This is a genomic window from Flavobacterium cheongpyeongense (assembly GCF_003202435.1).
In the GTDB taxonomy this organism is placed as follows: Bacteria; Bacteroidota; Bacteroidia; order Flavobacteriales; family Flavobacteriaceae; genus Flavobacterium; species Flavobacterium cheongpyeongense.
In genome coordinates this window covers 1-57,671 of record NZ_QJHK01000012.1, presented here as the reverse complement: position 1 = coordinate 57,671, position 57,671 = coordinate 1, and the positions used below count along the sequence as shown (strand labels likewise).

52 protein-coding genes (1 of these 52 running past the window's edge) are annotated in these 57,671 nt (G+C 34.0%); 39 read left to right on the top strand and 13 right to left on the bottom strand.

Annotated features, from left to right (window positions below):
* Positions 1 to 389 carry the 5' portion of a GNAT family N-acetyltransferase gene (locus DMB65_RS13870; protein ID WP_110307241.1) on the bottom strand. Its footprint begins 88 nt before the window's first position, so only the first 389 of its 477 coding nucleotides appear in the window; the start codon lies at positions 387 to 389; the stop codon falls past the left edge of the window.
* A gap of 171 nt (positions 390 to 560) precedes the next feature.
* Here DMB65_RS13870 and fbp point away from each other — a divergent pair, with 171 nt between their 5' ends.
* Positions 561 to 1,568 (top strand): class 1 fructose-bisphosphatase, encoded by a 1,008-nt coding sequence (gene fbp / locus DMB65_RS13865; protein ID WP_110307240.1) that lies wholly within the window; start codon positions 561 to 563, stop codon positions 1,566 to 1,568.
* 136 nt (positions 1,569 to 1,704) lie between these two features.
* Here the strand turns inward: fbp and DMB65_RS13860 are convergent, their stop codons facing one another.
* Positions 1,705 to 2,136 carry a tellurite resistance TerB family protein gene (locus tag DMB65_RS13860; RefSeq protein WP_110307239.1) on the bottom strand — a complete coding sequence of 144 codons (432 nt, stop codon included), beginning with the start codon at positions 2,134 to 2,136 and terminating at the stop codon, positions 1,705 to 1,707.
* Positions 2,137 to 2,306: 170 nt separating this feature from the next.
* Between DMB65_RS13860 and DMB65_RS13855 the strand changes: the two genes are divergently transcribed.
* From DMB65_RS13855 to DMB65_RS13835, 5 genes are all read left to right on the top strand, one after another.
* Positions 2,307 to 2,900, top strand: a complete 594-nt coding sequence (locus tag DMB65_RS13855; protein WP_110307238.1) for a HupE/UreJ family protein — start codon at positions 2,307 to 2,309, stop codon at positions 2,898 to 2,900.
* Between the two features lie 4 nt (positions 2,901 to 2,904).
* The gene (locus DMB65_RS13850; protein ID WP_110307237.1) at positions 2,905 to 3,336 is read left to right on the top strand and encodes a deoxycytidylate deaminase; all 432 of its coding nucleotides are present in this window, start codon (positions 2,905 to 2,907) and stop codon (positions 3,334 to 3,336) included.
* Positions 3,336 to 4,913, top strand: coding sequence for a S41 family peptidase (locus DMB65_RS13845; RefSeq protein ID WP_110307236.1), 1,578 nt, complete (start codon positions 3,336 to 3,338; stop codon positions 4,911 to 4,913). Before DMB65_RS13850 ends, DMB65_RS13845 begins: the two co-directional genes overlap by 1 nt.
* Positions 4,914 to 4,930: 17 nt before the next feature.
* On the top strand, positions 4,931 to 5,296 hold the full coding sequence (locus tag DMB65_RS13840; protein ID WP_110307235.1) for a nuclear transport factor 2 family protein: 366 nt from the start codon (positions 4,931 to 4,933) through the stop codon (positions 5,294 to 5,296).
* Positions 5,297 to 5,377: 81 nt separating this feature from the next.
* A complete protein-coding gene (locus DMB65_RS13835) occupies positions 5,378 to 5,689 on the top strand; it encodes a hypothetical protein (protein ID WP_110307234.1) in 312 nt (103 codons plus the stop codon).
* A 122-nt stretch (positions 5,690 to 5,811) separates the two neighbouring features.
* Here the strand turns inward: DMB65_RS13835 and DMB65_RS13830 are convergent, their stop codons facing one another.
* From DMB65_RS13830 to DMB65_RS13820, 3 genes are all read right to left on the bottom strand, one after another.
* Entirely contained in the window at positions 5,812 to 6,417 is a 606-nt protein-coding gene (locus DMB65_RS13830; protein WP_110307233.1) for an FAD-dependent oxidoreductase, read from the bottom strand.
* A 1-nt stretch (position 6,418) separates the two neighbouring features.
* Positions 6,419 to 6,619, bottom strand: a complete 201-nt coding sequence (locus DMB65_RS13825; protein ID WP_110307232.1) for a hypothetical protein — start codon at positions 6,617 to 6,619, stop codon at positions 6,419 to 6,421.
* An 86-nt stretch (positions 6,620 to 6,705) separates the two neighbouring features.
* A complete protein-coding gene (locus DMB65_RS13820) occupies positions 6,706 to 7,284 on the bottom strand; it encodes a MarC family protein (RefSeq protein WP_110307231.1) in 579 nt (192 codons plus the stop codon).
* Positions 7,285 to 7,589: 305 nt separating this feature from the next.
* Between DMB65_RS13820 and DMB65_RS13815 the strand changes: the two genes are divergently transcribed.
* From DMB65_RS13815 to DMB65_RS13805, 3 genes are all read left to right on the top strand, one after another.
* On the top strand, positions 7,590 to 8,159 hold the full coding sequence (locus tag DMB65_RS13815; protein ID WP_110307230.1) for a DUF3109 family protein: 570 nt from the start codon (positions 7,590 to 7,592) through the stop codon (positions 8,157 to 8,159).
* Between the two features lie 345 nt (positions 8,160 to 8,504).
* Entirely contained in the window at positions 8,505 to 9,482 is a 978-nt protein-coding gene (locus DMB65_RS13810; RefSeq protein WP_110307229.1) for a ribonucleotide-diphosphate reductase subunit beta, read from the top strand.
* A gap of 288 nt (positions 9,483 to 9,770) precedes the next feature.
* A complete protein-coding gene (locus DMB65_RS13805; protein ID WP_110307228.1) occupies positions 9,771 to 12,161 on the top strand; it encodes a ribonucleoside-diphosphate reductase subunit alpha in 2,391 nt (796 codons plus the stop codon).
* A gap of 298 nt (positions 12,162 to 12,459) precedes the next feature.
* On the opposite strand, the gene DMB65_RS13800 is transcribed toward DMB65_RS13805, so the two are convergent.
* Positions 12,460 to 12,774 carry a GIY-YIG nuclease family protein gene (locus tag DMB65_RS13800; protein WP_110307227.1) on the bottom strand — a complete coding sequence of 105 codons (315 nt, stop codon included), beginning with the start codon at positions 12,772 to 12,774 and terminating at the stop codon, positions 12,460 to 12,462.
* A gap of 248 nt (positions 12,775 to 13,022) precedes the next feature.
* On the opposite strand from DMB65_RS13800, the gene DMB65_RS13795 reads away from it, so the two are divergent.
* The 18 genes from DMB65_RS13795 to DMB65_RS13710 all read left to right on the top strand — a co-directional run bounded on the left by DMB65_RS13795 (position 13,023) and on the right by DMB65_RS13710 (position 36,970).
* Positions 13,023 to 14,420 (top strand): DUF1800 domain-containing protein, encoded by a 1,398-nt coding sequence (locus tag DMB65_RS13795; protein ID WP_110307226.1) that lies wholly within the window; start codon positions 13,023 to 13,025, stop codon positions 14,418 to 14,420.
* A 12-nt stretch (positions 14,421 to 14,432) separates the two neighbouring features.
* A complete protein-coding gene (locus tag DMB65_RS13790; protein WP_110307225.1) occupies positions 14,433 to 15,596 on the top strand; it encodes a DUF1501 domain-containing protein in 1,164 nt (387 codons plus the stop codon).
* Positions 15,597 to 15,744: 148 nt separating this feature from the next.
* Positions 15,745 to 15,951, top strand: a complete 207-nt coding sequence (locus tag DMB65_RS13785) for an addiction module protein (RefSeq protein ID WP_110307224.1) — start codon at positions 15,745 to 15,747, stop codon at positions 15,949 to 15,951.
* A 474-nt stretch (positions 15,952 to 16,425) separates the two neighbouring features.
* On the top strand, positions 16,426 to 17,265 hold the full coding sequence (locus DMB65_RS13780) for a prephenate dehydratase (RefSeq protein WP_110307223.1): 840 nt from the start codon (positions 16,426 to 16,428) through the stop codon (positions 17,263 to 17,265).
* A 90-nt stretch (positions 17,266 to 17,355) separates the two neighbouring features.
* Positions 17,356 to 18,501 carry a pyridoxal phosphate-dependent aminotransferase gene (locus DMB65_RS13775; protein WP_110307222.1) on the top strand — a complete coding sequence of 382 codons (1,146 nt, stop codon included), beginning with the start codon at positions 17,356 to 17,358 and terminating at the stop codon, positions 18,499 to 18,501.
* Positions 18,502 to 18,719: 218 nt separating this feature from the next.
* The gene (locus DMB65_RS13770) at positions 18,720 to 19,577 is read left to right on the top strand and encodes a prephenate dehydrogenase (RefSeq protein ID WP_110307221.1); all 858 of its coding nucleotides are present in this window, start codon (positions 18,720 to 18,722) and stop codon (positions 19,575 to 19,577) included.
* Between the two features lie 11 nt (positions 19,578 to 19,588).
* The gene (locus DMB65_RS13765; protein WP_110307220.1) at positions 19,589 to 20,671 is read left to right on the top strand and encodes a bifunctional 3-deoxy-7-phosphoheptulonate synthase/chorismate mutase type II; all 1,083 of its coding nucleotides are present in this window, start codon (positions 19,589 to 19,591) and stop codon (positions 20,669 to 20,671) included.
* Positions 20,672 to 20,891: 220 nt separating this feature from the next.
* Positions 20,892 to 24,230: a VIT domain-containing protein gene (locus tag DMB65_RS13760; protein WP_110307219.1), complete on the top strand. Its 3,339-nt coding sequence runs from the start codon at positions 20,892 to 20,894 to the stop codon at positions 24,228 to 24,230.
* A 98-nt stretch (positions 24,231 to 24,328) separates the two neighbouring features.
* Complete coding sequence (rsgA, locus tag DMB65_RS13755; RefSeq protein WP_110307218.1) at positions 24,329 to 25,312, top strand: ribosome small subunit-dependent GTPase A; 984 nt, start codon at positions 24,329 to 24,331, stop codon at positions 25,310 to 25,312.
* Between the two features lie 87 nt (positions 25,313 to 25,399).
* Positions 25,400 to 25,852, top strand: a complete 453-nt coding sequence (gene dtd / locus DMB65_RS13750) for a D-aminoacyl-tRNA deacylase (protein ID WP_110307217.1) — start codon at positions 25,400 to 25,402, stop codon at positions 25,850 to 25,852.
* Between the two features lie 63 nt (positions 25,853 to 25,915).
* On the top strand, positions 25,916 to 27,823 hold the full coding sequence (locus tag DMB65_RS13745) for a DUF3857 domain-containing protein (RefSeq protein ID WP_110307216.1): 1,908 nt from the start codon (positions 25,916 to 25,918) through the stop codon (positions 27,821 to 27,823).
* A gap of 24 nt (positions 27,824 to 27,847) precedes the next feature.
* Positions 27,848 to 29,878, top strand: coding sequence for a DUF3857 domain-containing protein (locus DMB65_RS13740; protein WP_110307215.1), 2,031 nt, complete (start codon positions 27,848 to 27,850; stop codon positions 29,876 to 29,878).
* Positions 29,879 to 29,880: 2 nt separating this feature from the next.
* On the top strand, positions 29,881 to 31,872 hold the full coding sequence (locus DMB65_RS13735; protein ID WP_110307214.1) for a DUF3857 domain-containing protein: 1,992 nt from the start codon (positions 29,881 to 29,883) through the stop codon (positions 31,870 to 31,872).
* A 2-nt stretch (positions 31,873 to 31,874) separates the two neighbouring features.
* On the top strand, positions 31,875 to 32,201 hold the full coding sequence (locus DMB65_RS13730) for a nucleotide pyrophosphohydrolase (protein ID WP_012022600.1): 327 nt from the start codon (positions 31,875 to 31,877) through the stop codon (positions 32,199 to 32,201).
* Positions 32,202 to 32,335: 134 nt separating this feature from the next.
* Positions 32,336 to 33,559, top strand: a complete 1,224-nt coding sequence (aroA, locus tag DMB65_RS13725) for a 3-phosphoshikimate 1-carboxyvinyltransferase (RefSeq protein ID WP_110307213.1) — start codon at positions 32,336 to 32,338, stop codon at positions 33,557 to 33,559.
* A 355-nt stretch (positions 33,560 to 33,914) separates the two neighbouring features.
* The gene (gene queA / locus DMB65_RS13720; RefSeq protein WP_110307212.1) at positions 33,915 to 34,964 is read left to right on the top strand and encodes a tRNA preQ1(34) S-adenosylmethionine ribosyltransferase-isomerase QueA; all 1,050 of its coding nucleotides are present in this window, start codon (positions 33,915 to 33,917) and stop codon (positions 34,962 to 34,964) included.
* A gap of 180 nt (positions 34,965 to 35,144) precedes the next feature.
* Positions 35,145 to 36,419, top strand: a complete 1,275-nt coding sequence (kynU, locus tag DMB65_RS13715) for a kynureninase (RefSeq protein ID WP_110307211.1) — start codon at positions 35,145 to 35,147, stop codon at positions 36,417 to 36,419.
* A gap of 116 nt (positions 36,420 to 36,535) precedes the next feature.
* Positions 36,536 to 36,970: a YMGG-like glycine zipper-containing protein gene (locus tag DMB65_RS13710; RefSeq protein ID WP_110307210.1), complete on the top strand. Its 435-nt coding sequence runs from the start codon at positions 36,536 to 36,538 to the stop codon at positions 36,968 to 36,970.
* A gap of 68 nt (positions 36,971 to 37,038) precedes the next feature.
* On the opposite strand, the gene DMB65_RS13705 is transcribed toward DMB65_RS13710, so the two are convergent.
* Positions 37,039 to 38,832 (bottom strand): hypothetical protein, encoded by a 1,794-nt coding sequence (locus DMB65_RS13705; RefSeq protein WP_110307209.1) that lies wholly within the window; start codon positions 38,830 to 38,832, stop codon positions 37,039 to 37,041.
* Positions 38,833 to 38,911: 79 nt separating this feature from the next.
* Positions 38,912 to 40,468, bottom strand: a complete 1,557-nt coding sequence (locus DMB65_RS13700) for a hypothetical protein (RefSeq protein ID WP_110307208.1) — start codon at positions 40,466 to 40,468, stop codon at positions 38,912 to 38,914.
* Positions 40,469 to 40,583: 115 nt separating this feature from the next.
* Between DMB65_RS13700 and DMB65_RS13695 the strand changes: the two genes are divergently transcribed.
* Positions 40,584 to 42,974: a penicillin acylase family protein gene (locus tag DMB65_RS13695; RefSeq protein ID WP_110307207.1), complete on the top strand. Its 2,391-nt coding sequence runs from the start codon at positions 40,584 to 40,586 to the stop codon at positions 42,972 to 42,974.
* A gap of 53 nt (positions 42,975 to 43,027) precedes the next feature.
* On the opposite strand, the gene DMB65_RS13690 is transcribed toward DMB65_RS13695, so the two are convergent.
* Together DMB65_RS13690 and DMB65_RS22160 are read right to left on the bottom strand one after the other, a co-directional pair.
* On the bottom strand, positions 43,028 to 43,435 hold the full coding sequence (locus DMB65_RS13690; protein ID WP_230470682.1) for a hypothetical protein: 408 nt from the start codon (positions 43,433 to 43,435) through the stop codon (positions 43,028 to 43,030).
* 184 nt (positions 43,436 to 43,619) lie between these two features.
* Complete coding sequence (locus DMB65_RS22160; protein ID WP_165834939.1) at positions 43,620 to 43,781, bottom strand: hypothetical protein; 162 nt, start codon at positions 43,779 to 43,781, stop codon at positions 43,620 to 43,622.
* A gap of 278 nt (positions 43,782 to 44,059) precedes the next feature.
* On the opposite strand from DMB65_RS22160, the gene DMB65_RS13685 reads away from it, so the two are divergent.
* The gene (locus DMB65_RS13685) at positions 44,060 to 45,400 is read left to right on the top strand and encodes an FAD-dependent oxidoreductase (protein ID WP_110307205.1); all 1,341 of its coding nucleotides are present in this window, start codon (positions 44,060 to 44,062) and stop codon (positions 45,398 to 45,400) included.
* 59 nt (positions 45,401 to 45,459) lie between these two features.
* On the opposite strand, the gene DMB65_RS13680 is transcribed toward DMB65_RS13685, so the two are convergent.
* Positions 45,460 to 46,977 (bottom strand): helicase HerA-like domain-containing protein, encoded by a 1,518-nt coding sequence (locus tag DMB65_RS13680; RefSeq protein WP_110307204.1) that lies wholly within the window; start codon positions 46,975 to 46,977, stop codon positions 45,460 to 45,462.
* Positions 46,978 to 47,356: 379 nt separating this feature from the next.
* Between DMB65_RS13680 and DMB65_RS13675 the strand changes: the two genes are divergently transcribed.
* From DMB65_RS13675 to DMB65_RS13640, 8 genes are all read left to right on the top strand, one after another.
* Positions 47,357 to 48,181: a MotA/TolQ/ExbB proton channel family protein gene (locus DMB65_RS13675; protein WP_110307203.1), complete on the top strand. Its 825-nt coding sequence runs from the start codon at positions 47,357 to 47,359 to the stop codon at positions 48,179 to 48,181.
* 54 nt (positions 48,182 to 48,235) lie between these two features.
* Positions 48,236 to 48,865 (top strand): ExbD/TolR family protein, encoded by a 630-nt coding sequence (locus tag DMB65_RS13670; protein WP_110307202.1) that lies wholly within the window; start codon positions 48,236 to 48,238, stop codon positions 48,863 to 48,865.
* Positions 48,866 to 48,884: 19 nt separating this feature from the next.
* The gene (locus DMB65_RS13665) at positions 48,885 to 49,463 is read left to right on the top strand and encodes an ExbD/TolR family protein (protein WP_110307201.1); all 579 of its coding nucleotides are present in this window, start codon (positions 48,885 to 48,887) and stop codon (positions 49,461 to 49,463) included.
* 31 nt (positions 49,464 to 49,494) lie between these two features.
* Entirely contained in the window at positions 49,495 to 50,298 is an 804-nt protein-coding gene (locus DMB65_RS13660; RefSeq protein WP_110307200.1) for an energy transducer TonB, read from the top strand.
* Positions 50,298 to 50,528: a hypothetical protein gene (locus DMB65_RS22445; RefSeq protein WP_110307199.1), complete on the top strand. Its 231-nt coding sequence runs from the start codon at positions 50,298 to 50,300 to the stop codon at positions 50,526 to 50,528. The genes DMB65_RS13660 and DMB65_RS22445 overlap by 1 nt, the downstream gene beginning before the upstream one ends.
* A gap of 4 nt (positions 50,529 to 50,532) precedes the next feature.
* Positions 50,533 to 51,456, top strand: a complete 924-nt coding sequence (locus DMB65_RS13650; RefSeq protein ID WP_110307198.1) for a PstS family phosphate ABC transporter substrate-binding protein — start codon at positions 50,533 to 50,535, stop codon at positions 51,454 to 51,456.
* A gap of 15 nt (positions 51,457 to 51,471) precedes the next feature.
* Positions 51,472 to 53,139 carry a tetratricopeptide repeat protein gene (locus DMB65_RS13645; protein ID WP_110307197.1) on the top strand — a complete coding sequence of 556 codons (1,668 nt, stop codon included), beginning with the start codon at positions 51,472 to 51,474 and terminating at the stop codon, positions 53,137 to 53,139.
* 103 nt (positions 53,140 to 53,242) lie between these two features.
* Complete coding sequence (locus DMB65_RS13640) at positions 53,243 to 53,875, top strand: 7-carboxy-7-deazaguanine synthase QueE (protein ID WP_110307196.1); 633 nt, start codon at positions 53,243 to 53,245, stop codon at positions 53,873 to 53,875.
* 28 nt (positions 53,876 to 53,903) lie between these two features.
* Here DMB65_RS13640 and DMB65_RS13635 read toward each other — a convergent pair whose 3' ends face one another.
* Together DMB65_RS13635 and DMB65_RS13630 are read right to left on the bottom strand one after the other, a co-directional pair.
* Complete coding sequence (locus DMB65_RS13635; RefSeq protein ID WP_110307195.1) at positions 53,904 to 54,449, bottom strand: YfiT family bacillithiol transferase; 546 nt, start codon at positions 54,447 to 54,449, stop codon at positions 53,904 to 53,906.
* Between the two features lie 16 nt (positions 54,450 to 54,465).
* On the bottom strand, positions 54,466 to 55,173 hold the full coding sequence (locus DMB65_RS13630; RefSeq protein WP_110307194.1) for a class I SAM-dependent methyltransferase: 708 nt from the start codon (positions 55,171 to 55,173) through the stop codon (positions 54,466 to 54,468).
* Between the two features lie 73 nt (positions 55,174 to 55,246).
* Here DMB65_RS13630 and DMB65_RS13625 point away from each other — a divergent pair, with 73 nt between their 5' ends.
* Together DMB65_RS13625 and DMB65_RS13620 are read left to right on the top strand one after the other, a co-directional pair.
* Entirely contained in the window at positions 55,247 to 55,741 is a 495-nt protein-coding gene (locus DMB65_RS13625) for a YkgJ family cysteine cluster protein (RefSeq protein ID WP_110307193.1), read from the top strand.
* 109 nt (positions 55,742 to 55,850) lie between these two features.
* Positions 55,851 to 57,086 (top strand): ABC transporter permease, encoded by a 1,236-nt coding sequence (locus tag DMB65_RS13620; protein ID WP_110307192.1) that lies wholly within the window; start codon positions 55,851 to 55,853, stop codon positions 57,084 to 57,086.
* Positions 57,087 to 57,671 lie beyond the last annotated feature (585 nt).

Sequence of the window (57,671 nt, the reverse complement as noted above, 5' to 3'; positions counted from 1 at the left end):
TCGTAGAAATTTACGGCAGGAGTATTCCAGTTGAGAACATTCCATTCGATTCTTCGAACATTATCTTTTTTTCCCTGTTTCATTATTTCAGAATAAAGTGCAGATCCTAAACCGCTGCCCCTCATTTTTTCTTTTACAATTAAATCCTCCAGATGAATTGTTTTTCCTTTCCAGGTAGAATATCGGTAATAATACAAAGCTATGCCAACAATCTCTTTTTCAACCTCTGCAACAAAAACATGAAACAGTGGTTGTTCGCCAAAACCATCACGTATTAAATCTTTTTCGGTTATTAAAACGGCATCCGGCTCTTTTTCGAATATCGCAAGCTCCTGAATCAGTGCTAAAACTGATTTCATGTCTTCAGGTTTTCCTTTTCTAATATCCATAATTCATATTTTTAACCTGCTATTATCTAATTAAGTATTTTTTTAAATGAAACTTTTTGCCTTTCATTAGCAAATATACAATAGTAGCAAACTAACGAAATAATTTTTGAATCATTCTCACAAAAAAAGCGATATTTGTGACTTATAATTAAAAACTACAACGATATAGCAATGGAAGAACGCAATAAAACACTGGGAGAGTTTATTATTGAGAACCAAAAAGCATTTCAGTATTCATCCGGAGAACTGTCCCGGATCATTAACTCTATACGTTTGGCGGCCAAGGTCGTAAACTATAAAGTAAACAAAGCTGGATTAGTGGATATAATTGGCGCAGTAGGCGAGCAAAATATCCAGGGAGAAGAACAGCAAAAATTAGATGTCTATGCCAACGAAGTATTTATCCAGACGTTAATAAACCGTGAGATTGTCTGTGGAATAGCTTCTGAAGAAAACGACGAATATATTACTGTCAAGGGGAGCGACAACAGTAATAATAATAAGTACGTGATCTTAATGGATCCTCTTGACGGATCCTCCAATATTGAAGTGAATGTTTCTTTGGGGACTATTTTTTCTGTTTTCAGAAGAATAACACCAATCGGAACTCCGGTAACAAGCGAGGATTTTTTACAGCCCGGAGTTAATCAGGTAGCTGCTGGTTATGTAATTTACGGCACTTCAACCATGTTAGTTTATACAACGGGTCATGGCGTAAACGGATTTACTTTGAATCCGGCTATTGGTACCTTTTACTTATCGCATCCAAACATGCAATTTCCGAAAGACGGGAACATTTATTCGGTAAACGAAGGGAATTATGTACATTTTCCGCAAGGGGTCAAAAATTACATCAAATATTGTCAGCGCGAAGAAGAAGACAGGCCTTATACTTCAAGATATATTGGAAGTTTAGTTTCTGATTTTCATCGAAATATGATTAAAGGAGGTATTTATCTCTATCCAACAAGCTCAAAAGCACCAAAAGGAAAATTGCGTTTGATGTATGAATGCAATCCAATGGCATTTATTGCAGAACAGGCGGGCGGAAAAGCATCAGACGGTTTTCGAAGAATCATGGAAATCCAGCCGACAGAACTGCATCAGCGGGTTCCTTTTTTCTGCGGAAGTGTTAATATGGTTGAAAAAGCCGAAGAGTTTATGGCTGAAGCGAAGTAGTCGCAGTCGCAGTTTTTTGGTCTCAGTTTGAACTTTAAAAAGCAAACCCGACAGTTTTTTAAACTTGTCGGGTTTATATTTGGTAATCGTTACAATTTTAAAAAGTAAACTGCGACTGTAAACTGAATACTGATTACTATTTATGCATATGCTGCATTTCGTAAACAAAAGTATCAGCATCTACCTTTTTGTCTACTAAAGATAATGCTTTTGCAATGATATAATTTACGTTACTAGGCGTAAATCCAAGCGCGATCCCTAATTTTCTTAACATAACCTCCTGTTTGTCTTCAAGGTGATGATCAACATGTACCATTCTGGTCAAATCGTATAAGCGCTCTAAACGCTGAACATGTAAGTAAGGTGGATTAATAGGGTATTTTAATGGATCGCTCAGAATTTCTTCGTACTCGGTTTCTGAAATCTCTAATTGTGCAGCAAGTTTGTCTAAGAAACTTTTTTCTTCAGGATGAAGTGTCCCGTCTGCCAATGCTACACGAACAATAGCTGAAAAGTGACCTTTATTTCTTTGTTTGAATTCGCTATCAAATAAATCTGAAAATGACATAATTATAGGGTTTTTATAGGGCAAAGATATATTTTATTTTAAATTATTAATTTTAAAGTTCTCATAAAATTTAACTTATTTTTATCCGTTCTTTTAATAATGGGCTGTATTTAATTTTTCAAAATAAATCGTAAGTTTACAGACCCAAATCAATTAATATAAGTAGCCTCATGTCAGAATTTTGGATTTATTTTCAGATAGGCCTAAAGCATGTTTTAGATATTCATGCTTATGATCATGTATTGTTTTTAATCGCTTTAACAATTCCATATACTTTTAAGGACTGGAAACGGATTTTGTTGTTAGTAACTATGTTTACAGTTGGTCATACATTAGCTTTGCTGCTTTCTGTTTTTGGCATTATAGCTGTAAAAGCAAATATTGTAGAATTCTTAATTCCGATTACCATTTTGATAACTGCAGTTTTTCATCTTTTTACAGCCGGAAAATCCGCTAAAAATGAAAGTGTGAATCTGATTTTTTTTGTGACCTTGTTTTTTGGAATTATCCACGGACTTGGGTTCTCAAATTATTTTAAAACGATTTTAGGAGGGACAGCCTCTTCAAAATTAGTACCTTTATTAGAATTTGCTCTTGGAATCGAAGCGGCGCAGATAATAGTAGTTTTTGTGGTTTTAGTAATATCATATATCGTGCAGACTGTATTTCGTTTTTCAAAACGGGACTGGGCACTTGTAATGTCGGCTTTTATTATCGGGGTTGTAATTCCGATGATTGTAGAGAGCCCAATTTGGAACAGATAAATTAATGGATATAAAAAAATTAAATAAGTACGACAGGGCCTATTTGCGAATTGCCAAAGAATGGGGTTCATTGTCGTATTGCAAACGTAAGCAGGTAGGCGCTATAATTGTAAAAGACCGTATGATTATTTCTGATGGTTACAACGGTACACCATCCGGATTTGAAAATTGTTGCGAAGATGAACACGGATTAACCCGTTGGGATGTTTTGCATGCAGAAGCAAATGCGATTTTAAAAGTAGCCAGATCTACACAATCCTGTGAAGGTGCAACTTTGTATATTACACTTTCGCCATGTAAAGAATGTAGTAAACTCATACATCAGTCAGGAATAAAAAGAGTAGTATACCAAAATGGGTATCGCGATGACTCCGGAATCCAGTTTTTATTGAAAGCAGGTGTAGAGGTAGAACATATTCCTGTTTTAGAAGAATAATGAAATTCAATTCAAAATATCTGCCAATCGTTATCGGAGCAACCTTTGCTCTTGGAACTGTTCTCGGGAGCCATATGAATGCCCCTGTAGAAGATAGCCTTTTGGCTAAAAATTACTCTAAAACCAAGCTCAATAAACTGATTGATTTTATCAATAATGAGTATGTAGATAGTGTTAATACCGATTCGATTGTAAACCTGACAGTAGATAATATTTTATCAAAACTGGATCCGCATTCTATTTATATTCCGCCAAGTGAACAAGCAGAAGTTGCCGAAAGTATGAAAGGTGATTTTGTAGGTGTGGGAATTAATTTCTACATGTATAAAGATTCTGTCGCCATTATAAAACCTGTTGAAAACGGCCCTTCGGCGAAAGCCGGAATAAAATCAGGCGATCGGATATTATATGCCGGAAAAACCAAATTATACGGAAGAAAATTGACTTCTGATAGTCTCTTTTCTAAATTAAAAGGAACAAAAGGTTCTGAAATAGAATTGACCGTTTTTAGAAAATCGGAACAAAAGAAATTGAAGTTTAAAATCAAAAGGGATATTATTCCGCTAAAAAGTGTTGATGCATCTTTGTTGCTTGATAATAAAACCGGTTATATCAAAATAAACCGTTTTGCCGAAACGACCTATGATGAGTTTAAGTCCGGCCTGACAAGATTAAAACAAAAAGGAATCCAGGCTCTGGTAATAGATCTTCGTGATAATGGTGGTGGTTATATGGAAGAAGCTGTGGCTATTGCCGATGAGTTTTTGAAAGACAAACAGCTGATTGTTTTTACCAAAAATAAAAACGGTACTACAGAAAAAACATACGCAACAAAAAGCGGAAGTTTTGAAACCGGAAAAGTAACGGTTTTGATTAATGAAAATAGTGCTTCGGCAAGTGAGATTCTGGCCGGAGCTATTCAGGATAATGACCGCGGAACTATTGTAGGACGTCGTTCTTTTGGCAAAGGTTTGGTGCAACGTGAAATGGATTTTAACGACGGATCAGCTGTTCGATTGACAGTCGCGAGATATTATACGCCAACCGGAAGATCAATTCAAAAACCGTATACCAAAGGAAACGAAGAATATTATAAAGAATCCGAAGACAGAATAAAATCAGGAGAATTATACGCAAAAGACAGTATAAAAGTCGCTGATTCTTTAAAATTTAAAACTCCAAAAGGTAAAATAGTGTATGGTGGTGGCGGAATCGTTCCTGATGTTTTTGTGCCAATCGAAGCAGAACACGGAAACGAAAATGTAGCTTACTTGTTACAAACAGGAATTGTAGGTCATTTTGTTTTTGAAGAGTTGGATAAAAATCGAAATGCCTTTGCCGGACTTCATTTTAATGCCTTTTTGTATAAGATGAAAAAATCGGATACTTATTTTAAAAAATTTAAAGACTATATTTTTATGACAGGTCTGGATCTGAAATTAGATAAAACCAAAACTTTAGTCAATCGTTATATTACTGCCGAATTTGCCCGACAATTATACGGAGAACTGTATTATTATGATGTAATTCTGAAAGAAGATGCAATGATCAAAACGGTCTTGAATCCAAAGAAATAATTGTTTATTTTTTTTTAATGAAAACAGAAACAGTTGTAAACGCCGAAATAGAACTTTTGTCTGCTATTAAAAATGCTGATGTTACTGCCTTAGAAAAGCTGCTGCACGATGATTTGCTCTTCAATTTACCGGATGGTAATACCATTACAAAAGAATTCGATTTAAACTCATATCGTTCAGGTAAAATGAAAATCGATTCGCTTGAAGCTTCAGATCAAATTATAAATATAATGGGGCATGTAGCTGTGGTTGCAGTAACCGTTTTTTTAAAAGGAGCATTTGATAATAATCCTATAAATGGTGCTTTTCGTTATATCAGAGTTTGGAAACAATCTGACGACAGTTTAAAAGTAATAGCAGGCAGTTGTTTGGCATTGCATTAAATGATTTAATACTTCCTTAAAAATAGTATACAATAAAAGATTCCTTAATCTTTAAGAACTTTTTGAGAAAAAAAACATAAAATGAAAAATCTAATAAAAACAAGCTTTCTGTTCATTGTAATGACTTTTGCAATTTCATGCGCCTGTATGAAAGATAACAATACAGTTTCTGGAAAAGTTGAATCTATTGAGAATGGTAAGGACGGTTATACGGCTAAAATCAATACCGCTAAAAATGAACTTTATTTTGCAACAATCAGTATTGTTAATGTAGGCGGGCCGGAAAACTTCAAAAGATTTAAAGAAGGAGATGAGGTTTCGGTAAAAGGAGAAATCTGGAAATCAGAAAATGAAAACCATATTAAGGTAGCCAGGATTATTTCGGTTAAATAAATTTTAGAAACCTGAACAAAAAAATAAAACTATTAACAAATTAAGTTTATTAAGCATTTTTGCTAAATTCTCTTAATTTGTTAATGGTTTGTAATTTTATAAAGAAACTTATTTTTGAAATTTTATCGAATACTATCATGTGCATGGGTCTGCACGCCATTATTCCATAAAGTAAGTATATCTGTGGCGACAGCAGCTCCGCTTCCGGCAGCAATAGCCAACTGACTTCTCCAGCCTGCCAAAGTTCCAATTACATAAATTCCATCAGTTACTTTATGATCGTCGTTTTTAAGCTGGATACGCTGTTTTTCCGGTAAAGCTTTTTTGTGCGGTTCAATATATTGCATCAGGCCTTCGATGGCAAAAGTATTGGCAGAACCAATTCCGATAACGATATTTTTTGTCTGGTAAGAGTTTTTGTTAGTAATTACCCTAAATTCAGGATAAGTACCTTCAATTTTAATTACCTTTTCATTTGGGATTTGAGCAATGTGCGGATAGGTTTGAGCTAAATCCTGAGTACTTTCGGGTAATAAAGCTGAACCCAATTTGCCTGGTGTTATGCCGTAAGCATTGTAAAAAATGGCTTCCTGTAGAGAAGAACTTTTCTGGTGTGTAAAAATCCCGATTTTTTTATCGGTCACAAAAGCTTTGTTTTTAGCAGATCCTAAAACCAGTGCACATGATATACCTGAAACGCCTCCGCCAACAATTAAAACGTCAAACATATTATCTGCCGTTTGTTTTTTCTTCTATCTTTTTTGAAATCCTAAAAATCAACAGAATTAAAACGGCACAAGACGAAGCTGCTATTCCGATAAGAGCAACACCACTGTCTCCCTGAAAAGGATTTTTGAAGTCAAGCTGAGTGATATTAAAAACAATTAAAGCTAATGCCAAAAGCACTAAGATCGAAGTAAAGATTTTCATAAGGCTGTTTGTTTGTCTAAAATAATAAAGAATAGCTTTTGAGCTGTATTTTAGAATTTTATAGAACAAATTTATGAAAATATCCTTTAGACGAACAAACCTTTAACATTAGCTGCAAATAATTTAACAGCTATTGCCAGTAAAATTACCCCAAATGTCTTCCGCACTACACCCAGGCCATTTTCTCCTAATAAGTTTTCAATCTTTCGGGATGATTTTAAAACAATGTATACCAATATAATATTCAGTAAAATGGCAATGATAATATTAATGGTATGAAACTGTGATCGTAACGAAAGCAAGGTAGTCATTGTCCCTGCCCCGGCGATTAACGGAAACGCCAACGGAACGATAGATGCTGAACCGGGTTCTTCGTCACGATAAATGCGAATACCTAAAATCATTTCCAAAGCCAGAAAAAACAGTACAAAAGATCCTGCAACCGCAAATGAGTGAACATCAATACCTATAAGGTTCAGTAGGCCTTCTCCAACAAAAAGAAAAACGATCATAATTGCACCGGCAACAATCGAAGCTTTCTCAGATTCGATGTGTCCGACTTTTGCTCTCAGATTGACAATAATTGGAATTGATCCAACAATATCAATTACAGCAAAAAGTACCATACTAACGGTGACAATTTCTTTAAAGTCAATTTCTAACATATCATGTTGATTTTAAGTGCTTAAAAACTGGTGCAAAAGTAGATAATAAAGTTAGGTGTTTTTTCAATACGATGTATTTTTGTTATAAAAACACGTTTTTTGGTTTAAAAAAGAAATATTTATAACAAATAATGGTTTAGTCGCAAGGATTCGCAATGATTTATGCAAAGTTTGCAAGAGAGAAAACTCATAAAGTTTTGCGATTTTTGTGTAAACCTCTGGGTGGTTTGCGGTTAAATATTAGAGTGGTTTATCTACTTTCTTTAACTATCTTTGCACTTTATAAATTTCAGTATTTCATTATCATGTTTCAGTTAGGGAAAACCATTATTTCAGAAGATATTCTTGAAAAAGAATTTGTGTGCAACTTGTCAGCTTGTAAAGGGGCTTGCTGTGTAGACGGAGATGCCGGTGCACCTTTAAGCGAAGCAGAGACCAAAATAATGGAAGAGATTTATCCGAAAGTGAAACCTTTTTTGCGTAAAGAAGGAATTGCGGCAATTGAAGCACAGGGAACCTGGGTAAAAGGAACCGATGGAGATCTCGAAACACCGTTAATCGACAATAAAGATTGTGCATACGTTATTTTTGATGGTAAAACCGCTCTTTGCGGAATCGAACAAGCCTATAACCAGGGAATTGTGGACTGGAAAAAACCTGTTTCCTGTCATTTGTACCCAATCCGTGTAAAAGATTTTACAGAGTTTGCAGCTGTGAATTACGATAAATGGGATATTTGTGATGATGCCTGTTCTTTGGGTAAAGAATTAGAGGTTCCTGTGTATAAATTTGTCAAAGAAGCGCTTATTCGTCGCTTTGGTGAAGACTGGTATATGGAACTCGAAAAAGTCGCTGAAGAGCTAAAAAATAGTTGATAAAAGATATAAAAAAGACTTGATAATAACGTGTATTTTTTACACCTGTTTTAACTCAAAAAATAAAATTTTTAACTCAAAAAAAACTTTTTAAAACAATCTTAAATTCCTTGTTTCTTATTTTAAAAAGTCTATATTTTACGGGGCTTTAGGCGTAAACTTGTTTTTTAAATAACTGTTTTTCAGCTATTTATATATTGTCTGAAAAAGGTTTCAATTTTTATCTTTGTTAAAAACTACGCTCGATTGTGAATAAGTTTGGCTTTTATTTTTGGGTATAAATGACAACCTTTGTGATCGTTCTGAATAAGGGGAAATTCATTATAAAAATTAAACAAAAATACAATGTCACAAGTTGAACCAATTTTACAAGAAAACAAGAATCGTTTTGTTATTTTTCCAATTAAACATCATGATATTTGGGAATGGTATAAGAAAATGGAAGCTAGTTTCTGGACTGCCGAAGAAATCGATTTACACCAGGATTTGACAGATTGGAACAACAAATTAAGTGATGACGAAAGGTATTTTATCAAACACATTTTAGCATTCTTTGCTGCTTCTGACGGAATCGTAAATGAAAACCTTGCCGAGAATTTTGTAAATGAAGTTCAATATGCGGAAGCTAAATTTTTCTATGGCTTCCAGATTATGATGGAAAATATTCACAGTGAAACCTATTCTCTTTTAATTGATACCTACGTAAAAGATGAAGCAGAAAAAGCAGAATTATTTAATGCTTTGGAAGTTTTTCCTGCCATTGCCAAAAAAGGGGAATGGGCTTTAAAATGGATTGAGTCTGATTCGTTTGCTGAAAGACTGATTGCTTTTGCAGCAGTTGAAGGCATTTTCTTCTCAGGAGCTTTCTGTTCTATTTACTGGTTGAAAAAACGTGGTTTAATGCCAGGTTTGACTTTTTCTAATGAGTTGATTTCTCGCGATGAAGGTGTACATTGTGATTTTGCGGTGCACTTGCATAATCATCATTTAATAAACAAAGTCCCAAAAGAAAGAATCAAAGAAATCATTGTTGATGCTTTAAATATCGAAAGAGAATTTGTAACAGAATCTCTTCCGGTAAGTTTGATTGGAATGAATGCAACTTTGATGACGCAATATTTAGAGTTTGTTGCAGACAGATTATTAGTAGAATTAGGCTGCGAGCGTGTATATGGATCAGCAAATCCGTTTGATTTCATGGACATGATCTCTCTTCAGGGGAAAACCAATTTCTTTGAAAAACGTGTTGCCGAATATCAAAAATCAGGTGTAATGAATACAGACAGTGATGCGCAGAAGATTTCGTTTGATGCAGATTTTTAGAGCAAACTGTATTTTAGTGGTTACCACGAACACTAACAGACAATAAAATTAAGAAACAAAAGTTTCTATTAATATAGAATTTTTTAAGATTGGATCTCATTCCCAAATCGAAGATCCAGTTTCATTTTTACGTTTTTTTCATCTGTATTTTAGATTGAAGAACAGACAACCATGGGGATTTTACAATTCTCAGAAAAAATAAATAATTTAAAACACACAATGTTTAAGTCCCGGAATTTGTTTTCCGGTGTCTTTCATTTTTTCAATAACTATTAAAAAAGTAAGCTTATGTATGTAGTAAAAAGAGATGGCCACAAAGAGCCTGTAATGTTTGATAAGATTACAGAAAGAATCAAAAAATTGTGTTACGGGCTTAATGAACTTGTTGATCCTGTTAAGGTAGCTATGCGCGTTATTGAAGGATTGTATGACGGAGTTTCTACATCTGAATTAGATAATCTTGCAGCAGAAACAGCAGCTTCTATGACTATTGCACATCCTGATTATGCACAATTAGCAGCTCGTGTGGCAATTTCAAACCTGCATTCAAATACTAAAAAATCGTTCTCAGAAACGATGAAAGATATGTATCACTACGTAAATCCAAGAAATGGTCAGGATGCACCATTAATTTCGGATGAAGTATATAAAGTAATTCAGGAAAACGCGGCTTTCTTAGATTCTCATATCATTTACACAAGAGATTTTAATTACGATTACTTCGGTTTCAAAACTTTAGAGCGTTCTTATCTTCTTAAAATAAACGGAAAAATTGTTGAGCGCCCACAACACATGTTAATGCGTGTTTCTGTTGGAATCCATTTAGACGATTTAAAATCGGTTATTGAAACGTACGATTTAATGTCTAAAAAGTATTTCACGCATGCGACACCAACATTGTTCAATGCCGGAACCCCGAAACCACAAATGTCTTCCTGCTTCCTTTTGGCTATGCAGGATGATAGTATAGATGGTATTTACGATACATTAAAACAAACAGCAAAAATTTCCCAGTCAGCCGGAGGAATTGGTCTTTCTATTCATAACGTTCGTGCTACAGGATCGTACATTCGTGGTACAAACGGAACTTCAAACGGAATCGTACCAATGTTAAGAGTATTCAACGATACGGCTCGTTACGTAGATCAGGGTGGTGGAAAACGTAAAGGTAGTTTTGCGATTTACATCGAAACCTGGCATGCTGACATTTTCGATTTCTTAGATTTAAAGAAAAATACAGGAAAAGAAGAAATGCGTGCAAGAGATTTATTCTTCGCCATGTGGACATCCGATTTGTTTATGAAACGTGTTCAGGAAGATGGGGCGTGGACCTTAATGTGTCCAAATGAATGCCCGGGACTTTATGATGTTTACGGTGAAGAATTCGAAGCATTGTATACGGACTATGAATTCCAGGGAAAAGGAAGAAAAACAATCCGTGCCCGCGAATTATGGGAGAAAATTCTCGAATCTCAAATCGAGACCGGAACACCATATATGTTATACAAAGATGCAGCAAACCGTAAATCGAACCACAAAAATTTAGGAACCATCCGTTCTTCAAACTTGTGTACGGAGATTATGGAGTTTACCTCTAAAGATGAAATCGCAGTTTGTAACTTAGCTTCTATTTCGTTGCCAATGTTTATTGAAAACGGGAAATTCGATCACGAAGCCCTTTACAATGTTACCAAACGTGTAACCCGTAACCTGAATAAAGTAATTGATAGAAACTACTATCCGGTAAAAGAAGCAGAGAACTCTAACTTCCGTCATCGTCCGGTAGGATTAGGAGTGCAAGGTCTGGCTGATGCTTTTATCCTGTTGCGTATGCCATTTACAAGCGATGAAGCTAAAAAACTGAATCAGGAAATTTTCGAAACCTTATACTTTGCAGCCGTAACCGCTTCTATGGAAATGGCAAAAGAAGAAGGGCCATATTCTACATTTGAAGGTTCTCCAATGTCAAAAGGGGAATTCCAATACAATATGTGGGGAATGAAAGATGAAGAATTATCAGGCCGTTGGGACTGGGCATCTTTAAGAAAAGAAGTGGTAGAACATGGAGTTCGTAACTCATTGTTAGTAGCGCCAATGCCAACAGCTTCAACTTCTCAAATTCTTGGAAACAACGAAGCTTTCGAGCCTTATACTTCAAACATTTATACGCGTCGTGTATTGTCCGGAGAATTTATCGTAGTAAACAAACATTTATTGCATGATTTGGTAGAAAGAGGTTTGTGGAACGAAACATTGAAACAAGAAATCATGCGCCATAACGGATCGGTTCAAAATATTGATGTGATTCCGCAAGACTTAAAAGAATTGTACAAAACCGTTTGGGAAATGTCGATGAAAGACATAATCGATATGTCTCGCCAAAGAGGTTATTTTATTGACCAATCGCAATCATTGAACTTGTTCATGCAGGATGCCAACTATTCTAAACTAACGTCAATGCACTTTTACGCATGGCAGTCAGGTTTAAAAACCGGAATGTATTACCTAAGAACAAAATCTGCGGTTGATGCGATTAAGTTTACCTTAAACAACGACAAAAAACAAGAATCTCCAACTCTGGTTGCAGAAACCGAAGAAATCTCAGTTGAGGATTATAAAGCAATGCTTTTAAAAGCACAAGCCGCTGGTCCTGAAGATTGTGAGATGTGTGGGTCTTAATTTTTTAGAATAAAGAAGATAGAATAAAGAGAAAAGATTTATTCTGAGTAATAGAAAGCAGTTATTGTAATGATAGCTGCTTTTTTTTATTTCAATTTTTTATCCATAATCTTTGTCATTCCGAGGAACGAGGAATCTTCGCAAGAAACTCGACAAAGATTGATGATTTGTATTGCAGAGTTTCTTGTGAAGATGCTTCCTCCGTCAGGATGACAAAACGGTGAGAAAAATCATTAAGGATTAATAACTGCAAGTTCCACAAGTATTTTATGATTGATAAACTTTGAAAATAGTAATTTCAATCAAACAAATTGTTCAAAAAATCCAAATCTGGATTAAGAGTTTTAATTAACTCAATTTTTTTATTTCTACTCCAGCCTTTTATTTCTTTTTCACGACTAATAGCTTCTTGAATCCAAGTAAATTTTTCATAATACAATAAAAACTCAACTTTATATTTTGAAGCAAAACTTTTATTTCCATCAGTAATATTTTCTTTATGCTGAATTAAACGAATTTTTAAATTGTTGGTTACTCCAGTATAGAAAACAGTTTTTGATTTGTTTGTTATAATGTAGATGTAATAAGTATGGTAGCCTTCGTATATTAGCATGGCAAATTTTTTTAAATCACAAATAAAGAAAGATTTTTCTTGTTTTAAATGCGTTTTACTAAAAAATATGTGAACCTATTGGTGCGGAGTTTCTTGCGAAGATTCCTCGTTTCTCGGAATGACAAGTTTCATGAGAAAATTTTTGTTTTACAATAGTTAACAGCTTTTAAATCTTGATAATGGTTTAGGTTATTTGAATTAAACCTTTTCAAAAATCAAAAGTCTTACTTTAAACAAATCTCTTTGTTATGAAAAAAAGCAATCTTTGGTCGTTACGATTGGGCTTCTCCGGAAAGCAAGCCACTAAAATTGAAAAAATAGGATTAGAAAAGTTTCTAAAGCGATCTTATGATATAAAGTTCGATACTCAACTTCCTGCTTTTTTAAAAGAAGACCCCAGGACAATTGCTGAATACAAAGAATCACGTCAACTGATTAAGAATCTCGATCCTGAAGAAAAAAAGAAAATCCAGAAAAGAGAAAACCAAACTACTACTGAATTTAAAAAATGGTGGATTGCCAAAATGCAAACCGATGAATTTCCGCTACGCGAAAAAATGGTTTGTTTCTGGCACAATCATTTTGTAGCAACTTCTCAAAAAGTAAAAATCAATTACTGGATTTACCAGCACAACATGATTTTACGGGAGAATGCTTTTGGAAATTTCAAGGAAATGACCAAAAAGATCGTAAAATCGAACGCCATGATTAAATACCTGGATAATGTCGATAATAAAAAAGGCAAAATCAATGAAAATTTAAGTCGGGAATTACTAGAACTATTCACGATCGGAATCGGGAATTATACCGAAGAGGATATTAAAAACGGTGCAAGAGCCTTGGCAGGATTAAATTATGGTGATGAAGAAGCTGTTTACAGAAAAAATTTAGAAGATAACAGCAATAAAACTTATTTCGGAAGAACGGGAAACTGGAAAGCCGATGATTTAGTTGATATTATTTTCGAACAAAAAAACATTCCGTATCTCATTACTCGAAAAATCCTGAAGTGGTTTCTTTACGATAATCCATCAGAAGAATCTGTTAAATATTATGGCGATTATTTTCGAAAAGTAAATTTTGAAATCGAACCGTTGCTTACTAAAATTTTTACCGAAGAATACGTCAAAGATACTTCCGGAAAAAAAATCAAAGATCCACTGGTTTATATTTCACAGCTTATTGACGAACTCAAATTAAAAGATTATGATGAGACCATGATTATCGCCTTTTTAAAGCAACAAAGAATGGATTTGTACAACCAGATCAATGTGAAAGGCTGGGATGGAGGGAATTCATGGCTTACCTCGCAAGTCTATCTGCAGCGAAACAATACTTCGGATTTGCTTTGCAGCGGAAGGAAACTTTCAAAAAAAGTACTCAATTCGATGAATAATGAAAACCCGAAACCTAAATTAGAATTGGAGAAAAGAGAGGTAAAAGTTGAATTTGACGCAAACGGAAATAATAAAACCATCATAGCCGAATTGTCAAACAGATTGTTGTTTAATGTAAACGAATCCATGCAAAAAGACATGGAAAATTTACTGAAATATGATTTTGATCCTAAAAATCCTAATGCCAATTATGCAGTTGTTCGTTTGTTTAATTATATCACCAAGTTACCGGAATATCAGTTGATTTAAAAAGCTATTATTATGAACAGAAGAAATTTTTTAACGTTAACAGGGACGTTTACCGGAGGAATGCTGGTGCTTCCAAGTTTTTTACATGCTTTTGGTGCTCAGGATAATTTGATTATAGGCGAACAATGTCTGGTTTTTGTTCAACTTAACGGAGGAAACGACGGACTGAATACTTTTATTCCTTATGAAGATCCTTTGTATTATGATTTCAGAACTAAAATTGCTCTAAATAAAGATATCGTTGTAGGTAAAAATAAAGGGATGGCTTTTCATCCTGCCTTAAAAGATTTTGCACAAATGCAGCAAAACGGAGATTTAACGGTAATCCAGAATGTGGGTTATCCGGAACCGGTTCGTTCGCATTTTCGCAGTCAGGAAATTTGGCAAACGGCTGCAGATTCCAATAAATATATTAATGAAGGCTGGTTAGGACGTTATTTGGATTTGCAATGTCACGATCATCAGCCAACAGCCGGAATCAATCTGGATTCGATAGATAATCTGGCATTAAAAGGAATGGAGCCGAATACAATTACGGTAAAAGACCCGGATCGTTTTAAGGTGAAATCAAATAAGGAAAATGAAAAACTATCCGATAATCCGCAATTGGATTTCGTTCGAAAAATTGCCAATTCGGTTGTGGAAGGTTCGGATGATATTCAGAATGCCCTGAAACAATCGAAAACCGAAATTAGTTATCCAAAAACAGGGTTATCTAAAAATCTGGAATGGATTGCCCGATTGTTAAAAGGAAATCTGAATTCGAAAGTGTATTACACATCGCTTAACGGATTTGATACGCACGACAATCAGCTTTCTATTCATGAGCGAAGATTAACAGAATTAAATGATGCGTTATTTAGTTTTTATAACGATCTGAAACAGGCACAATTGCTTCAAAACGTTACAATCGTGGTGTTTTCTGAATTTGGAAGACGTGTAAAAGACAACGGAAGCGGAACCGATCACGGAACTGCAGCTCCAATGTTTGTGATTGGAGGAAGTAATAAAGGAACAATTCTGGGCAATAACCCAAATTTAGCCGATTTGGATAACGGCGATTTAAAACACCAAATTGATTTTAGGTCGGTATACGCTTCTTTGTTACAGCAAAAAATGAGTTTTGATTATTCTAAAATCGGAATTAAAAATAATCCGGTTTCAGGATTGTTTTAATTTTTTCAGGAGCTATTCCCGCTGTACGTTTCAATCTTTTGTGCCGAACCCCGGCACAAAAGGATTTTCACTTCCATCGGGGCTAAAAAGATTCTCGTTTCAAAATAAAATTTGTCTAAATTTGTAATATCAATTAAATAAAAAGGATATGGAAATTAAAAATTTATCTAAATATAGTGATGCCGAGAAAATTGTTTTGGCAGAACAATTGTGGGATAGTGTTTCCAAAAAAGATTTAGAAATCTCTGATGATGTGAAAAATGAATTGGATATTCGAATCAAAAACTTAGAAGAAGGAAAAACAGAGTTATACTATTGGGATGAGGTTAAAAGCCATTTGAGCCTTTCTAAATAATTTCTTTTGATTTTTTTGTCATTTCGACGGAGGAGAAATCACACAAGTAGCTCCGTCCATAAAGTTGCCAACCTTTGTCGAATTGCATATGTGATTTCTCCTCCGTCGAAATGACAATATTGAGGAATAAATACAAATGGTTCGCATAATCTCTTTCAAAACCAATTGTAAAAATCTCATTTCAAGTCTGATTTATTAAAATATAATACAAAACAGCTTTAATTTGTTAAGAAATCCTTTTTTGTTTCATAAAATGCAATATTTTTTTTGGTGCATTTAAAATAATTTATACATTCGCACAGAATTTGAAAAATAACACAAACAAAATGGCAACTAACCGTTTTTATTTTAGCAACAACTTTTATTTCTTCTTTAGTAGAAGTTAGGATTGTGCTATGGTTATTTGAAATAAAATTTAAGACAAATAAAACTAATATACAATCCTGATGAAAATCAGGATTTTTTTTTGACTATATGACAACTAAAATTGCAATACAGGGCATCAAAGGTTCTTTTCACCATCAGGTAGTGAAAGAATATTTTTCTGAAAACGTGGATATTGATGAATGTCTGTCTTTTGAAGAATTAGTAGACAGCCTTATTGCCGGAAAATCAGATCAGGCAGTTATGGCAATCGAAAATTCGATTGCAGGACCAATTATTCCGAATTATGCTTTGATTGACAAGAATAATTTGCACATTATTGGAGAACATTATTTAAGCATTCACCAAAATCTAATGGCTTTAAAAGGTCAGAAGATTGAAGATATAAAAGAAGTTCATTCGCACCCGATGGCGTTATTACAATGTATGGATTTCCTGAAAACGTATCCAAACATCAAATTGGTTGAAGATAAAGATACAGCAGAAACGGCCAGAAGAATTCAGGAAAAACAATTAACCGGAATTGCAGCGATTGGGAGTAAAGTAGCTTCAGAAATGTATGATCTGGATATTATTGCTCCGGAGATTCAGACGATCAAAAACAATATGACCCGTTTTGTAATTATTAAAAAACAAAATTCATTTTTACCGGAAAGCGAAATCAACAGGGCTTCCATCAAATTTGAACTCGATCATAAAAGAGGAAGTCTGGCGGCCGTTTTAAATGTAATGAGCGACTGCAAACTGAATTTGACCAAAATCCAGTCACTTCCGAAAATTGAAACGCCCTGGAAATATTCATTTTTCGTAGATGTGACTTTTGAAAGATATGAAGATTACGCAAAAGCAAAAGCATTATTAAATATCATGGCGGAGTATTTTAAAGTACTGGGAGAATATAGAAATACAAAGCCTTTAAGTCAGTCTTAAAGTTGGAAAGTCGAAAGTCATAAAGTCAAAAATAAAAAGAGCCTAAAGCTTACGGCCTAAAGCCTAAAGCATTTTTAATAAAAAATAGAAATGATTACAACAGCAAAAAGATTAGATACAGTTGAAGAGTACTACTTCTCCTCAAAATTGAGAGAAGTGCGCCAACTGATGTCTGAAGGAAAATCGATCATCAATATGGGAATCGGAAGTCCTGATTTGAGTCCGTCGAAAGCGGTAATTGAAGCGGTTGCCTCCGCCATTCAGGACGAGAATGGGCATGGTTATCAGAGTTATCAGGGATTACCGGAAATGAGGCAGGCGATGGCAGATTTTTATAAGGATCAGTTTGGTGTTGTTTTGAATCCGAATAATGAGATTTTGCCTTTGATGGGTTCAAAAGAAGGAATTATGCATATCTCGCTGGCGTTTTTAAATGAAGGCGATCACGTTTTGATTCCGAATCCGGGTTATCCAACTTATACTTCGGTAACCAATCTGGTAGGAGCAGTTCCGGTTTATTATGATTTGAAAGAAGAAAATGCCTGGGAACCTGATTTTGAAGCATTGGAAAAATTAGAGCTGAAGAAAGTAAAAATTATGTGGCTGGGTTATCCGCACATGCCAACAGGAGCCAGAGGAAGTTTAGCGTTATTTGAAAAACTGGTTGCTTTTGCAAAAAAACACAACATATTATTGGTCAATGATAATCCGTACAGTTTTGTTCTGAATGACAATCCGATGAGTTTATTGCAGGTGGATGGAGCAAAAGAAGTGGCTTTAGAATTAAATTCATTAAGCAAAACGTTCAACATGGCAGGCTGGAGAGTCGGCATGGTTTTAGGAAATCCTGAAATTATCGATGCAGTTCTAAAAGTAAAAAGCAACATGGACAGCGGGATGTTCTACGGGATTCAGAAAGGTGCCATCGCCGCTTTAAAATGTGATAAATCCTGGTTTGAAGACAATAATAAAATTTACAGACGCCGCAGGGAATTAACTGAAAAGCTGGCAGAAAAATTAGGCTGTAAAGTGTATAAAGAAGGAGTCGGGCTTTTTGTCTGGGCAAAACTTCCTGAAGGGATAGAATCAGCAGAAAAGTTCATTGACGAAATATTATATGAGAAGCATATTTTCATAACGCCGGGAACTATTTTCGGAAGCAATGGAGAAGGATATATCAGGTTTTCGTTGTGTGTAAAAGAGGAAAAAGTACAAGAAGCAATAGATAGGTTTTAAGGCTAAGACTTCCTGCAAGGTTTTCAAAACCTTGTAGGTATGAGTTTGAAGGTCTAAAATTGGAAACCTACAAGGTTTTGAAAACCTTGCAGGAGATCTAAAGGTCTTAAAAAACAAGAAGCCCTAGCCCTGATAGAAGTGGAAATCCTTTTTTGCCGGGGTTCGGCGGAAAAGATTGAAGCGAATAGCAGGAAATAGCTACTAATTAATAATAAATTATGAAAGTATACGTAATAGGAATAGGATTAATAGGCGGTTCGATGGTGTTAGACATCAAAGGGCGTTATCCTGAGGCGATTATTTTCGGGATTGACAATAACGACAAACACGTGCAGGAAGCTATTGATTTGGGTGTTGTCGATCAGGAAGGGAAAATGGAGGATCTGGCAAAAGCTGATTTTGTAATCGTTTCGGTTCCGGTAGATGTGGCAATGATCGTTTTACCAAAAGTACTGGATTTGGTTGGAGAGAAAACAATTGTTTTTGAAGTGGGATCGACCAAAAAGCCAATTTGTGAAGCAGTTGCCAATCATCCGAAAAGGAGAAACTTTATTGCGACACATCCGATTGCCGGAACAGAGTTTTCGGGGCCATCGGCAGCAATAAGAGGATTGTTTCAGGGGAAAACGAATATTATCTGTGAAGTGGAAAAGACCGCTTTTAAATTGCAGGAAAAGGCATTGAATCTTTTCAGTTCAATCGGGATGAGGATTCGTTATATGGATCCGGTTTCGCACGACAAACACATTGCTTACGTTTCGCATTTGTCGCACATTAGCTCGTTTATGCTTGGAAAAACGGTTATGAACAAAGAGAAAGACGAACAGGATATTTTTGATATGGCGGGAAGTGGATTTGAAAGTACGGTTCGTCTGGCAAAAAGTTCGCCGGCAATGTGGACACCTATTTTTAAACAGAATAAAGAACACGTTCTGGAAACCTTAGAAGAATATATTGCAAATCTGAGCCGGTTTAGGGATTTGTTGAAAGAAGAAGATTATAACGCCATTTTTGAAGAAATGGAAAGCACAAATAAAATAAAAGAGATATTAAACGGATTAACAATTAAAAAGTAAATTAGAATAAGATGGAAAATAAGAAAGAAATGAGAAAGTGGTTAGAAGATTTCAATTTAGATCACCCACTTGTGATAGCTGGACCTTGTAGTGCAGAAACGGAAGATCAGGTTTTGAAAATTGCTCACGAATTGAAAGATTCAAAAGTTAGCGTATTCAGAGCCGGAATCTGGAAACCAAGAACACGTCCGGGAGGATTTGAAGGTGTTGGTGAAATCGGATTGAAATGGTTACAAAAAGCAAAAGCTGAAACGGGTTTATTAATGGGAACAGAAGTTGCAACTGCAGCGCACTGTAAACTTGCTTTAGAACATGATATCGATGTATTATGGGTTGGAGCTCGTACAACGGCAAACCCTTTTGCGGTTCAGGAAATTGCTGATACTTTAAAAGGAACTGATAAAATCGTTTTGGTAAAAAATCCTGTAAACCCTGATTTGGCTTTATGGCTTGGTGGTGTTGAGCGCTTACACATGGCCGGAATCGAGAAATTAGGAGTTATTCACAGAGGTTTTTCTACATACGAGAAAACAAAATACAGAAACATTCCGGAATGGCAGATTGCTATCGAATTGCAAAATAAATTCCCTGATTTACCATTAATCATCGATCCATCTCACATTACCGGAGATCGTAAAATGATTTTTGAAGTAACGCAAGAGGCTTTAGATTTAAACTACGATGGTATGATTATCGAAACGCACTTCGACCCGGACAACGCCTGGTCTGATGCTGCGCAGCAAGTGACACCAGACGCTTTGAAACAAATCATTAAAGATTTGACTATCAGAAAAACGGATGATACTACAGATGAGTACAGTTCAAAAATGACTAAATTAAGAGCTAATATCGATGTTCTTGATGCTAACTTATTAGAGCTTTTAGGAAAACGTATGAAAGTAGCTGACGAAATTGGTCAGGTGAAAAAAGATGCCAACGTAGCGATTCTTCAAAACAATCGTTGGAATGAAATCTTAGGGAAAATGATTTTGGAAGGTGAGAAAAAAGGTCTTACTGAAGAGTTTGTTTTGAAAATGTTCAAAGCAATTCACCAGGAAAGTATTGGTCACCAGGAAAAAATATTGAATGCATAAATTGTATTAAACCATATAAGTGGTATAAGTTAATTTAAGTTTTTGTAAAGCTTGTTGTTGATTTTTATTATATCACAGGTGTGATTTAGATAATTAAAATAGAATCTCCATCCCTTTGACAAAAGGGTTGGGGATTTTTTTATGAAATTAATTTACACTCCTTCCAACCTTTTTGATTTTTTTGTCCTCTATATCACTATACAACCTTAACTTTCGTATCATGAAATCAAAAATGTGTTTATTTAAGTCAGAAATTTTTCAGGGAAGCCTGAAATTGCTATTTTACTTTTTGCTTTTTTTAGGAGTAAAAACTTTTGCACAAAGTCCCGAACTGACAGTAAAAGGAGAGGACGCTGAAAAAGTCAGAATGAGTCAGTTGCTTGTTAATGTTAAGGTAGTTGGAAATATAGCCTACACTACTGCCGAAATGCATTTTTTTAATTCGGGCAGTCGCCAGATGGAAGCGGAACTTATTTTTCCGTTACCCGAAAATGTTTCGGTTTCGAGATACGCTATTGATATTAATGGCAAAATGCGGGAAGCGGTTCCGGTAAATAAAAATAAAGGGAAACAGGTTTTTGAAGCTATCGAACATCGTCGTGTTGATCCGGGGTTGTTGGAAAAAGTAGATGGGAATAATTTCAGAACCCGAATTTATCCGTTAATGCCAAATGGTGAACGAATTGTTATTATTAGTTATGAAGAAGAGCTTTCTGCTTTCGATAAAAATAATCTGGCATATCAGTTGGTGAGCCGTTATCCTAAAGAGCTGGATAAATTTGAAATCAATGTTTCGGTTTTGGGAGCTTCGGCTTCACCAACTATAGCCGAAAATTCGGGAGAAGCCATTGCTTTTTCAAAATGGAACCAATCTTTTCAGACTTCACTAAAAAAGGAAAATTACCAGCCTTCCGAAAAACTAATTTTTAAGATTCCGATTCAGCAAAATATTCCAGGCGTCGTGATGCAGAATGTAGGAGGTCAGCATTATTTTTATGGAAATACTTTTATTGAAGGAAATAAAGTAGCTAAAAAAACACCCGCTTCAATTGGCTTGATTTGGGATAATTCGCTAAGCTGTCAGACAAGAGATTTGAAAAAAGAACTGGATTTACTGAATGCTTATTTTCAAAAAATCAAGAATACGAAAGTGACTTTATACTTTTTAAATTACACTTTTGAAAAACAAAAAGAATATGTGATTTCGGATGGAAACTGGTCAGAATTAAAATCGGTTTTACAAAATGTAAAGCATGATGGAGGAACCCGTTTTTCTCAAATAAATTGTATCGGGCATGATGAATATTTGTTTTTCTCAGATGGATTATCTTCCTTGAGTCAGAATATGTTGTCAAAAACTAAAAATCCGGTTTATACGATTGCTTCTTCGGCGTCTGCGGATTTTGCTTTTTTGAATTTTTCATCCATGCAAACCGGAGGAAATTTCATCAATCTGAATCAATTGAATGTAGAAAATGCTCTGGATAAATTGGTAAACAATAATTTGAAGTTTTTAGGAATAAAAGAAAATTTTACGGTAACGGATTTATTTCCGTTGGAAGGAACTTCGGTTTCGGGAAGTTTTAGTTTTTCAGGGATTTCTCTGAATCCGAAAAACGAAATTACACTTTTGTTTGGTTATGATAATGAAGCTATTTTGGAAAGAAAAATAACTTTAGATGCTTCGGTTCAAAGCACGACTGATGTTAATATTGAGAAACTTTGGGCACAGAAAAAAATTGCCAGCCTTGATTTGCAATATGCTAAAAATGCAGAAGAAATTGAACTATTAGGGAAGAAATATGGCATTATAACCAAAAACACTTCGCTGATTGTCTTGGAAGATATTCGGGATTATATTTTGTATGATATTATTCCGCCAGCAGAATTGCGTGCAGAATTTGACAGAATCAAAAAGCAGGAGCATGATACCAATCTCGCTAAACAAAAAAACAACTGGGAAAATATAGACAGCTATTTTGAAGGATTAAATTCTTGGTGGGAAAAAGATATAAAATATGTGGTTCCAAAAGTTTTGCCAAAGTCTAAGAAAAAGAAAGGGGTGGTTTATGAAACGATTAAGAGTGATCCGGATGCTGTTTTGACTGTTGATGAACCAGTTGGATCGGGACCTGTTTCTGAGATTGTCCAAGATAATTCAGTTGCTTCGCCTCCTCCTGCTCCAAAAGTTGATCAGGTTTTATTTGTAGCACCTACGGTTGTGAAATCTGAAGAGGTTTACAGAGACGGTGATAAACAAACGAATGTATTAAAAGAAGTAGTTGTGACGGGTTATGCCTCAATGAAAAAATCAGACCTTACAGGTTCAGTACAATCAGTTTCTTATGTTCCGGAAAGAACTATAGCACCAGGACTTTCAAATAATGTAATACAAACACTTGCGGGTAAAGTTGCCGGAGTGGAAGTAGAAGAGGCATCAAATAATAGTATAAGAATAAGAGGGAATTCCACAGTTGCAAATCAGCCTTTAATAATTGTAAATGGAGAAGTTTATCAAGGTAAAATAGAAGATCTAAATAAAGATGATATTGCTTCAATTAATGTTTTAAAAGATGCTTCTACAACTGCTATTTATGGGAGCAGGGCGTCAAATGGAGTGATAATGGTTACTACTAAAAATGGTAATACAATTCAAAACGAAACCAAAACATGGAACCCGGACAGATTATATTTAAAAGCTTTGTCATCGGCACCAAAAGAAAAACAATATGATTTGTATTTCGAATTGAGAAAATCTCAGGAGAGAAACCCGAGTTTTTATTTTGACGTGGCGCACTTTTTCTATAATCAGGGAGATGTAAAAAAAGCACTGCAGGTAATCAGTAATATTGCAGATCTAGGATTAGAAAATCATCAGCTTTATAAAACATTGACCTATACTTTGCGCCAATGGAAGGATTTTGAAGATGCGTCATTTACAGCGAAACAAGTTGCTAAATGGAGAGCTCATGAACCTCAAAGTTTAAGGGATTATGCACTGGCTTTGGAAGATGCAGGTAACTATCAGGAAGCTTTTGATCAATTGGTAAAAGCTTTGGAAGTGAATTATTATGGAGAAATGAGCGGACAATATCAAGGGGTTGAAGATATTATTCTGATGGATATTAATCGTTTGATGACAGAGCATACAGGTTTGGATTCCGGTAAATTAGATAAAAAGTATCTTCAGAAAATGCCGGTAGATATCAGGGTAATAATGAACTGGAATCTGATGGACGTCGATTTAGATTTGCATATTATTGAACCAACTGGAGAAGAATGTTACTACAGTCATACAGCAACTGAAGCCGGAGCAAGATTTTCAAAAGATTTTACGCAAGGGTATGGACCAGAACAATATTTAATTCGAAATGCCGTGAAAGGGAAATACCAAATCAAGACGAATTATTATGGAGAAAGAGAATTAACAGAAAGTGGTCCAGCAACAGTTATGGTTGAAATTTATACCACTAAAGCAGGGAAAACCACTAAAGTTTTAAAAACAATTCAGTTAGGAAAAATTAAGGAGAATGAAGTTTTAGCTGAAATTGTTTGGTAAGGTTGTGCTGATTCAGACTAAGTTTTTAATTTTAAAAGGCGAAGTTGCGTTGTTCAATTCTAAAAACGTAATTTTGCCTTTTAAAATCTTAAATTTGAATGACAGGACTCGTTTATAAATCTACAGGAAGCTGGTACACCGTAAAATCTGAACAAGGGGATTTTATAGAATGCCGTATGAAAGGGAAGTTCAGGATGAAAGGCATTAAAAGTACCAATCCTATAGCTGTAGGCGATGTAGTCGATTATGAACTCGAAGAAACCTCTGATGCTTTGACGGGGACGATTCATACGATTCACGAAAGAAAGAATTATATCGTCCGTAAATCGGTTAATCTTTCTAAACAAATTCATATTATTGCCTCGAATATTGATCAGGTTTTTTTACTGGTTACGATTGATAATCCGCCAACAACGACAAGTTTTATTGACCGGTTTTTGGTTACTGCAGAGGCATACGGGATAGAGGCCATTCTTGTTTTTAATAAAATCGATACTTTAACAGAACAAACTTTAGACGATCAACTTTATTTGCAGCATATTTATTCTGAAATTGGGTATAAATGCCTCAGAATTTCATCTACAGAAAATAAAGGTGTCGATAAGCTGAAAGAAATGATGACGGGTAAAGTAAGTATGTTCTCCGGACATTCGGGAGTTGGGAAATCAACTCTGGTTAATGCGATGGAACCAAGTCTTCACTTAAAAACTACTGTTATCTCAGAACAAAGCAAACAAGGTCAGCATACCACCACTTTTGCAGAAATGTATGATTTGTCTTTTGATGCCCGGATTATTGACACGCCTGGAATCAAAGGATTCGGAATCGTTGACATGGAAAAAGAAGAAATCAGCGGATACTTTCCGGAATTCTTCAAGCTAAAAGATCAATGCAAATTTAACAATTGCCTGCATAAAGAAGAACCTCATTGTGCCATAAAAGCAGCATTGGAAAAAGATGAAATTGCCTGGTCACGTTATAACAGTTACCTTAAAATTCTTGAAGGTGATGATGAGCATTATCGTACCGATACCTATGGAGAAGACAGAGCTGCAAGTGATGAAACCAGGAACCAGAAATAAAAAATAGTCTAAAGTCAAATGTCTTAAAGTCCTAAAGTGAGATTTTAGACTTTTCAACTTTATGACTTTCAAACTTATGACTAAAATATGAAAGTTGTTCTTCAAAGAGTTTCTCAGGCATCTGTAACGGTTGATTCTAAAATTGTTGCTGATATTAAAAAAGGATTGTTGGTTTTAGTCGGAATTGAAGATGCGGATACTCAGGAAGATATTGACTGGCTAGTTGGGAAAATTATTAAAATGAGAATCTTTGGCGATGAAAATGATGTTATGAACTGCTCAGTTCAGGATATTAAGGGAGACATTATTGTGGTAAGTCAGTTCACACTGCACGCTTCTACTAAGAAAGGAAACCGTCCTTCGTACATAAAAGCTTCAAAACCAGAATTTGCCATTCCGATGTATGAGAGTTTTGTAAAAACTTTAGAAAAAGAATTCAATAAAAAAATACAAACCGGAATTTTTGGTGCCGATATGAAAGTCAGTCTGTTAAATGACGGTCCTGTAACAATTTTAATAGACAGTAAAAACAGGGAATAAAAACTATTAAACATTTGTTAAGAATTCTGGAAAATACTATATATTTGGCGAAAATACTTACTAATGAAAAATCTTAGTTACGCTTTACTATTCTTTTTATTTACTTTAATTTCCTCAGCTCAAAAAAGTACTTATTTAATCTCAACAATTAAGGACAGTCTCAAAGAAAATGCTAATGCAGTTGTACGTTTGGATCAAATGGATATTGTCATTGTTTCCCAAAGAAGCATGAATATCAAAACACAAAGAGTAGTATCGGTTTTTAATGAAAAAGGATTGAGGGAAATTGATGCCTACCAGCACTATGATAAAACGACCTCAATAAAAACTATTGAAGCCATTGTTTATGATGCATTTGGTAACGAAATCAAAAAGATTAAGCGAAAAGACTTTAGAGACGAAAGCGCTGTAAGTGGCAGTACATTATTTTCGGATAACCGTGTAGTTTATTTAGATTATACTCCTGTTTCATATCCTTTTACAGTTCTTTATAACAGTGAAACCGAAACGTCAAATACTGCTTTTATACCTCAATGGTATTTTTTGGGAGGGTATTACATCAGTGTTGAAAAATGTGTGCTAAATGTCAATTTTCCTGCGGATCTTGGATTCAAAAAGAAAGAGTTTCAGTTTTCAGGATTTAATATTAAAAAAACAGTTGACACTGATACCAAGTTAAGTTATGAAGCAGCTGATATTTTAGCTCAAAAATCAGAAGATCTTAGTCCGTCATCCCGTGATCTTTTTCCACGACTTATGATGGGATTAGAAAAATTTCACTTAGAAGGAGTTGATGGAACAGCTGCAACCTGGGAGGCATTTGGTAAATGGTACGGAGATAAAATACTAACAGGAACAACAGAGTTGCCTGAAGAAACTAAAACTAAAATAAGGGCACTTGTTGGTGATGAAAAAGACCCTGTAAAAAAAGCAAAAGTTATATACGATTATGTTCAGAAAAAATCAAGATATGTAAATATTGCTATTGGTATTGGAGGATGGAAGCCTATGCTGGCAAGTGATGTTGATCGTTTAGGATATGGAGACTGTAAAGCCCTTTCAAATTACACCAAAGCCCTTTTGCAGGTAGTTGATGTTCCGTCATATAATACAATTTTATATGGTGATCGCTATAAATCCAATATTCAGTCTGATTTTGTTTCAATGCAGGGAAATCATATGATATTGGCAGTGCCAAATGGAGATAATTATACCTTTTTAGAATGTACAAGCCAGGATGATCCGTTTGGTTACCAGGGCACTTTTACGGACGATCGTGATGTTTTGGTGGTCAAGCCCGAAGGAGGTGTAATTGTCAGGACTAAAATCTATGAAGACAAAGGCAATACTCAAACAGATAAAGGGATTTATAATATTGATGAAAACGGTAATCTTTCCGGACATATTTCAATAGTTTCTGAAGGTTCTCAATACAGTTCAAAATCCAGTGCTGAAACTTTACAGCCTACAGAAAAAGAAGCACATTATAAGGAGTATTGGAGCAATATCAACAATTTAAAATTAGGGAAAATAACTTTTGCAAATGATAAGCAAAATATTCGTTTTACTGAAGATGTAGAGCTAAGTGCTGTGAATTATGGTGTGATTTCAGCCAATAAAATGATTTTTCCTTTAGATGTATTTAATCAAAGCAAGAGCAATGTGAAACGCATCCGAAATCGTAAAAATCCATTTCAGATTCAACGTGGTTATTTAGATACAGATGAAATTGAGATTAATCTTCCTGTTGGTTTTTCGATTGAATTTCTGCCTTCTAATTTCGAATTAAAAGGGAAATTTGGAGAATATAAGACTGAAATTATCAAAAAAGAAAATAATAAATTGATTTACAAACGCACCATGTTTTTAAATAAGGGGAAATATTCGAATAAAGAGTACGATGAATATCGTCTTTTTATGGAACAGGTTTCAAGAAACGATAATGCCAAAATTATATTAATCAAGAACTAATCAATCAGTCAAAACCCAAACCAAATGAAATTCATTAATTTTTTTAGTTTCTTATTTGTGCTTTTTATTCTTACCCAGGCAAATGCACAGGAATTTAAATTAGGAAAAGTCTCTATTGCAGAATTAGAGCAAAAAACACATCCAAAAGATTCATCAGCAGTAGCAGCAATATTATATAAAAAGGGTACAGCCACCATCGAGTATAATGATCAGGACGGGTTCTTTTTAATGACAAAAGTAGATACACGTATCAAAATTTATAAAAAGGAGGGATATGATTGGGCAAACCAGAGTGTGGTCTATTATATTGGAAGCAATGATTCAAGAGAAAAAGTTGATTTTTCGGATGTCAATACTTTTAATTTAGTAAATGGAAAAGTTGAAAAAACAAAACTGAAAAGTGACGGTGTTTTTAATGAAGAGGTAAATAAATACAGAGCCAGAAAAAAAATTACAATGCCAAATGTAAAAGAAGGTTCTGTATTGGAATTTAGTTACACAATTAGAACATCAAACATTGGAATGATGCGAGAATGGGCTTTTCAAACGAGTATTCCGGTAAATTATTCTGAGTTTGTAACCCAAATTCCTGAATATTATATTTTTAATGTCAGACAAAAGGGATATGTGTTTCCTAAAGTTACTCCAGAAAAAAACAATAAATCAATCCTGATAAACTCAAAAGAAAGATATTCAACAGGAGGATTTGGAGGAGGTGCAACAAGAACAGAGTATTCTCAGGATAAAATAGATTATATCGAAGCAAAAACTACTTATATCGCTGAAGATTTGCCAGCGATGAAAGAGGAGTCATTTGTTAATAACATAGACAATTATACTTCCAGTTTGGAGCAGGAACTTTCAATGGTTAAGTTTCCGAATAGTCCAATTAAAACTTTTTCTACAGATTGGAATTCAGTAGCGAAGACCATTTATGAGTATGATGATTTTGGTCCTGAATTGAATAAGACAGGATATTTTGAAGACGATTTAAAAGCATTACTTGCAGGAATAACAAAACCTGAAGAAAAAATAGTAGTTATTTTAAATCATGTTAAATCAAATGTTAAATGGGATAAATATTATGGTTACAGTTGTGATAAAGGAGTACGTAAAGCCTATCAGGAAAAATCAGGAAATATTGCAGAGATAAATTTAATGCTTACTGCCATGCTGCGTTATGCAGGATTAACTGCAAATCCGGTTTTAGTTAGTACCAGATCTAACGGAGTGGCATTATTTCCTAACAGAACTGCGTATAACTATGTAATTGCAGCAGTTGAAACAGAGAAAGGATACATTCTCTTAGATGCTTCGGATAAATTTTCTATGCCCAATGTATTGCCATTTAGAACTTTAAATTGGCTTGGAAGATTAATAAGAAAGGACGGAACATCAGAAGAGATTGACCTAATGCCTAAAAAAACATCAAATGATATTGTTTTTTTGACGTATAATATTGATTCAGATGGTAAGGTTACAGGACAAACACGAAGACAATGCAGTGATTATAATGCGATGATCACCAGAGAGAATATATTTGGTATCAAAGAAGATGAGTATTTAGAAAAACTGGAAAACCAAAACAATAAAATAGAGATCAGCGATTATGCAAGAACAAACGAAAAAGAAATCATGATGCCTATTGTAGAAACCTATTCATTTACAGGAAATAATTTATGTGAAGTAATTGGAGGGAAAATTTATTTTAGCCCAATGTTGTTTTTTACCAATGAAAAAAATCCTTTTAATCAGGAAACCAGAGAATATCCAGTTGATTTTGGATTCCCATTTTTGGATAAATACAATATAACAATCAAGATCCCGGATGGATTTACTGTTGAAACATTACCAGTTCCGGCTGTCATGAACATGGAAGATAACTTAGGTTCTTTCAAATTTAATATTGCTGTTAGCGAAAATACACTTCAAATGGTTATTTCACATCAAATTAATGAAGCGATTGTGTCAACACATCAATATGAAATGCTTAAAGAGTATTACAAAGCCATGATTGCAAAAGAAAGTGAGAAGATTGTTTTAAAGAAAATTTAAAAATGACATTGCGTACAATAGTTATTTCAATAGTATTCATTTTTGTTTTTATTAAGACAAAAGCCCAGAATTACGAGTTAGGTAAAGTAACGATTGCTGAATTGGAAGAAAAATTTAACCCCAAAGATACTACAGCTCCTGCAACAATATTATTTAAAAAAGGGAGGACTTTTTTTACGTATAATCTAAAAAGCGGTTTTTCGGCAAATAACGTTTATGAATTTAAAATTAAAATTTATAAAAAAGAAGGACTCAGCTGGGCTAACCAAAAGGTACGATTTTATGTAGGATATGAAGATCTGGATAAGGATAAGGTAGAATTTTCTGACGCGGTAACGTACAATCTTGAAAAGGGATCAATTGTTAAAACAAAACTCAATAATCAGGGAGAGTTTAAGAAAAACGTAAACAAATACTGGAACGAAAGAATTATTACGCTCCCTAACGTTAAAGTTGGTTCTGTCATAGAATATAAATATATTCTGAAATCAGAGAATATTGTTAAACTTCCGGATTTTGACATTCAATACAGGATTCCTGTAAACTATTTCGAATACAAAACAGAAATTCCTGAGTATTATATTTATAAACCAATTTTAATTGGAAACCTGCCTGTAGAATCAGATTTTAAATTAGCCAGCGGTAACCAAAATTATGAAAATGAATATAACCAAAGCAGAACATTGACATATACTCAGATTAATTCCTTTTACTCGGGCAGGAATATTCCGGCTTTGGTTGATGAACCGTATATAAATAATGTAGAGAATTACAAAGGATCTATTAATCAGGAGCTGGAAAGGGTTCGCATGCCGGAACAGCCTGTTAAAGATTATTCGGTTACTTGGGAAGGTGTTGCAACAACAATTTTTAAGGAACAAAAATTCGGAAAAGAACTTACCGAGTTTAATTTTTTAGCAGAGGATGTAAAGCGCTTATTGACCAATGTAGCATCACAAAACGAAAAAATAAATACTATTTTTCAATTCGTTCAAAACAAAATGAATTGGAATGAAGAAAATGGTTATTATACTGATGTAGGTGTTATAAAAGCATATACTGCTCAAACCGGTAATGTAGCCGAAATCAATTTTATTTTAATCAATATGTTGAAATTGGGCGGAATAGTTGCTAATCCGGTTTTGGTAAGTACATTAGAAAATGGCGTACCTGTTTATCCAACAAGAACAGGTTTTAATTATGTTATTGCTGCAGCTGAAATTGATGGAAAGCAAATACTGCTGGATGCTTCTCATAAATTTACAACACCAGGGATTTTGCCTTTAAATGTTTTAAACTGGAAAGGAAGACTTATTAAAAAAGACGGAACTTCAGAAGAAATAGATCTAAATCCTCAAAATGTATCCATTGAAGCTTCTAATGTATTGGCAAAAATAGATAGTTCTGGAAAGATCAAAGGAACAATCAGAGTACAGAAAACAAAATATGAAGCATACAATTTCAGGATTCGTAATACCAATAAAAATCTCGAAAATTATCTTGAAACATTAGAGGAAAAATTAGGAGGAGTGAAAATTTCAGATTATACTGCAGAAAATAAAAATGCAAAATTTTCAGATCCGGTTCTTGAAACATTTAATTTTGTAACAGATAATCAATCAGAAATCATAGGAGGTAAAATATTTATTAATCCTTTATTGTTTTTTACAAAATCCAAAAATCCTTTTACTCAGGAAAAAAGACAAATGGCTATTTATTTTGGATATCCATTACAGGAAAAAATCAATTTGAGCTTACAAATTCCTGATGGATATAGCGTAGAATCAATGCCCAAGCCTGTACGTATCTCGTCTGAAGATAAACAAATAGTATTTTTATTGAATATTGCGAATGAACAAAACAATATTCAAATAACCAGTTCAAGAGAAATAAACAAGAGTACTTTTGCAGCAGATGAATATGAAGTCTTAAAAAATCTTTTTCAGAAAGCGATTATAAGCCAAAATGAAAAAATTGTTCTTAAAAAAATATAACAATGGATTTAAAAAATGCCCAGCTTGACGTAGACACCTGGATAAAGGAACACGGTGTCCGCTACTTTAATGAATTAACCAATATGGCTCAGCTTACAGAAGAAGTAGGTGAAGTTGCCCGGATAATTGCCCGCAGATACGGGGAACAATCCGAAAAAGAAAGTGATAAAAATAAAGATTTAGGCGAAGAACTGGCTGATGTTGTCTTTGTGGTTTTATGTTTAGCCAATCAAACCGGTATTGATTTGCAGGCTGCTTTTGACAAAAAAATGGATTTAAAGTCGGTTCGCGATAAGGATCGCCATAAAAACAACGATAAATTAAAATAATTGTGAAATATCACTCATAAGTTTTGAATTATGAGTTTTGAATTTTGAATTATGAACAGGGAGTGGTAAATTGCGAGCCTGAATTACGGTTCTAATCATTCCTAATTCATAATTTACAACTTACAATTAAAAAAATGAATTTATTACTTCAAACCAATCATAAAAATTTACAAGGTCAAATTGCAGTTACAGGATCAAAAAGCGAAACCAATCGTTTATTATTGTTAAAGGCGCTGTTTCCAAATATAACACTTGCCAATACTTCTAATTCTGATGACAGCGAGGTAATGCAAAAAGCCCTTGTAGGTAGTGACAGGATTGTAGATATTCATCACGCCGGAACAGCAATGAGATTCTTAACAGCATATTTTGCTGTTAACGAAGGGAGCGAAGTAGTGATGACAGGTTCAGGCAGAATGCAGGAACGCCCCATTAAAATTCTCGTGGAAGCTTTGGCACAGTTGGGAGTTGAAATATCTTATGAAAAAGAAGAAGGATATCCGCCAATCAGAATCAAAGGAAAAAAAGTGACCGCTTCAAAAGTAACTTTGGCAGCAAATGTAAGCAGTCAGTATATTTCGGCACTTTTATTAGTGGCTTCAAAATTAGAAAATGGTTTAGAACTTACATTAGAAGGAGAAATTACCTCGGTTCCTTATATCAAAATGACTTTGGCTTTACTGAATGATCTGGATATTCAAACCAGTTTTGAAGGAAATGTAATTAAAGTTTACCCAAAAGAAACTGTTGTTTCCAAAGCAATGGTAGTAGAATCTGACTGGAGTTCTGCTTCCTATTTCTTTAGCCTGGTTGCTTTGGCTGATACAGCATCTATAACTTTGAGCAGTTATAAAGAAAATAGTTTGCAGGGAGATTCTGCATTGGTTTCTATTTATGAAAAAATGGGTGTTAAAACTGCTTTCGAGGGAAATAGAATGACTTTGGTAAAACAGCCAGATTTTAAATTAGAAACCGTAAATTTTGATCTGAATAACACTCCTGATATTGCACAAACTATTGTGGTAACCTGTTTAGGTTTAGGAATTGGCTGTCATTTAACAGGACTACACACTTTAAAAATCAAAGAAACAGACAGACTTGAGGCTCTTAGAATAGAGCTTACAAAATTAGGAGCCAATATTTCGGTAACCAATGATAGTCTGACTTTAGATCTTTCTGATACAATTAATCAAAATGTGAAAATTGCAACTTATAATGATCACCGTATGGCGATGGCATTTGCTCCTTTAGCATTAAAAGTGCCAATTATTATCGAAAATGCCGAGGTAGTTTCAAAATCATATCCGGATTTTTGGAATGATTTAAAAGAATTAAATTTTAAAATATCAGAACTGTAAAGTTTTTGAAACATATAAGTTATATAAGTTCATTTAAGCTGAATCTCTAAATGTTGAACTTTAAAATAAATTGCCTCCAGTTTCAACAGGAGGTTTTTTTATGATTGGTTTTTCGGCTTTAGGCAAACAAAAAGCACGCAGTAATATTCAAGAATTCAAATTAAATGAACTTATATAACTTATATGGTAGAAAAAAACGTTTTCGATGTAGCTGAAACATCACTAAATCAACGACTTTTGAAAATAAACAGTAAAACACTTGACAACGCCTATCTCACAATCGTATATTTGCAGGCGATTTAAATTTTTAGATACATAAATCTAAAATAGATATTTTAAAATCTTATATTCCAATATGAAATTATCACACTTCAATTTCAATTTACCGAAAGAACTTTTAGCAGAATTTCCAGCAGAAAACAGAGATGAGTCTCGTTTAATGGTAATCGACCGAAAAAAACAAACAATAGAACATAAAATGTTTAAGGATGTTATCAATTATTTTGATGACGGAGACGTTTTGATACTTAACAATACAAAAGTTTTTCCTGCCCGTTTGTATGGAAACAAAGAAAAAACAGGCGCAAGAATTGAAGTTTTCTTATTGAGAGAATTAAATTCTGAGCAACGTCTTTGGGATGTTTTGGTTGATCCGGCACGTAAAATCAGAATTGGTAACAAACTTTATTTTGGTGATGATGATTCATTAGTTGCTGAGGTAATTGATAACACAACTTCTCGTGGAAGAACCTTACGTTTTTTATATGACGGTTCTTATGAAGAATTCAGAAATAAACTGACAGAATTGGGAGAAACTCCAATTCCGAAATACATCAACAGAGAGGTTACTGCTGAAGATGCAGAAAGATACCAGACTATTTACGCAAAAGAAGAAGGAGCTGTAGCAGCACCAACTGCTGGTTTACATTTCTCAAAACATCTTTTGAAAAAACTGGAAATAAAAGGTGTAAATTTTGCAGAAGTAACACTTCACGTTGGTCTTGGTACTTTTAACCCAGTTGAGGTTGAAGATTTATCAAAACACAAAATGGATTCTGAGGAGTTGATCATTAAACAGGAAGCCTGTGATATTGTGAATGAAGCAAAAGGAAAGAAAAAACGTATTTGTGCTGTTGGGACTACTTCAATGCGTGCTATCGAAAGTTCTGTGTCTTCACAAAGTACTTTAAATCCATATGAAGGATGGACAAATAAATTTATTTTTCCTCCTCATGATTTTAGCATTGCAAATTGCATGATTACAAACTTCCATACCCCAAAATCAACATTATTAATGATGATTTCAGCTTTTTGTGGACATGATTTAATGAAAAAAGCATATGATGAAGCAATCAAAGAAGGATACAAGTTTTACTCTTACGGAGATGCCATGTTAATTCTTTAATCGGAATTAATTTTCAATATATGAACCCGATAGTTTTTTAGAAACTGTCGGGTTTTCTGGTTTTAATGGTTTCATGTTTCATGTTCGAGGTTTCACGTTAGAAGGCAACTTTAAACTTGAAACCTGAAAATTCAAACAAACCAAACAAAATTTGTTATTTTAGCATTCAAAACAAAAACAATGACTTTTCAAAATACACGCGAATTCGCAAAACAACTCGATTCACAAGATCTTTTAAATCACTATCAGGATCAATTTATTTTTCCTAAAGTAAATGGCAAGCGTGTTATTTATTTTACAGGAAACTCTTTAGGATTACAGCCAAAAAGAACCAAATCCTATATTGATGAAATAATGAATGACTGGGCAGGTCTTGCAGTAGAAGGTCATTTTTATGCTGAAAAACCATGGTGGGATTATCAGGAGCGGTTTCCCGAACCTTTGAGTAAAATTGTTGGCGCACTGCCTTCAGAAATAACGGTTATGAATACTTTGACCGTAAACCTTCACTTACTGATGGTATCTTTTTATCAGCCAACACAAACACGGTATAAAATTATCTGTGAGGAAAAAGCATTTCCATCCGATCAGTATATGTTTCAGAGTCAGGTAGATTTTCACGGGTATAAACCGGAAGATGCAATCGTAGAGATTAAACGCAGAGAAGGGGAACACAATATTCGTCTTGAAGATGTACTGGCAAAAATCGAAGAAGTGGGGGAGGAACTGGCATTAGTTTTAATTGGAGGCGTAAATTATTATACAGGACAGGTTTTTGATATTAAAACTATTACAGCAGCCGGACATAAGGCTGGTGCAAAAGTAGGCTGGGATTTGGCACACGCAGCCGGAAATATTAAATTAGAACTTCATGACTGGAATGTAGATTTTGCTGCCTGGTGCAGTTATAAATACATGAATTCAGGACCGGGAAATGCTTCCGGTTGTTTTGTTCACGAAAAACATCATAATGCTGATTTGCCAAGATTTGCAGGATGGTGGGGACACAATAAAGAGCGTCGTTTTAAAATGGAGCCTGATTTCGATCCTGTAAAAGGTGCAGGAGGCTGGCAGATTAGTAATTTACCGGTACTTTCATTGGCTCCTTATTTAGCTTCTGTAGAAATGTTTGCCGAAGTTGGAATGGATGCTTTAATTGCAAAACGGGATCAGATTACATCGTACCTGGAATTTATTCTTCATGAAATTGATAAGGAGGTAGATAGTACTTTCGAAATTATTACACCTTCAAATCCTGCAGAAAGAGCATGTCAGCTATCTGTTTTTTTACACGGAGAAGGAAGAAACCTATTTGATTATTTAATGAAAAACGGAGTGATTACAGACTGGCGTGAGCCAAATGTGATTCGTCTGGCACCAGTTCCTTTGTATTGTTCTTTTGAAGATATGTATGATTTTGGTCAAATACTTAAAAAAGGAATTTTAGGGAAGTAAGTATTTTTCATATAAAGTGCCTAACTTTTAATTTTATAAACTTTTAGAAAAATGTTGTAATAATATGCTCTCAGGATATTCTGTAATTTGTAGTGTACAATTTAAAAATTACCATCATGAAAGGCTTATTATTAGCAGCAATATTTTTAGTTTCTTGTCAAAATCAAGATAAAGAAGCCATAGATAAAGCAAAACAAGCCAGTATCGATTCGATGAAAATTGAAATAAAGAAGCAAAGATTCATTGATTCAATGAAAACCGAGACGGCTAATCTGGAAGAAGAAAAAACAAAATCGGAAGCTCAAAAAGAAAAAGCTCAAAAAGTGGTTTTAGTACAGCAAGATGGAACAACTACCGTAGCCACTGCTAAAAAGAAAGACTGGAGTACTACTGCCAAAGGTGCTGTAATTGGAGCTGGTGTTGGTGCTATAACAGGCGCAGTAGTCAGCAAGAAAAAAGGTGAGGGTGCTATTATTGGAGGTTTGGCGGGAGCAGCCATAGGAACGGGTACGGGAGCTATTATTGACAGTGAGAAAAAGAAAAAGGAATAATCTTAAATAATACAAAAGCCCCGGATTCAAATTGTGAGTCCGGGGCTTTAAGTTTAGCATTTTTAGGATTAGATTTTAATCTGAGTCAATGCTGTTTTATACAATTCAAGTTCGTTTTTTATTAGGCTTTTTTCGTTTTTAAAATAAAATGTTGAGTCCAGTAAGTTTTGATAATAAGCTATTCCGTCAAAAAGATTACTTTTAAAAGTATTCCATTTTTTAAGCTGTGAAACAGTCATTTCTTCAGTAATATTTTCAATTTCATTTCTAAAATAATCAATATACATTTTCAATTCTTTGATAAAGATATTAGGACGGGTAGCATTTCTCAAAATAGATTTATTTCCATAAATGTGCTGTAACATATCCTTGAGTGGAACTTCCTGATCAAAATAAGCCATATTAGGTCCTGGACAAATTACAACACCCTGTGCCTGTCCTTTTATTTGGATATCATTTTCTAAATAAGCAGCATTTGCCAAACCAACACACAAACAGGACTTTTCGGTGATTTTGATTTTACTTTTTTCAAATTCCTGAATGGATATGCTATCTTTCCTGTTTTCTAATTCTTCCAGCTTTATATCCTGATATTTTTTAGCTGCTGTACAAATTCCCTGTGAATCGTATTCCTTGCTTAGTGCTAAAAACTTCTTGGGACATGAACTTCCGGCTTTGTTTTCCTGAATACGTTTCTGCCTGAAAAATTCATTGCTTGTTCCTTTTAAAGTATTAAAAGGAACCCCCAAGGGTGAAATATTACTCAGATAAAAATCATCTTCTTTAGCATTTATCAATAAATTTCGGGTCACTATGTCGACAGAAGTAGCTTCCGGTACCAATAAAAAAGGCGAACCCCATCCCACGGAATCAACTTTATATTCGTCTAATAAAAACTCATGTTCTTCTGAAGTTCCGACACCACCCTGAACTGTAATTTTAATGGCTAAAGGTTTTTCAGGAAAATGCATGTTTTTTTGTTGTAGTGCTTTTACCATTAAGTCATAGGCTGACTGAATTAATTGTCCTTTTTTTTGTTTGAATTCTTCCAGAATAGTACCTATTAAAAACCCGTCGGTAGCAAAGGCATGACCACCGCAGTTCAATCCGGATTCAATTCTGTATTCGGATACCCAAAGTCCCTTTTTAGCTAAAAAATTCCCCTGAATCATTGCTGATCGAAAATCACTGACCTTTAAAGTGATTTTTTTTCGTAGCCGATTGTTTTCATCAGGAAAAAAATCACTGAAATTTTCAAAATAACTGTATAACCTGGGATTCATTCCGGCCGAAAGAACAACAGAAGATTCAAGATTGCTGTTTGCAAAACCTCTTAAAGCCGCATGAGCATCATTGAATTCAACAGGAAGTTGTTTATTTTTGACGAAATTATCTTTGTCAAGTTTGGTCATGATGTTTACGTCTATTTCTCCGGGGAAAAGATGTGATTCAATATAGTTTTGAATGTTATCTCTGAATGAAATTCCGTCTTCAAGCAAATTCTGAAAACCTTTTTTGATGTCAGACGTATTGGGAAGCATTGATATAAAATTATCCAATGCTGTTCTGCTTTCGGCTATTTCGGCTTTAAAATTTTCAAATTTTTGCTTTACAATTTTATCAACTAAATTCAGGTAAGATGTAATTCTTTCGGCGCGATAATCATGTAACTTTTGCGTTATTTCTTCATATGGAATATTGAATTTAGTACTGTAAAAATTACGCATCTTCTCAATTAAATCGTCATCAGCAATCGAAATTACAGAGGAAATGCCATATTGTGCCACCCGAATTGGACTGTCAATAGTATATGCGAGTCCCATAACCGGAATATGGAAAGTATGTAAAGGTGTTTTTTTCATTTGTCTTGAATTAAAATAAAGACAAATGAAAAGAAATATTTTATTTAAAAACCTGATAATTGTCAGGAATTGCATTTGTCTAAATCAATATCTTCTTTAGGGATTCAGCGATGCATCTCCATAAAAAATTATAAAATGATTTTTCCTGAATCCGTTTTAGTGCAACATTGGCGGTTTTAGTTTTGTCTTTCGAATCATTTTTGACAATAAGATTAACGATAGCGCTTTTTAGTTTGGCTTCTTTTTCAGGATTTTTCTTTTTATAAAGCGTTACTTTTAGATCATCATAATTCAGCGATGCATTGCCTTTTGCGGTATCATCATTCCCATAAAAATTAAAACGATAGTTATTAAATACTCCTGTAAAGGAAGCATTCAGGTAAGGCTTACTGAATCTTCCCATTGCCGCAACATCAAAATTGGTAATAAAGCCCTGAATATGAAAACTGTCTTTTTTATTCAAAACATTAAAACTCCAGTCGACATTTAGTGGCGAAGATTTCATGAAAATACAATTCACTTTTATCTTAATATCATTTGTTTTTTTTAGGCCAAAACCACTTTGAAGGTTTGTAGCCTGTAAGTTAAGTTTATCAAAATTTAAAATTCCTGGACCTTTAGAAAAATCGATTTCTTCTTCATAAACCAATTTTGAGTTTAAAACCTGTAAAGTGTCAGTTTGAAGCGTAAACTTCATGTTTCGTAATAAATGATTATAAAGATATTTTTTGCTTAAATCGTTTTTTGGCATTTTACCCCGATAAATGTTAGCGTCAAAATGATGTATTACGACCGAATTTGCCTTGAAGAAAAAACGGTCGTTTTTAAATCCCCAGTTCATTTTCGCCACTAGGGCTGAATCAAATTTCAGGGTATAAATATCCTTTTCCTTGTCTAAACGCTTAACAAAATCAGGTCGTTTAAATTGTGGGAGATGAGAGAAATTGTTAATTTTTAAAAAGTTTTTTTCAGTACGGATTTTTCCAATAGTAATATGATAAAAAGCACTTGGTCTGTAGAATAAATTATTCATGACCAGAGCATAATTTTTATAATGAAGCGGAATTTTTTCGTTTAAGGTTGCATAGGTTATTAAAATCCCTTCTAGTTTAAAGATGATTTTTTTAACGCTGAAAATTGTTTTTTGAGAATCTAAAGAAACAACATCAATTGTACCGTCATTTAGATAAATATTCGAAACGGCTATTATTTTTCGGAAAGGATCTACAATTTCACTATTAATACTTTTACTGTTATTCAAAAGTTTTTCTCCTTTTTTGTATAAAATAACACGGGGTTTATTGATAATAATACTTTTCGCCTGAATTACATCACGAAAAACCAGATCCAAAATATTAAAATGTTTTACTGTTATGGATTCTATTTTAGAGAAAAGACCATTTTTGCTGTCCTTTGGCTGTTTTTTTGGACTTACTAATAAGGTTTGGACATAAATATTCCCTGAAAAAAGAGAAACTTCAATTTTTTCATAATTGATGTTGTAAGCAGTGTCGTTTTTCTTATGGATAATGACCGGCAATTGTTTTTTAATCCAATAATTGAAGCCAATATTGATTAAAATGACAAACATAAAGACTGAAATGATACTGATTGCTATTTTTTTATAGATTGACATTTATCATATTGGTTTTAAATACATAAATTTAGCTTTTAAAAAGCAACAGTCTTTATATGATTATCTCGTTTAGTTATATTATTGCTGAATCATTTTTATTCGTTATCCTTTTGATATGAGAAAAATTAAAAAATTCCTATTGATCTTATTAGCCTTTATTACTGTTGTAAGCATCATTTTGTGTGCATATATTTTTCATTTAAAACCAACATATGAAGGCGAATTGGAGTTGAAAAATATTCAGAATCAAACTACGGTTTATTTTGATGAATACGGTATACCACATATTTATGCCAATTCTGAAAAAGATGCCATGACCGCTTTAGGTTATGTTCATGCACAGGAAAGGTTATGGCAGATGGAATTGCTGCGCAGAATTGCTCCAGGCAGATTGTCAGAAATTTTCGGATCAGTTGCACTTAAGAATGATAAATTTTTCGCAGGAATCGGAATTGAGGAAGCTTCGGCTAAAGCGATCGAAAAACTCGATAAAACCAGTGCAAGCTACCAATTGACATTGGCTTATCTTGATGGAATTAATCAGTATTTAGAAGAAGGCATTACGCCAATTGAGTTTACACTTGTTGGTGTCAAAAAAGAAAAATTTACCATTAAAGATGTTTATAACATTTTTGGGTACATGGCTTTTAGTTTTGCAATGGCGCAAAAAACAGATCCGCTTCTGACCGATATTAAAAATAAATATGGAGCAGCTTATTTGAAAGATTTAGGTATTGAAGGCGAATTCAATACCACACAAATCAAAATTTCAAAACAGAATAGCCAGGAATATGCAGGAATTTCAAAATCGGTTGCTTCATTACTGGATAAATCACCAATTCCGCCTTTTATTGGGAGCAACAGTTGGGTAGCCGGACCTGCTAAAACAAAAAGTGGCAAAGTTATTTTTGCCAATGACCCGCATATCGGGTTTTCGCAACCATGTACTTGGTATGAAGCTCATTTGGTAACAGCTGAACATGAATTATACGGTTTTTATTTAGCAGGAACGCCATTTCCGTTATTGGCTCACAATCGGAATTATGCTTACGGCTTAACCATGTTTATGAATGATGATATTGATTTTTATAAAGAAAAAAACAAAACAGGAAATTCTGATCTGTATCAAACACCAACAGGTTTTGCCGCTTATGAAACCAGACAGAAAACAATAAAAGTAAAAGACAGTTCAGATCTGATTTTGACAGTTAAATCAACTAGGCACGGTCCAATTATGAATGATTTGCTGGAACGACTTGATGAAAAAAATCCAATTGCAATGTCCTGGATTTTTACCCAGCAGCCCATTCAGATTCTGGATGCAGTTTACGGTCTTTCGCATGCTAAAAATAAAGATAGTTTTAAAAAAGCTGCTGAATTAGTGGCTGCACCCGGATTGAATGTAATGTACGGAGACGCCAAAGGAAATGTGGCCTGGTGGGCAACGGGAAAATTATATAAACACAACAAAGAGGCAAATTCACATTTCATTTTAGACGGCTCAACAGGCAAAGATGATATTGTAGAATATTTAGAATTCTCGAAAAACCCGTCTTCTGAGAATCCAAAATGGGGCTATGTGTACTCTGCAAATAATCAGCCGCAAGCAGTTGAGGGTTATTTGTATCCGGGATATTATCTGCCTGAGGATCGTGCTAAAAGAATTTCTGCCTTAATGGATGGAAAATCAAACTGGGATAAAGAAGCGATTAGCAAAATGATTTATGATAATACATCGGATGTTGCTGTTGAAGTGGCTCGGAATTTAATCTTAAATATTGATCTTAATTCAATTTCTGCAAAAGAAAAAGAAGCTGTGAGTGTTTTAAAATCATGGAAAGGAACTACTAATGTGGAAGATATAGCACCAACGATTTATAACAAATGGATTTATCTGTATTTGAGAAATACGTTTGAGGATGAAATGGGAGAAGATAATTTTAATTTGTTCTTGGGAGTTTCACTTGGAAAACAGGTTATTGCCAGGCAGATTAAAAATGAAAATTCGGTTTGGTGGGATAATATCAAAACTAAGCATGTAAAAGAAACCAGAAAAGATATTGTTTCCAAATCATTTCACCAGACTATTGCATCCCTTCAGAAACAATTAGGGAACACAATTTCTGACTGGACATGGGGAGAAGTACATACAATAGAACACGAACATCCTTTAGGGAAAGTAGCAGCTTTAAGAAGATTATTCAATGTTGGGCCTTTCGCTGCTCCGGGATCAAATGAGGTAATTAACAATCAGTTTTTTGGATATAATGATGAAGGTAAATATTATGTAAAAGGAGGGCCATCAACAAGAAGAGTTGTTGATTTTTCGGATATAGAAAACAGCTGGAGCATATTACCAACCGGACAATCCGGAAATCCGTTCAGTAAACATTACGATGATCAGGCAGAAATGTATAATGCTGGAAAATTCAGAAAAATGAAACTGAATAAAGAGGAGATTTTAAAAACTTCGACTAAATTAGTTTTTAACCCGAAAACCAAATAGTTTTGATCTGTACTATAAAGGTTCAAAGGCTTTAAAACTCTGAACCTTTATATTTATTTATCAAGAATGTATTTTCCCATCACGACATCTCTTGCGTATATATCAAGATTAATATTAAGAGCTTTATTAGTGGTCATGATATTTGTAGTCTGATATATTTTGTCTTTTTGATAGGTTTTCAACAGTGTTTCTAATTCTATCTCGTCATGAAATGCAAATAAATTATAAACGGCATCTCTAAAGTTTCTGAAATTGATGGTTTCCGTTATTTGCTTTGTTTTTTGTTCATCCCATTTTTCTTTGTTAGCAGTTTCGTTTATTTTATTTAGACAATAATCAACAAAATAAGTTTTGTAATGCGCTGCTTCGATGATATCATTGACAATAATTGCATTTTGCTGGGTTGGCATTTGTACAGCTGTTGTGTATTTTTGAGAAATACCAATGTACGGTATAAACATAAGGAGTGATAAAATTAACAGAGTTCGTTTTTTAATGTTTTTCATAGGCGATGCAACGTTGTAAACCAGGGTGGTTTTGTATTAAAAAATATTTTGGAGGTACTAAAATAATATTTTTTTTGGATGGATCATCAGGTTCGGTCGTTACAAGTTGTAACAAAAAAATGCTTAGATGAATTTTTATTTAGTTTGAAACATCACTCATTTTAATAAATTCAGAAAAGTAGTTTGTTTTAATATTATTCGATTCTTCAGCAATAATACTGTAATAGACATCATCTTTTACTTTTTCCTTCAGAATCGATGTACTTAAAAGAATATCTGTTTGTAATATTTCACTATTCATAGTACTATTTTTTAAGTAAAATTAATTCTTTTCGGATTTTTAATAAATCATTAAAAACCAGATCTTGTTATGAAAACGAGTATCGCATGAGGGATAGCAGCGGTATCCTTTTGTGAAGAGAAACGGAGCAAAAGATATAGTGAATAGCCCGACCCGGCTTTTTCTGACGGGACATGCTTTGATGAATAGTATGCTCGAATGCTAAATATTTGGTTTATTTGTAAGCTCTTGTATATTTATTACTTATTTTTACGACCTTATTATTTAGATTTTTCTTGATGCAAACTCCACTAAAAATTGCTGTTGTAGGTTCTGGACTGGTAGGATCCTTATTGGCAATTTATCTTAAAAAAGCAGGTCACACCGTTCATGTTTATGACCGTAGCCCTGATATTCGCAAAATAAATTTTTCAGGACGTTCGATTAATCTCGCCATGTCAAACAGGGGCTGGAAAGCACTAGATGCTGTAAACATAGGTGATTCGGTTCGTGAAATCGCTATCCCGATGGATAAACGTGCCATTCATTTGGTCGATAAACTCAATTTTCAGAACTATGGGCAGGAAGGCGAGTCTATTTATTCGATTTCCAGAGGAACATTAAACCGTAAAATGATTGACCTGGCCGAAGAAGCCGGAGCTGAGTTTTATTTTGAGGAAAAAATCTGGGATGTGACGCTAAGTGATGCAACTTTACATATAGGTGAAACAGAAAGAGGGGAGTGGGAAGAGAAAAAATATGATATGGTTTTTGGAGCGGATGGCGCCTTTTCCAGAATTCGTCACAGAATGCAGCGTCAGAGCATGTTTAATTATTCGCAGGAATTTTTGAATATGGGGTATAAAGAATTGAATATTCCGGCAAATGCAGATGGTTCACATAAACTGGATAAAAATTCTTTTCATATCTGGCCACGAGGTGAATATATGCTGATTGCACTTCCTAATTTAGACGGAAGTTTTACCTGCACATTATTTATGCCGTTTGAAGGAGAAAATTCGTTTGCGTCATTAACTGATCGAAAAATGGTGGAAGATTTCTTTACGAAAAACTTCCCGGACTCCATTGAAGTAATTCCTGAATTAGCAAATGATTTCTTTAAGAATCCAACCAGTACTTTGGTCACCATGAAATGTTTTCCATGGACGTATGAAGATAAAATTGCTTTAATTGGTGATGCCTGTCACGCCATTGTTCCTTTTTATGGACAAGGAATGAATGCTGGTTTTGAAGATATCACGGTTTTACACGAAATGATTCAAAAATACGGAAATGACTGGAAAACCATTTTTTCAGAATATCAGATCTCCCGAAAACCAAACGCAGATGCGATTGCAGAGCTTTCATATCGCAATTTTATGGAAATGAGTACAAAAACTGCCGATGAAAAATTCTTGCTGCAAAAGAAAATCGAAAAAGTATTCTCTGATAAATATCCTGAGAAATGGATTCCGCTTTACAGCCGTGTAACATTTAGTGATCGTCCGTATGCAGAAGCTTTGGCAATCGGAGATTTCCAAAATGGAATTATGGAAGAGATTTTAAGAATTGAAAATATCGAAAACATCTGGAATACTCCTGAGGTTGAAAATAAAATATTGGAATTGCTCAATAAATAAGCTGCAATAAAAGGTCAATATCAAAAATCAATTTTCAGTTTTTGATATTGACATGATATCTATTTCTTTAAAATTTTTGATAAAACACCAAAAACACCTCTTATAAAGGTAGCGCTTGTAACGACTTTAAGAACAGATTTTGTAACTACTTCTGCAGTACTCGGTTCCGTTTTTGAAGATTTTTCAGGGTCTTTTTCTTCCTGTTCGCTTGCCGCTTGAGTTGCTGCTTCAATTTTTTTGTTTAGAATTTCGTAAGCACTTTCACGATCTATTTCTTCACTATATTTTTTTACTAATTTGGATTTGCTGTTTATTTCTTCAATTTCATCAAAAGTCAAAATGTCCATTCGGCTTTGAGGGGCACGCATCATAGTGGCTACAAGTGGTGTCGGAACTCCTTTTTCATTCAAAGCGGTCACCAACGCTTCACCAATTCCTAAACTGGTAAGCAGTTCATCAGTTTTGTAATAATCGGATGTTGGATAATTGTCGGCCGTTTTTTTAATTGCCTGACGGTCGTTTGCTGTAAAAGCCCTGAGGGCATGCTGAATTTTTAATCCTAATTGTGCCAAGACGCCACTAGGAACATCCATTGGGTTTTGAGTAATAAAATAAACACCAATACCTTTCGAACGAATCAGTTTTACAATAGTTTCAATTTGATCTAAAAGTGCTTTGCTGGCTTCGCTAAAAATTAAATGTGCCTCGTCAATAAAAATCACCAGTTCCGGTTGTTCTGCGTCTCCTTTTTCAGGCATTTGCTGATAAATTTCAGCTAGTAAACTCAGCATAAATGTAGAAAACAACTTTGGTTTGTCCTGAATATCCGTTAACCGTATGATGTTTACATACCCTTTTCCGTTTTCATCAATTCGCAGTAAATCATCAATTTCAAAAGATAATTCTCCAAAAAATAAATCGCCTCCCTGTTGTTCCAGTTCAATGATTTTTCTCAAAATCGTTCCGGTAGTAGAAGTGGAAATTTTACCATAGCTCTCTTCGATTTCCTCTTTACCTTCTTCTGTAATATAATTGATTACTTTTTTGATGTCTTTTAAATCTAATAAAGGCATTTTGTTATCATCACAATATTTAAAGATTACTGCAATAACACCAGATTGTGTGTCGTTTAAGTCAAGAATTCTTGAAAATAATACTGGACCAAACTCTGAGACTGTGGCTCGCAAGCGAACACCATTTTGTTTAGATAATGACATTAATTCAACCGGAAAAAATGTTGGATTATAAGGTATGTTTATTTTAGTGTGTCTTTCTGTAATAAAATTTTCTTTTTTCCCTTCTTTTGCAATACCGCTGAAATCCCCTTTTATGTCCATCATTAAAACAGGAATTCCGGCATTTGAAAGCTGCTCAGAAAAAACCTGGATAGTTTTTGTTTTTCCTGTTCCGGTAGCACCCGCAATGAGACCGTGACGATTTAAAGTTTTTAGAGGAATCTTTACATGAGCAGCAGCTATAGCTTCTCCGTCAAGAATGGCACCTCCTAGAATAATAGAGTCGCCTTTAGATGAATATCCTTTGTTTATATCTTCAATGAAACTGTCTTTTTTGTTCATTTTTACTTGTAATTTAGATGATTATAAGAGTATTGTTTAGGTTTTTATTACTATTTATTGTTTTTTTTTAACAGGAAAAGCACCTTTTTTAACTGAAAATAATGTAAAAAATAATTTCGCAACATTTTAAGAAGATCATCAAGGAATGTTTGAATATTTACTAAAACGTTGTAATTTTTACATAAATTAAGTCATTTTTTGTTTTATCAAAAAAATGATGTGAGCAATTTAATGAGAACTTTTTTAAAATCAAGTTAAATTTGCTTCAATTAAATTAAAAAAAGTTTTTTTATTTAAACTAAACGTATAAATTTGCTACCCTACAAGTTAAATATAACTAAAAATAAAAATTATTTAAAACTATTAAAATTAAAAAAAAATGGCAAACGTTAAAGTTAAAAAAGAAAGCACTTCGAATGGGGGAGGAATGATTACAGGGATCATTATTGTGGCTTGTATTTTAGTTGGGGTGTTTATTTGGAAAGTAATTATGGGAGATTCTTCTAACTTTGAGGGAGGTAATCCAGAAACAGGTCATCCAATTAATACATTAGGACAAGTTTATAAAGGAGGTTTCATTGTACCGGTATTATTAGGTATGTTTTTAATGGTTGTTGTTTTTTCTATTGAAAGATTTATCGTTATTTCTAAAGCAGCTGGGAAATCAAACCTGGATAAGTTTATGAAAAGTGTTCAAGGTAGCATTAAAGAAGGAAACATTGAGGCTGCTATTGCTTCATGTGACAAACAACAAGGTTCAGTTGCAAATGCAATTAAATCTGCTTTAATTAAATATCAGGATGTTAAAAAAGAAGGATTCAATAGTGAAGAAGCGGCAGAAGTAATCCACAAAGAAATTGAAGAGGCAACTTCATTAGAAATGCCAATGTTAGAGAAAAATATGACTATCATCTCTACTTTAGTATCATTAGGAACATTAGGAGGATTATTAGGAACTGTATCTGGTATGATTAAAGCGTTTGGAGCATTGGCTTCTGCTGGTACTCCGGATCAGGCTGCTCTTGCAACAGGTATCTCTGAGGCACTTATCAATACTGCAACAGGTATCTCTACTTCTATCTTAGCAATTGTTTCGTACAATTTCTTTACTGCTAAAATTGATGATTTAACTTACTCTATCGATGAGGCTGGTACTACAATTGTAAATACGTACAGAAAATTCAGAGGAAGTTTGAAACAATAATTAATTTTTGAAATTAATAATTAGAATTAATTATCAAAATAAAATAAAAAGAGAATGGCTAAAATAAAAATGAAAAAAAAGTCAACATCGACAGATATGACTGCCATGTGTGATGTTGCGTTCCTTTTGCTTACGTTCTTTATTTTGACCGCTACCGCCAAAGTTCCGGAAGCACTTCCTGTAGATACACCTTCTTCTGTAGCACAAACTAAATTACCAGATACAGATTTGGCTATTATTACAATAGGTAAAGGTAAAGATGGTAAAAGCAAGGTATTTTTTGACATCAAGGGACGAGATATTCGTAAAAAAACTCTTGAAGGGATGGGAGCAAAATTAGGGGTGAACTTTTCAGAAAAAGATCAGGAGAATTTTTCATTGATGGATGATTTTGGTGTGCCACTTGCAAACCTGAAGCAAATTATTGATATGAAAGCTTCTGAGAGAAGTAAGGCAAACCAACCAGGTATTCCTTTAGATTCTTTAGATAATCAACTAAAAGAATGGCTTTTGGTTTCAAGAAGAGCTACAATTGATCTTCATGATAAAGAATTGCAGATTGCTATAAAAGGTGATGCAAAAGAACAATATCCAGCTATTAGAAAAATAATGGATATTTTGCAAGATCAAAAAATCAACTCTTTTAATCTGGTTACAGGTATGAGAGCTAGAGATGACTTTTAATTAAAAAATATACACTAAAATGGCTGAATTAAATACCGGCGACGGTGGTGGCGGGAAAGGTGGCAAAGTAAGAAGTAAAAAACAAAACTCAAAAGTCGATTTAACGGCAATGGTAGATTTGGCTTTCTTACTAATCACATTCTTTATGTTGACCACAACGTTGTCAAAACCTCAATCGATGGATTTGTCGTTGCCAGATAAAAATACTGATGATACACCAATAGATGATACTAAGGTAGACGAAAACCGAACGATGACAGTGATGTTAGGAGCTGATAATAAAATGGTTTATTATATGGGGTTACTGGCTTCACCAAAAGTTGGACCTAAAGATATTGGATATGGTAAAGATGGTATACGTAAAGAACTGTTAAAACAGAAGAGAAATGTTCTGGCTTACTCTACTGCAAAAGGTAAGCCTGATCAGGGTATAATTGTGATCATTAAACCAACAAAAAAATCCAATTACCGTAATTTGGTTGATATCTTGGATGAGATGGCGATTTCAGAAGTAGATACTTATGCTATCGTGCCTGAGTTTACTCCAGAGGAAGCGAAGTTGGTAGATAAAACACCAGCTGTAGAAACACCACAGTAATTTTGTTGAATACCTTAAATAATCAAGAAAAATGAAATTAGATATAATTAAAAATCAGTGGCTTGATATCGTATTCGAAGGACGAAATAAGATATATGGTGCATACGAACTAAGAAAATCAAATACTAAAACAACAGTAAGAGCCCTTATTGTTGGTTCTGTAATATTTAGCTTAGCTGTTGCTGCTCCTCTCATTGCTAGTCTTTTACCAGAATCTGATGATGAGTCAGTAGATAACGATATTAAAATTACTGCGGTAAAATTACCTCCTAAGAAAAAAGAGGAGTTAAAACCAAATTTGCCACCACCTCCACCACCACCTCCAAAAGTAGATCAGGTGAAATTTGTAAAGCCTGTTGTCGCTAAGGCTGAGGAAGTTACCGAAGATCCGCCAAAGATTGTGGATCTTAAGGATAAAAAAGTTGGTTCTGAAACTATTAAAGGTGATCCGGATGCAGTTTTAACAGTTGATGAGCCGGTTGGTAAAGGTCCGGTTGCAGAAATCGTACAAGAAGATAACAACGTATATAACACAGCTGGTATTGAAGTAAAACCGGATTTCCCCGGAGGTATGGAAAAATTCTACAAATTCGTAGGAAACAACTATAGAACTCCTGAAGAAGAAGGCTTGAAAGGTAAAGTTTATGTTACGTTTGTAGTTGAAAAAGATGGTTCATTAACAGATATTAAAGTTTTAAGAGATATTGGTTACGGAACAGGAGCTGAAGCTGTAAGAGTACTAAAAAAATGCCCAAAATGGACTCCTGGAGAACAGAATGGGAAAAAAGTAAGGGTACTTTACTCTCTGCCAATTACAATTCAATCTGCGGAGTAATGTTAAAGAATATAGTTGATAATATTATGAAGAAATCGCTCAAAGAGCGATTTCTTCTTGTTTTAGGAATATTGTTTTTTTTAATTTATCTTGTACTGGGTTTAATGATTATGTTTTGGGATATGCTCCCCCTAAACATGGATCCTTTATATAGATACGCATTTGGTGTCTTGTTAATAGTATACTCAGCGATACGATTTTTGAGGTTAATAAATTCTAATACCGAGTAATTGCATGTTAAAGAATGTTAAAATTTTGGGTTTAATCGTTTTTATTTTGTTGTTTGCAATGTGTAATCAAAAAAGTAAGACTGATTCTGGTGAGGAAACAATTTTGAAAGGCAAAATTGAAGTTACTGTTGATGAAACAATAAGACCGATTGTTGAAGATCAGATTGCGGTATTTGAAGGTACATATTATGATGCAAAAATAGTACTTAAATCTAAGTCGGAGGCAGAGCTAATTAATGATCTGTTGAATAAAAAAACCAATGTAGTTATTACAGCAAGGGATTTAACTCAGGCAGAAAAAGAAAAATTTATAAAACTGAAGATAAAACCAAGGGTCACACCATTCGCTACAGACGCCATTGCTTTTATTTCTAACAAAAACAATAATGACACTTTGATTGCGTTGAAGTCAGTAATTGATTTTATGAAGGGTATTCCAACCCCAAAAATAAAAGGTCTTGTATTTGATAACCCGAATTCTAGTACGGTACGGTACATAAAGAATTTAGCAAAAGTTAAGGATATACCTGCTGAAGGTGTTTTTTCATTTAAAACAAATGAAGAAGTTATAAAGTTCGTATCTGAAAACGATGGCATGATTGGAGTCGTTGGTGTTAATTGGCTATCTCAGCCTTCTCCGAAAATGCAGGATATTATTCATAATTTAAATGTTTTATATGTTAAAGGTTTAAAGGATGACAACTATTATAGTCCAACTCAGAATGATATAGCAGAACAAAAATACCCTCTGGCACGTGAATTGTATATCATCAATTGTCAGGGTTATACAGGATTAGGAATGGGCTTTGCGTCATTTATTGCCGGAGATATTGGGCAGCGTATTGTTTTAAAGTCAGGTTTAATGCCAATTAAAACCCCTGGTAGAAAGTTGCAGATTAGAAATCGAATTATAAATGATAAGGAATAATTAATTACAAGAAAGATGAATAAATTTAAAATTTTTAGTCTTGCCGTAGTTGCTTCAGCTTCTGTAGCAAAAGCGCAAGACATTAAAGAAGCAAAAAAAGCAATTGATGCAGAACAATTTCAAAAAGCAAAGTCTTTGCTTAAGTCAATCATCAAAGCTAAACCTTCTGATGGAGAAGCTAATTTTGTTTTAGGGAATATATATTTAAATGAAAGTGTTGTTGACTCAGCTAAGATTTACTATTTAAATGGTTTAGAGGCATCTGATAACAAGAACCTAAATTATATTGGATTAGGTCAACTTGATCTTGATCAGAAAAATACTGCAGCAGCTCAGGCTAATTTCGGTCTTGCGACAAAAGATATGAAACGTAAAGATGTTGAAGAGTTTATTTATATCGGTCGTGCATATATTAATTCTGAGAATCCTGATTACAATAATGCTATCGCTGTTCTAAAGCGTGCTTTGGCTCTTGAACCACAAAATGCAACAGCTCTTTTAGCAATTGGAGATGCATACTATGGTGCAAATAATCAAAATGATGCTTATAAAGCGTATCGTGATGCCTTTACGGCAGATCCAACACTTTTAAGAGCAAAAATGCAATTGGGGGTTTTGTTAAAGGGGGCTAAATCTTATGATGAGGCTATTAAATCGTTTAATGAAGTTATTGCTTTAGATGCTAATTATGGACCTGTTTACAGAGAGTTGGCTGAAACGTATTACAAATGGGCAAGAAACAAGCCATCAACTGCAAAGGTGAATTTACAAAATGCAATTACAAATTACGAAAAGTATTTAAGTCTGACAGACTATTCGTTAGATTCTAAAATGCGTCATGCGGATTTCTTAATCTTAGTTAAAGATTATAAAAAACTTGAAGAAGTGGCGAACAAAATGATTGCAGAGGATAAAGTAAATCCTAGAATTTTCAGATATTTAGGATATGCCGCTTACGAAAATGGTAATGCTGATGTAGCAATTAAATCCATAGAAGATTTTATAAAAGTACCAACAAATAAAGTAATTGGCAGGGATTATTTGTATTTGGGTTTATCCAAAATAAAAAAAGGTACAAATGCAGAAGGTGTTGTTGATCCTGCAGCTTTTGATGCTGGTTTTGCAGATATTAAAAAAGCAATCGAATTGGAGCCACTAGTTGTAGAAGAGCTGGCGGATTTTGGAAAAGCTTTGTTTGGAAAAAAACAGTACACTCAAGCTGCTGCAATTTTTCAACTTGGTGCAAATAATGCAGAATCGAAAAATTATCTTGATGATTCAGTTTATTATGGTATTTCTGTTTATTATGGTAATGCTGGCAAAACTGCTGAAACACGTGATAAAGTTGCATTACAGAATGCAGACGCTACTTTTGATAAAATTTTAGTTGCTTCACCTACGTATGATGAGGCTTACGTATACAAAGGGAGAATTAACAGTCTTTTAGATAAGGATGATATGATTATCAAAAATTACACTGAGTACGTGACTAAAATGACGGCTAAAGGTGCTGAGGAGATTGCTAAACCAGCAACTACGAAAAAAATAATTGAGTCTTACAACGCAATAGGTGCTGCTTATGCTAATACCGATAAAGCGAAAGCTGTTGAATATTTCAACAAAACGTTAGCATTAGATCCAACAAACTCTTATGCTTCTCAATCTGTAAAAGCATTAAAATAATTAAATTGTTTTAAGAATATATTCAAACCGACAGTTCGCCTATGAACTGTCGGTTTTTTTGTTCCGTATTTAATTGACTATCTTTGCATTTTAAAATAAAATAATGTTATCAAAAGAAATACAATTAGAAGTAAATAAAGGAGCAATGTTGCCTTTAATGGAAGAATTTTATACTATCCAGGGAGAAGGATTTCATACGGGTACAGCGGCTTACTTTATACGAATTGGAGGTTGCGATGTAGGTTGCCATTGGTGCGATGTAAAAGAAAGCTGGAATGCAGAATTGCATCCGCCGACAAATGTCGATTTAATTGTAAAAAATGCTTCAGCTTATGCTGATACTGTTGTCGTAACAGGTGGAGAGCCTCTAACATGGGATATGAGTTTGCTTACTGGCAAATTAAAAGACAAAAATTTAAAAGTTCATATTGAAACTTCAGGGGCTTATCCCTTATCTGGTTCCTGGGATTGGATTTGTCTTTCTCCTAAAAAGAATAAACTACCAACTCAAACCGTTTATGAGAATGCGGATGAGCTAAAAGTAATTATTCACAATAAACATGATTTTATTTTTGCTGAAGAACAGGCAGACTTGGTAAATGAGAATGCAATTTTGTTTCTTCAGCCTGAATGGAGTAAAAAAGAAGAAATGACACCTCTTATTGTTGACTATGTTATGAACAATCCAAAATGGCGTGTTTCACTTCAGACACATAAATATTTGAATATACCATAAAAAACTCTTCAAATGAAGAGTTTAAGGATTATTTCCAGTTTTTATATTTCTTTAATGATGTTATGTGTGCTAGGTGATGATTGCCATGCCATGCATACAGTCCGATCATTTGTTTTATTTTTATCTCAGAATTATTTTCCGGATGTATGAAAGACTTCTCTAAGTCAGTTTTAGATAAGTTTTTAAGAATATAAGCTATTCTAAAGTGTAGCCCATCTAATAAATTTAGTGTTGATTCAATTGGCATTTGTAAATTATCAGGAAGTTCACACCATAATGTTTCATCGTACGCTTTTATCAGAGGGTTATTTTCGGTCAGAGCCCACTTGATTCTGATATAACAATGCATATGACTTTCGGCGCAATGATGAATTACCTGACGAACAGTCCAGCCTTCTGGTCGATACGGAGTGTCAAGTTCTTTATCGCTTAGATGGAGGGTTTCTTTTTTTAGTCTTTCAGGGAAAGTTGCTATTTCGTTAATTTTATTCGCAATGTACCTACTAGTATATTCTGCAGGCGTCTCAAGTTTTCCTATTGGGTATTTTAATTGCTCTAAATTAAATTCTTTCATCGTATCTTTTTTTATGTTAGACAGTAAGTTTCGCTAAATAATCATAATGTTCACCTTCTAAAATAAGCTCACATTTTAGTCCATTTGCAATCGCTGCATTTTGTAGTGTATTGTAATCCAGATACAACCAGTCGAAAGAATCTTCTTTTTCACCTTTATAGGAAATAGTAAAAGTAAGTTCCCCGTAATATTCTTTATCTGAAGGAATCCATTTTCCGCCATCTTCATCTTCATCAAACATATAAATAATATCAGAACTGTCTATTAATATTTGGCCACCTGGATTTAACAGTGATTTTAATTTAGATAAATACTTATTGCAGTTTTGAAGTTTTCCAAAAATTCCCGTTCCATTCATTAAAAGCAGGATAGTGTCGAATTTTTCTCCTTCTAAATCTAATATATTTTGAACTCTGGTGTTTTTTAACCCTCTTAGCTTACAGGTTTCGATTGCTTTTTCAGAAATATCAATCGCAATAACATCTAAATTTCTATCGTTTTGTAATGATAAACTATGGCTTCCTGCTCCGCAACCTACATCCAAAGTTTTTCCAAAAGCTAATTGCAAAGCTTTTTGCTCTAATTTTGGCATTTCATTGTAGGAACGAAATAAATATTCTGTACTCATTTCATCTTCGTCAGAAATCGAGGTTTCTGTGATAATATCCTCAGGTGAATTATTGGTTTGAAAATCAAACATAGCTTTTCCAAAAAGATCTTTCATTCTAATTTAGTTCAAAGTTTAAGGTTTCAAGTTTAAAGTTGTTTAATTTTGCAGTCAACTTTAATTAATAAACTTGAAACAAATTTTAAATAGCTTAAATAAGTTAGCCAAAGATAAGCATATCGACAACAAAAAGTATTTTGATAAGCTTAAAAAGAAACAGCCCAAAAATTTAGATTATGTTATGCAGGATTTGCATGATGCTGAATTTAAAAAAACGGATTGTCTGCAATGTGCGAATTGTTGTAAAACAACCGGACCTTTGTTTACTTTGGCAGACATCGAGAGAATTTCGAAATCTTTCAGGCAAAAACCGCAGCAATTCATCGAACAATATCTTCGAATTGACGAGGACAAAGACTATGTTTTAAAAAGTGTTCCCTGTACTTTTTTGGATAATGAAAATTATTGTATGATTTATGATGTGCGTCCAAAAGCCTGTCGTGAGTTCCCGCATACTGACCGGAAAAAATTTTATCAAATCGCTGATATTACCCTGAAGAATGTTGAAATTTGCCCCGCTGCTTATAATATTGTAGAAGAAATGAAAAGGAACCTGCCTTTATAAGTACTTAAATAATCTGTAATTGTTTTTTATTGCAATTTGTTTTGCTTTTTTAAATGTACTTTTGAATAAGACAAGTTAAACGGACTTAATAACCAATAAGACACTCATATTGAATTTAGAATATTTCATCGCTAAAAGACTTATAACTTCTAAAGATTATAAAAGCAGTATTTCAGCTCCTATTATTAAAATTGCCATTTCAGCTATCGCCATTGGTATTGTTATGATGTTGGTTTCTGTTGCAACCGGAATAGGTCTGCAGCAAAAAATACGTGAAAAAGTATCTGCTTTCAATGGTCAGATCATTATTTCAAATTATGATAATAATAATTCTGAGGTAACATTGATTCCGGTTTCTAAAAAACAGGATTTTTATCCCCATTTTAAATCGGTTCCAGAGGTAGCTCATATTCAGGCAATCGCCACCAAGGCCGGAATTATTCGAACCGAAAAAGCTTTTGAAGGAATTATTTTTAAAGGTGTAGGATCAGATTATGATTGGAATAATATAAAAGAGTATTTAGTTGAAGGGAAACTGCCGGATTTTTCTAAATCATTAAATGAAGATGTTTTAATTTCAAGATTTCTAGCAGATCGATTAAATTTGAAAATAGGAGATAGTTTCAATACCTTTTTTATTAAAGAAGAACAAGGTAAAATGCCAAATAGCCGGCGATTCAAAATCACAGGTATTTTTAATTCTGGTTTTCAAAATTTCGACGCTACATATCTAATAGGTGATATTCGTCACATTCAAAGGATTAATAAATGGTCACCTGATCAGATTGGTGCATTCGAAGTTTTTGTAAAAGATTTCAATAATATCAAAACTACAGGAGATCAAATTTACGATCAGACTTCATCAAATTTAGACTCGAAAACTATAATTGAAAAATATAGTTATATTTTCGACTGGCTTCAGCTTTTTGATTTTAATATTGTTGTTATTCTCGCTATTATGATTTTGGTGGCAACAATAAATATGGTAGTTGCTTTATTAGTGCTCATTTTAGAACGCACACAGATGATTGGAATTCTAAAATCATTAGGCGCTAACAATTGGGCCATTCGTAAAATATTTTTGTATAATGCTTTCTATCTAATAATAAGGGGGCTCTTTTGGGGAAACCTAATTGGGATTTCAATATTGCTTATTCAACAGTATTTTGGAGTTGTTCAGTTAAATCCTGAAAATTATTACGTCAACCAAGCCCCCGTTTATATAAATTGGGTATATATAATCTTATTGAATTTAATGACGATCGTAATTTGTTTTGTGGTGTTGTTAATTCCTTCTTATATCATAACAAAGATTTCTCCAGTCAAAGCTATTCGTTTTGATTAACCATATAATATTCACGCTTTACAACCCGAGAGTTTTTTTAAAACCTTTCGGGTTTATTTTTATGCATATATGATGAGTAGAAATTACACTATTATGTAAAGAGTTTTTGTCAGCATAAGAAAGACAAAGCCTTTTGGAATTTATTATTGAGATTTGGGATTTGTAATAATCAGGAGCTTATTCCCGCTATACACTGCAATCTTTTGCTTTTTAAAGTAAAAAGCAAAAGGATTTTCGTTTCTATCGGGGCTATGGCATCGTTTTTCAGAAGAAATATTCCGTGATTGTATAAATATAGAAAGAAACTTTGCGTCTTTGCGACTCTGCGGGAACCGAATAAAAGGAAGGAAGGCCAAAGCGCCTTAGAGACGAAACCGGTAAAAACAATCAAAATCAGGAAAAATAGAACATAGATTCAAAAAAAAATGCATTATAAAAACTTTCATATCAGTAATTTAAAAAAAAAGATGGAAAAAATATAATAACCCCCCTTGTAAATGTAAATAAAGGTTGTAGTTTTGCACCCGCAATAGCGACAGGCGTTCTTTTAAATAGTGACAAGCAAACGAATTTGAGTTGAAAAAA

What these genes read in the sequence shown, in the direction of transcription:
- queA (WP_110307212.1), top strand. Translation starts at nt 33,915, where the DNA reads ATGAAATTATCACACTTCAATTTCAATTTACCGAAAGAACTTTTAGCA.
- DMB65_RS13695 (WP_110307207.1), top strand. Translation starts at nt 40,584, where the DNA reads ATGAGAAAAATTAAAAAATTCCTATTGATCTTATTAGCCTTTATTACT.
- aroA (WP_110307213.1), top strand. Translation starts at nt 32,336, where the DNA reads ATGAATTTATTACTTCAAACCAATCATAAAAATTTACAAGGTCAAATT.
- DMB65_RS13710 (WP_110307210.1), top strand. Translation starts at nt 36,536, where the DNA reads ATGAAAGGCTTATTATTAGCAGCAATATTTTTAGTTTCTTGTCAAAAT.
- DMB65_RS13730 (WP_012022600.1), top strand. Translation starts at nt 31,875, where the DNA reads ATGGATTTAAAAAATGCCCAGCTTGACGTAGACACCTGGATAAAGGAA.
- DMB65_RS13640 (WP_110307196.1), top strand. Translation starts at nt 53,243, where the DNA reads ATGTTATCAAAAGAAATACAATTAGAAGTAAATAAAGGAGCAATGTTG.
- DMB65_RS13825 (WP_110307232.1), bottom strand. Translation starts at nt 6,619, where the DNA reads ATGAAAATCTTTACTTCGATCTTAGTGCTTTTGGCATTAGCTTTAATT.
- DMB65_RS13770 (WP_110307221.1), top strand. Translation starts at nt 18,720, where the DNA reads ATGAAAGTATACGTAATAGGAATAGGATTAATAGGCGGTTCGATGGTG.
- rsgA (WP_110307218.1), top strand. Translation starts at nt 24,329, where the DNA reads ATGACAGGACTCGTTTATAAATCTACAGGAAGCTGGTACACCGTAAAA.
- DMB65_RS13675 (WP_110307203.1), top strand. Translation starts at nt 47,357, where the DNA reads ATGGCAAACGTTAAAGTTAAAAAAGAAAGCACTTCGAATGGGGGAGGA.
- DMB65_RS13855 (WP_110307238.1), top strand. Translation starts at nt 2,307, where the DNA reads ATGTCAGAATTTTGGATTTATTTTCAGATAGGCCTAAAGCATGTTTTA.
- DMB65_RS13690 (WP_230470682.1), bottom strand. Translation starts at nt 43,435, where the DNA reads ATGTTTATACCGTACATTGGTATTTCTCAAAAATACACAACAGCTGTA.
- dtd (WP_110307217.1), top strand. Translation starts at nt 25,400, where the DNA reads ATGAAAGTTGTTCTTCAAAGAGTTTCTCAGGCATCTGTAACGGTTGAT.
- DMB65_RS13735 (WP_110307214.1), top strand. Translation starts at nt 29,881, where the DNA reads ATGACATTGCGTACAATAGTTATTTCAATAGTATTCATTTTTGTTTTT.
- DMB65_RS13810 (WP_110307229.1), top strand. Translation starts at nt 8,505, where the DNA reads ATGTCACAAGTTGAACCAATTTTACAAGAAAACAAGAATCGTTTTGTT.
- DMB65_RS13840 (WP_110307235.1), top strand. Translation starts at nt 4,931, where the DNA reads ATGAAAACAGAAACAGTTGTAAACGCCGAAATAGAACTTTTGTCTGCT.
- DMB65_RS13805 (WP_110307228.1), top strand. Translation starts at nt 9,771, where the DNA reads ATGTATGTAGTAAAAAGAGATGGCCACAAAGAGCCTGTAATGTTTGAT.
- DMB65_RS13765 (WP_110307220.1), top strand. Translation starts at nt 19,589, where the DNA reads ATGGAAAATAAGAAAGAAATGAGAAAGTGGTTAGAAGATTTCAATTTA.
- DMB65_RS13775 (WP_110307222.1), top strand. Translation starts at nt 17,356, where the DNA reads ATGATTACAACAGCAAAAAGATTAGATACAGTTGAAGAGTACTACTTC.
- DMB65_RS13820 (WP_110307231.1), bottom strand. Translation starts at nt 7,284, where the DNA reads ATGTTAGAAATTGACTTTAAAGAAATTGTCACCGTTAGTATGGTACTT.
- DMB65_RS13780 (WP_110307223.1), top strand. Translation starts at nt 16,426, where the DNA reads ATGACAACTAAAATTGCAATACAGGGCATCAAAGGTTCTTTTCACCAT.
- DMB65_RS13830 (WP_110307233.1), bottom strand. Translation starts at nt 6,417, where the DNA reads ATGTTTGACGTTTTAATTGTTGGCGGAGGCGTTTCAGGTATATCATGT.
- DMB65_RS13705 (WP_110307209.1), bottom strand. Translation starts at nt 38,832, where the DNA reads ATGAAAAAAACACCTTTACATACTTTCCATATTCCGGTTATGGGACTC.
- DMB65_RS13790 (WP_110307225.1), top strand. Translation starts at nt 14,433, where the DNA reads ATGAACAGAAGAAATTTTTTAACGTTAACAGGGACGTTTACCGGAGGA.
- DMB65_RS13650 (WP_110307198.1), top strand. Translation starts at nt 50,533, where the DNA reads ATGTTAAAGAATGTTAAAATTTTGGGTTTAATCGTTTTTATTTTGTTG.
- DMB65_RS13685 (WP_110307205.1), top strand. Translation starts at nt 44,060, where the DNA reads ATGCAAACTCCACTAAAAATTGCTGTTGTAGGTTCTGGACTGGTAGGA.
- DMB65_RS13815 (WP_110307230.1), top strand. Translation starts at nt 7,590, where the DNA reads ATGTTTCAGTTAGGGAAAACCATTATTTCAGAAGATATTCTTGAAAAA.
- DMB65_RS22445 (WP_110307199.1), top strand. Translation starts at nt 50,298, where the DNA reads ATGTTAAAGAATATAGTTGATAATATTATGAAGAAATCGCTCAAAGAG.
- DMB65_RS13860 (WP_110307239.1), bottom strand. Translation starts at nt 2,136, where the DNA reads ATGTCATTTTCAGATTTATTTGATAGCGAATTCAAACAAAGAAATAAA.
- DMB65_RS13700 (WP_110307208.1), bottom strand. Translation starts at nt 40,468, where the DNA reads ATGTCAATCTATAAAAAAATAGCAATCAGTATCATTTCAGTCTTTATG.
- DMB65_RS13630 (WP_110307194.1), bottom strand. Translation starts at nt 55,173, where the DNA reads ATGAAAGATCTTTTTGGAAAAGCTATGTTTGATTTTCAAACCAATAAT.
- DMB65_RS13760 (WP_110307219.1), top strand. Translation starts at nt 20,892, where the DNA reads ATGAAATCAAAAATGTGTTTATTTAAGTCAGAAATTTTTCAGGGAAGC.
- DMB65_RS13835 (WP_110307234.1), top strand. Translation starts at nt 5,378, where the DNA reads ATGAAAAATCTAATAAAAACAAGCTTTCTGTTCATTGTAATGACTTTT.
- DMB65_RS13845 (WP_110307236.1), top strand. Translation starts at nt 3,336, where the DNA reads ATGAAATTCAATTCAAAATATCTGCCAATCGTTATCGGAGCAACCTTT.
- DMB65_RS13660 (WP_110307200.1), top strand. Translation starts at nt 49,495, where the DNA reads ATGAAATTAGATATAATTAAAAATCAGTGGCTTGATATCGTATTCGAA.
- DMB65_RS13850 (WP_110307237.1), top strand. Translation starts at nt 2,905, where the DNA reads ATGGATATAAAAAAATTAAATAAGTACGACAGGGCCTATTTGCGAATT.
- DMB65_RS13670 (WP_110307202.1), top strand. Translation starts at nt 48,236, where the DNA reads ATGGCTAAAATAAAAATGAAAAAAAAGTCAACATCGACAGATATGACT.
- DMB65_RS13785 (WP_110307224.1), top strand. Translation starts at nt 15,745, where the DNA reads ATGGAAATTAAAAATTTATCTAAATATAGTGATGCCGAGAAAATTGTT.
- DMB65_RS13635 (WP_110307195.1), bottom strand. Translation starts at nt 54,449, where the DNA reads ATGAAAGAATTTAATTTAGAGCAATTAAAATACCCAATAGGAAAACTT.
- kynU (WP_110307211.1), top strand. Translation starts at nt 35,145, where the DNA reads ATGACTTTTCAAAATACACGCGAATTCGCAAAACAACTCGATTCACAA.
- DMB65_RS13795 (WP_110307226.1), top strand. Translation starts at nt 13,023, where the DNA reads ATGAAAAAAAGCAATCTTTGGTCGTTACGATTGGGCTTCTCCGGAAAG.
- DMB65_RS13645 (WP_110307197.1), top strand. Translation starts at nt 51,472, where the DNA reads ATGAATAAATTTAAAATTTTTAGTCTTGCCGTAGTTGCTTCAGCTTCT.
- DMB65_RS13740 (WP_110307215.1), top strand. Translation starts at nt 27,848, where the DNA reads ATGAAATTCATTAATTTTTTTAGTTTCTTATTTGTGCTTTTTATTCTT.
- DMB65_RS13745 (WP_110307216.1), top strand. Translation starts at nt 25,916, where the DNA reads ATGAAAAATCTTAGTTACGCTTTACTATTCTTTTTATTTACTTTAATT.
- DMB65_RS13680 (WP_110307204.1), bottom strand. Translation starts at nt 46,977, where the DNA reads ATGAACAAAAAAGACAGTTTCATTGAAGATATAAACAAAGGATATTCA.
- DMB65_RS13665 (WP_110307201.1), top strand. Translation starts at nt 48,885, where the DNA reads ATGGCTGAATTAAATACCGGCGACGGTGGTGGCGGGAAAGGTGGCAAA.
- fbp (WP_110307240.1), top strand. Translation starts at nt 561, where the DNA reads ATGGAAGAACGCAATAAAACACTGGGAGAGTTTATTATTGAGAACCAA.
- DMB65_RS13800 (WP_110307227.1), bottom strand. Translation starts at nt 12,774, where the DNA reads ATGCTAATATACGAAGGCTACCATACTTATTACATCTACATTATAACA.
- DMB65_RS22160 (WP_165834939.1), bottom strand. Translation starts at nt 43,781, where the DNA reads ATGAATAGTGAAATATTACAAACAGATATTCTTTTAAGTACATCGATT.